Below are 54484 nucleotides of genomic sequence, written 5' to 3'. Positions count from 1 at the left end.
CCGCAATCCCGCGAAGGCGGAAATGCTGCCGCCACCGGTCACGCTGATCACCAGCCTCGATCAGCTCGCCGCGGACACGCCAATCGACGCCATCGTCAATCTCGCCGGCGAGCCGATCGGCAACGGCTTGTGGACCGAGGCGAAGCGCGCGAAGATTCTTGGCTCCCGCATCGACATGACCGGCGAAATCGTCAAACTGATCGCGCGGCTCGATCGCAAGCCCGAGGTGCTGGTCAGCGGCTCCGCGATCGGCTGGTACGGATTGTGGGCCGACCAGGTGCTGACGGAGTCAGCCAAGTCGCACGCCTGTTTCAGCCACGAGCTCTGCGCGGCGTGGGAGACGGCGGCGCGGCCGGCGGAAGAGCTTGGCGTGCGCGTGGTCTGTTTGCGCATCGGCCTCGTGCTCGGCACGGACGGCGGCTTCGTCACGCGGATGCTGACGCCGTTCGAGTTCGGCCTCGGTGGTCCCATCGGCACCGGGCGGCAGTGGATGTCCTGGATCGAGCGCGACGATTTGATCCGGCTGATCGCCTATGTAATGGCAACGCCTGATCTGTCGGGGCCTGTCAACGCCACCGCGCCGATCCCCGTCACCAACGCAAAATTCACCGAGGAGCTCGGCCGCCGCCTGCATCGGCCCGCGATCTTCCGCATTCCTGGCGGCTTGTTGCGCCGGATCGGCGGCGGCGTTGCCGACGAGCTCCTGCTCGGCGGTCAGCGCGTGCTGCCGAACAAGGCGCTGAGCCGCGGCTTTGTGTTCAAGCACGAAACGCTGCGCAGCGCGTTCGAGGCGATTCTGTGAGACATCAGGTGGCCGCCACGCTCCGGAACGTCGCCGCCACCGCACGCAGTGCCGCAAGCTTGGCGGGATCGCTGACCTTCGAATGCAGCATCACCTTCGAGCTGCCGAGTGTTGGAAGCTTGTGCGCGGGTCCGATGTCGACCAGCCCGGGCGGCGCGATCCGCCGCGCGAGCGGCGCGATCGCAAGCCCCGCGAGCGCAGCTGCGACCACCGCGGTGACGCCGCCGCCGACGAAGCGCTCGCGCCAGGCGAGGCCGGCCTTGTCGAGCGCGCGCACGGCGATGGCGCGGACGCCGCAGGGCGGGGCGAGGGTCGCAAGCGGCAGCGCTTCGCCCTTCGGCAGGATGAAGCGCCGTGACGCGAACCAGCCGAACTCGTCCTCGGTCAGCTTCTCGCCGCCGCGGCGGCTGCCTTCCTGGCGGACGATCACAGCGTCCAGCTCGCCGGCGTCATAGGCATCCTGCATCTCGCGCGAGAAGCCGATGGTGACGGCGAGGGTGAGATTTGCCGACATCGCGTGCAGGCGTTCCAGCAGCGGCACCAGCTCGGGGCCGGCGGCGTGATCGGAGATGCCGAGCGAGAGCGATTGCGCGGCCGGGGCCTCACCCGACAGCGCGCGGTCATGCGCCGCCATCAACGCGCGGGCGCGTTCGAGGAAGCTGGCGCCCTCGGCTGTGAGCCGGACCGCGCGCGGCGAGCGCTCGACGAGGCGTTTTGCCAGCAGCGTCTCCAGCCGCTGCAGCTTCAGGCTAACGGCGGCCTGCGTCGTTCCTAGCGCCTCCGCAGCGCGGGTGAAGCTCTGGAGGTCGGCGACCAGCAGGAAGGCCTTGATCGTGGCGATGTCGAGGGTGGCTGTCATTATGGATCATTATCACTGGTATCAACAGAGATAAGATACCAAAATGATGGGGGGAGGTCTAGCTTCTCACCAACGCCGCGCAAATCCCGCGCTGCATCTTGAGGAGAGCCACCATGCCGCTGATCACCGTGTCCTACACTTCGTCCCGCCAGTTACCCTCGCTGAAGGCCGAGATCGCCAACGCCGTGTCCGAGCTCACCGCAAAAATCCTGCACAAGGATCCCAAGGTGACTGCCATCATCGTGAAGTCGGTCGAGGCCGGTGACTGGTTCGCCGGCGGCAAGTCGCTCGCCGAGCAGAAGCTCGCCAGCTACTGGATCGACATCCACGTCACCGAAGGCACCAACACCAAGGACGAGAAGGCCGCTTATCTTGCCGCCATGTTCAAGCGCATGGCCGAGATTCTGGGGCCGCTGCATCCCGAGACCTATCTGCATGTCGACGAGGTCAAGGGCGATGCCTACGGTTTCGGCGGCCTCACCCAGGAACGCCGCTACATCGCCGGTAAGCTCGACGTGTCGCTGCAGGCGGCGTGAGGCTGCAAGCCGCGGGTGAGCCATCTCACCCGCGGCCTGATCGTCAGCTTGCGGTGCGGAACTGAACTTCGGAATTGTTCAGGAAGCAATGCTAGGCGGCCGCTTCCGGCACCAACGCTTTGGTCGGCCCGAACAGCTCCTCGAACGCCTGCCGAAGCGCGATGTCGACGTCAGCCATGGTCACGAGCTGGCCGAGATCGACCAGAGAGGTGACGCCGTAGCGGGGATCGACCACGCCGCAAGGCACGATGCCGGTGAAATGCGACAGCTCCGGCTCGACATTGATGGCGATGCCGTGGAACGAGACCCAGCGCTTCAGCCGCACGCCGATCGCCGCGATCTTGTCCTCGTAACCTTCGCCCTTGTCGGGCCGCCTGACCCAGACGCCGACCCGATCCTCACGCCGCTCGCCGCGGACGTTGAAGGCGGCGAGCGTGCGCAGAATCAGCTCCTCCAGGCTCGCGACATAGGCCCGGACGTCCGGCCGGCGCCGCTTGAGGTCGAGCATGACATAGGCCACCCGCTGGCCCGGCCCGTGATAGGTGAGCTGCCCGCCGCGCCCGGTGGCGAAGATGGGGAATCGGGGATCGAGCAGGTCGGCTTCCTTGCCCGAGGTGCCGGAGGTGTAGAGCGGGGGGTGTTCGAGCAGCCAGACCAGCTCCCGGGCCTCGCCCGCTGCAATCGCGGCGACCCGGGCTTCCATCTCGGCCACCGCCTCCGGATAGAGCACCGGCGCGTCCGAGATTCGCCACTCCACGGGCTGGCCATGGGACGCCGAAAACGACGTCAAATCCAGCTCTTGGCGCGGGTTTTGGGGCAAATTAACCATTGGCTAACCATAACGTGGTGATCATTGCAGGCGCAAATGCCAAGGCCTTGTTCCAAGTCCTTGGTCCTTAGTCCCTGGTTGCGGCGGTCCTGACAGTGCCCACTCTCGATAAAGTCACCGTGGATCTCATGGTCGTCCTCGGGACGACCACGATGCCGATCCATCAAGTATTACGTCTTTCCCGCGGCGCCATCATCGAGCTCGACGCAACCGAGGCCGACGAGGTCAAGGTTTTGGCCAATAATCTGCCGGTCGCCTCCGGCGTCGTGCTGGTCGACCGCAACCGGATCGCGGTCGAGGTCAAGCAGATGCTGCCGCGCACGCCGGGGACCCGATAGGGCCCGGGCACCCGGTCGCGGCCCGGACACGGGCACCGTCCTGGGCACAGTAGCGGCCGGGACCTGCGGCAAGGCCCGATTCGAGGGAAGGCCGGGAACTTTCCTGCAAAGCTGTGGAATTCAGGGCCTTTGCAGGCTTGTACCCCTCTGATGGATTTGTTAGATCGGCGCCGTTGATCCGGCCGGCCCCTTCAGGCCTCAAGCCGGCATCCCCAAAGCGCTCGTGGCGGAATTGGTAGACGCGCTGCCTTGAGGTGGCAGTGAGTAAAATCGTGGGGGTTCGAGTCCCTCCGAGCGCACCAAATGGCGTAAGTGATTGATACGAAAAAGCCTTCGCAATCCGCTATTTCCGCAATGTTACCCGCATCGATCGTTGGTGCTTCGTTCCGCTGAGTGTTCTTTCCCAGGAATTCGGTTGTTCGGTGGCCCGCGGCTGTTCCGTCAGCTCGCATGAGATCTGTCTAAGACCGGCAAGGATCGGCGCATCCAAGCTCGGTGAGCAGAGCGTTTGCCCGCTTCAAGTCCAAGGTGTCGAAGCCTTCGGTGAACCAGCCGAAGACCGGAGCGAGAAGCTGTTTGGCGTCTTCCAGTTTTCCTTGATCGCGCCATAGGCGCGCCAGGCTGGTGGCCGCGCGCAACTCCCAGGATTTCGCTTGCTGTCCGCGGGCGATTGCAAGGGCCTGCTCGAAATGGGATTGGGCCTTCGCCGCATCCGGCTCGGAAGGCATCAGCGAAATTTCGCCGGCGATGCGGTGAAGTTCGGCCTCGTACCATTGTTCCTTTGTTGCTTCGACCAGGGTCATGGCCTCTGCAACGGTGCTCCACGCATCATCGAATTGGCCAACCTCAGCATAGGCCCTCGCCAGATGGGAAAGCCAAACCGGGAGGTAAATGGTCGTGCCTGTTGATCGTAGCGCGAGGATCGAGGCAGTGAATATACCGAGTGCATCCGAGGCGTTGCCTGTCGAGACCAGGACAGCTGCACGACGCAACACTCCGGCGCTCTTCCAGAAGATCGAACCCTTCTCTTCAGCCAGTTGGATGAGTTCGTCAGATAGATTCTTCGCTGCCACGTAGTCACCATTGAGGAGTTTGGTGAGGCATACAGGAGCCAGCGCCAACATTAATGTACTGGCGTGACCGGTGTCGCGGGCGTGATTGAGCGCTCGTTCTGCATCCAGGATCGCAGCCTCACGATAACCAAGCGCCCACTGCGCTCGCGATCGATAAAGCAATGCAGCCTGCCTGATATCCTGACTGCGACGTCGGGCAGTCTCGCGATGTTCAAGGGGATCGTAGAGCGCAATCGTCCGCAAGTGTGCCAAACCTTGCGCGAAGTTTCCCATTTCCACCAAAGCGACACCGAAGCGGCAATGGGCGAATACGATTGGGAGCGTGTCCTTCTGTTTCTCGGCAAGCGCCAACAGCCGTGCGGCGCTCTCACAAGCCCGGTCGCCATTGAACGCAGTGAGGTATGTTCCGCTCAAGGTACTAAGCGCCATGAACAGCAGCAGTGGATCCTCGGGAGCTTCCCCGAGTGCTTCAGCCTGTTCGATGAGCAGGATGGTCCGCTCGGCAGCCGCCTTGACTTCCGGAGCACCTTGTCCTTTGACATGTTGGAGCGGATAGAGCAGTGCAACTCGTAGCTTGATCTCTTCGCGACGAAGCCGCGGTGTAGCAGGCAAGGTCGCAATCTGAGCAAGCGCGCGCATGAGCTGCTCGAGGGCCTCAACGAGCGCGGAGTGCTGGATTGAACGCAATCCAGCCTTGCCCCAAAGGGCAGCAGCTGTATCGATCAACCCGGCCTCGGTGTAGTGCCTTGCGAGAAGATCCGGTTGCGCATCTGCGACGTCGGCAAGCTGGCTCTGCAGTGCCTCCGCAATGCGAGCATGGAGTGCGCGTTTTGGCTCTCGTAGCAGAGTGCCATAGGCCGCATCCTGGACCAGCGCATGCTTGAAAAAATAGGTTGCGTGCGGCGGTATGCCACGGCGGAACAGCAAACCGGCTTGGATCAGACGGTCGAGTGAAGAAGAGAGGTTCGCCTCCGGCTGGTGCACCACCGCCGCCAATAGCGCGTGCGAAAATTCTCGGCCTATCGCGGCGCCGACCTGCGCCAGTTCCTTTGCCGGGCCGAGCCTGTCGAGCCTGGCCATCAGGGACGCCTGCAAGCTTGCGGGGACCGCCAGCGCCGGCACCGGAATTGCGGCGACCATCTGCCTTGCCTGCACTTCGCTTCCGGCCTCCAGCACCGCCTTCGTCATCTCTTCCACAAACAGGGGAATGCCATCTGTTCGCTCGACAATGTCGTTTCTGATATTTGTTGGTAGTCGATTGTTGCCGAGGACGCGGTCAATCAGCGAGTTGACGTCGCGACCTGCCAGCCGATTGAGCGCCAAGGCTGTTACGTGCGGTTGTCCGACCCACGGTGCCGCGAATTCTGGCCGGAACGTCACGATCATGAGCACGCGAAGAGCCGTGATCCGGTCTATGACGCGACCGAGCACTTCCAGGCTCGTGGGATCACTCCAATGTGCATCCTCGAAAATCATCAAGACTGGACTGGAGCGCGCCAACGCTTCGATCTGGCCGCCAAGTGCCTCCAACGTTTTCTGCCGGCGCTGTTCGGGAGCAGGATCCAGCGCAGGATAGCGTCCGTCATTGGGGAGCGACAGCAACTCGGCCAGCAGCGCGGCGTCGAGCTTGGACGTCGAGGTCTGCGCGAGTATGGCATCGAGCTTGTCAAGCTTCGTCTGCAAAGTATCGCCGCGCGTAAACCCGGCGACGCGTTCGAAATGTCCAATGATCGGATAAAAAGCGCGGTCTGTGTGCTGCGGCGAGCAGAAATTGCGTAATCGCGTGTGCGGCTCGGATGCGAGAATTTCCATCAAAGCGGCGGTGAGCCTGGATTTGCCTAGGCCAGGCTCACCGGACAGCAAGACCACCTGGCCTTCGCCGGCCTTGGCTTTTGCCCAGCGCCTCTGCAGCAATTCAAGCTCTTCTTCGCGTCCGACCAGCGGAGTCGGGCCGCCAGGATGCATTGCCTCGAAGCGGCTCTCGACGGAACTTGCCCGCAGCACCGCGAAGGCTTTCACTCGCCCGGCAATCCCCTTGAGTCCCTTTGGCTCGAACTCTCGCAGCTCGAAAAGATTGCCGAGAAGGCTGCGCGTGGCCTCGGCAATCACGACCGTATTTGGTTCAGCGCCTCCTTGAAGGCGTGCTGCAAGATTCGGCGTCTCGCCGACGATGCCGCATTCCTGTGCCTGGCCGGATCCGACAAGGTCTCCAACCACGACCAGACCGGTGGCGGCTCCGACCCGCACCTGTAGGGGTTCAGGAGCTGCGAGCGTTGCGACCGCATCGATCATGGCGAGCCCGGCCCGAACCGCACGCTCGGCGTCATCCTCGTGCGCAACCGGATAGCCGAAATAGGCAAGCACTCCATCGCCCAGGAATTTTGCGACATATCCGCCGAAGCGGCGCACCGTTTCGGCGACGCATGTCTGATAGGCTGAAATGATATCGCGCAGGTCTTCCGGGTCCATGCGAACGGAAAGTGCGGTCGAACCCACTAGGTCCGAGAACATCACCGTGACGTGGCGGCGCTCGGCGGTATCTGGGGCGGCTTCGTTGCTATCCGCCATGCTTTCGGGAAACTGTGCCGATCCGCGGCCGTCACCGCGCAACACAGCGATGGCATCGAGCAGCTTGCGGCGATGCCCGACGGAGTGGACACCAAGATCCTTCAGGTCCTCGGCTGTCAAGCTCGGCAGGACCGCGCCGTCGATCTCGTGTTCGCGAAACACCGCCTCATAGCGTTCGAGGCCGAGCTTCCGCAGCCAACCTCCGACCTCCATGGCGAAGCCTCTCGTTCGCCTACCGCTTCCATGATCCCCCTGAGGAGTTGGCCTGTCCAGATGCCGCTGTCCGGCAACCGGACGGAGCCTAACGATCGCGCGCCCATTTTGGGCAGCGGAGCTTGATGTAGGTCAATTGCCAGCCCATACCACGGCACAAGCTCGCCCAAGTTGCGATGGCCTCCTCGACCCTTTGGCGCCGCTCGCATTCAGCGCATTTGCCTCAAACTAAGACGAGGCAACTGGGAAAGAAGAACTGACGTAGCTCCTCACGAATGCCGCTTTGGGGCTGGAATAGGGAGCGCAAAATGCTGCCGATGCTGAACGCCATCAATCGCCACAGGCAGAGGTCATTCACGCCGATCTTGCTTGTCGCGGCGTGCCCGTAGCGGCCGCGCGTGGATTTCGCGATGTTGCGAGCAGGGACCGAACTGAGCAGGCCGAGGCCGGACGATATCAAGGCCGATGACATGGTCTGGATCCCCGGCGGCACGTTCCGCATGGGCTCGAACCGCCATTATCCGGAGGAAGCGCCGGTTCATCGCGCCACGGTGGCCGGCTTCTGGATGGACCGCACGCCGGTGACGAACCGTCAGTTCAAGGCATTCGTCAACGCGACCGGGCACGTTACGACGGCGCAAATTCCGCCAGACCCGGAGCAATATCCAGGCGCACTTCCGCACATGATCTACGCGGGCTCGCTGGTGTTTGTGCCGCCGCGCCGGGTCACGAACCTGTCCGACTGGAGCCGGTGGTGGGCCTTTCTGAAAGATGCCAATTGGCGGCATCCGCGCGGTCCGAAGAGCAATCTCGTGGGCTTGGACGATCATCCGGTCGTGCACGTCACGTATGCCGATGCATCGGCCTATGCGAAATGGGCGGACAAGGATCTGCCGACCGAAGCGGAGTGGGAGTTCGCCGCGCGGGGCGGACTTGATGGTGAGGACTACGCCTGGGGCAATGCGTTGACGCCTGGCGGCGCGCAAATGGCAAACATCTGGCAGGGCAATTTCCCGGTTCAGAACCTCTGCGGGGACGGCTATGAGAGCACCTCGCCCGTAACAGCCTTCCCGCCGAACGGCTACGGCCTCTACGACATGATCGGCAATGTCTGGGAATGGACCTCCGACTGGTGGTCGGCGAAGCACGAAGCCGACGCCGCAAAGCCGTGCTGTGTTCCGTTCAACCCCCGCGGCGGTCCAGAGACCGCGAGCTTTGATCCGTGTCAGCCCGCGGTGCGCATGCCCCGTAAAGTCTTGAAGGGCGGCTCGCATCTCTGCGCTCCGAACTATTGCCGCCGCTACCGACCGGCCGCGCGTCACGCGGAGGCGGTCGACACGTCGACGAGCCACGTCGGCTTCCGCTGCGTGGCGAGGGAACCAGAGAGGTTTGCCGAATGAAGTAAAGCTTTCGTACCAAGGGAGAACAGCATCATGAGCAATGACAATTCGGATCAGAACCGGAAGTCAGGAAAGCCGAACAACGGCGCAGAAGGGCATGTAGGTAGCCCACGCTCAAGGATCAGCCGACGCAACATCCTGCTAGCGACAACGGCAGCAGGTGCGGCAGCCGCACTTCCAAGGTCGCCAACGATTGTCTCGACGGCGGCCGCGCAGGGTACGACGACCACAGGCGTCGGCGTGGGTGGCCCGCCACCCCTCAAGAAGCCGTTCAAGGGCACCATGAAGCTCGATATTCGCGAGTCGAAGCCGGACTGGGATCCGTTCATACCGGCGCGGGCTCCTGAAGGCTCTCCCAACATCCTGGTCGTACTTTATGACGACACAGGCCTCGCCAGCTGGTCGCCGTTCGGCGGACGTATCAACATGCCGACGCTGCAGAAGCTTGCGGACAATGGCCTCATGTATTCGCAGTGGCACACGACGGCACTGTGCTCGCCGACGCGCTCCACATTCCTGACCGGGCGCAATCATCATCTCAACGGTTGTTCGACGATCACCGAAACTGCGCAAGGGTTCCCTGGTGCCAACGGCCGCATTCCCGATGCGTGCGCTACCATCGGCCAGGTTCTCCAGGACTCCGGCTGGAGCACGATGTGGATCGGCAAGAACCACAACGTTCCGGAAAACGATGTCGCGCCGGGGGCCACGCGCTCGCAATGGCCGCTGAACAAGGGGTTCGACCGCTATTACGGATTCCTCGGCGGCGAGACCAACCAGTGGTACCCCGATCTCGTCGAGGACAACAGGTTCATTGATCCGCCCTACACGCCGGAGGAAGGCTATCACCTGTCGAAGGACCTCGCCGACCAGGCGTTGCAGATGATCCGAGACCAGAAGGCGAGCAATCCTTCGAAGCCGTGGTTCATGTGGTTCTGCCCCGGTGCGAACCACGCCCCGCACCATGCCCCCAAGGAGTACATCGCCAAGTACAAGGGCAAGTTCGACGAAGGCTATGAAGCCTATCGCGAATGGGTGCTGCCGCGGATGATTGAAAAGGGCCTGTTGCCCAAGGACACCAAGCTCACGCCGATTAATCCGATGCCCAAGGAGATTGCCGAGCCCAATGACGCGGTGCGGCCGTGGGCGGCGCTGAATGCGGACGAGAAGCAATTGTTCTCGCACATGGCCGAGGTCTGGGCCGGATTCTCGGAATACACTGATGCCCAGGTTGGCCGCATCATCGATTACCTGGAGCAGAGCAAGCAGCTCGAGAACACCATCGTGTTCTATTGCGCCGACAACGGCACCTCGGGCGAAGGCAGCCCCAGCGGCTCGGTCAACGAGAACAAGCTGTTCAACAACTACCCCGATGAGTTGTCGGAGAACATGAAGTATCTCGAGGTTCTTGGCAGCCCGGAAACCTACAATCACTTCCCGACCGGTTGGGCCGTAGCGTTCTCGACGCCCTTCCAGATGTTCAAGCGCTATTCGCAATTTGCCGGCGGCACGTGCTGCCCGCTGGTGATCTCATGGCCGAAGGGCATCAAGGCGAAAGGCGAGGTGCGCAACCAGTACCATCACTCCACCGACATTGTGCCGACCATCCTCGATTGCTGCGGGCTGGAGATGCCCAAGGTCTATCGTGGTGTCGAGCAGTACCCGTTGTCGGGCGTCTCCATGCGCTACACGTTCGACAGTCAGGATGCGCCGACGCAGAAGAAGCGGCAGTACTACGCCATGTTCGGTACGCGCGGCATCTGGGAAGACGGCTGGAAGGCCTCCGCTCTGCACGTGACGTACTATGGTCATGGAAAGTTCGACCAGGACCAGTGGGAACTCTTCCACGTCGACGCCGACCGCTCCGAATCAACTGACCTCGCCAAGCAGAACCCGGACAAGCTCCAGGCGCTGATCAAGGTGTGGTTCGATGAGGCGAACAGGAACTACGTGCTGCCGCTCGATGATCGAAGCCCCGCGGAAATCCTCGGCTCGGAGCGGCCGAGCGAAGAGAAGCCTCGCGCGCGCTACGTCTACTATCCCGGAACATCGGCCGTTCCGGAGGGCGTCGCGGTCAGCGTCCGCGGTCGTTCGTACAAGATCATTGCGGACGTCGACATCACCGATGCGAATGCATCGGGCGTGATCTTCGCGCATGGCTCGCGCTTCGGCGGCCACACCTTGTTCATCAAGGACAGGAAGCTGCACTACGTCTACAACTTCCTTGGCATCAAGCCGGAGCAGAAGCTCGTCTCCGAGGAGCTCACGCCAGGCAAGCACACGCTCGGCATGGAGTTCATCCGCGAAAAAGCCGGTCCAAAAGGCGAATCGCTCGGCAAGACGACGCTTTACGTGAACGACAAGGCGGTCGCGCAAGGCGATATGCGCGTGCAGTCGGGCAAGTTCACGCTGTCCGGTGATGGCCTCTGCATCGGGCGGGACAGCGGCGATGCGGTAAGCCAGGAGTACAAGACGCCCGGTACGTTCACGGGCGGCACGATCCTGGGTGTCGCGGTGGATGTGAGCCCCGAGGTCTATCTGGATCTGGAAAAGGAAGCGGCGCGGGCGATGAAGCGCGCCTGACCGAGCGCGTTCGGAAAGCAGCCGCCGGGTGCCAACGGCCCGACGGCTGTCGATGCCTCCGCGAGACGAGCCATCCGGCGATGGCGGTCGGGGCTAGGGCGCCTTTACGTGCCGGGACACGCGCGGCGTCGTGGGCTGAGGAGCGGCCGGCGCGAAGCTCAGGGTCATCAAGACCGTACTGGACTTGGCACGGTTCTCGGTGAAGATATCCCAATAGCCGCGCAGGTTCAGATAGCCCTGATATCCTTGGCCGGCAGCAAAAATAAATCCGATCTGCGGGCCGACGCCGACCGCGCTGCCCTTGAAGTCGCCGAGCCTTGCACCCGCGCCGCTGTCGCCGGTGAGCTGCTGATAGGCATAGCCGACGAAGCCGGCATGGACGGACTTGCCGATAAATTGCGACATACCCCAGTCGACATGGAAGTCGATGCCATTCTGATATTGCAGCGCAGAGTTGATCCTGTTGTAGGTAAATCCCCCGACCACGGAGAATTCGCGCCCGGTTTGCGGATTGAGATAGGTGTAGCCTGCGCCGGCATCGACGGCGACGTGGCCAGCGCTCAGATTGGCAAGACGGGTCGAGTCATAGGTGCCGCTCGGGATATTGCCCATGAGGTAGACCATGTAATTGTCGACGCCGTGATTCCATTTCAGGGTGCCGAGATAGTAGACGTCCGCCCATGTGGTTCGGCTGTCGTTGACCGTGCCCGAAATCTGGTTACCGAACGGCCCCGTCAGCGTGGCATTCACGCCGACCCCGACATGTCCGGGCACGCCGAGCGCTGCGAGCGTGAGCTGTCCGCCCAGCACTGGCGTTTCGAATGTATAGGCCGGCATGAATGCGACGGCATCGGCTCGCGCATACAGGCCGGTGACAACGGATGCATTCTGTTGCAGCTGCTTCCCCGAGCCGGCCACGAGCTCGTAGTGGAGATAGATGTTGGTCATGCTCCAGCCGGGCTGGCCGGGCACGGCGGCGAGACTGCCCATCATGCCCGGCAACCAAAAACCTACGCCGGCAAGGTCGGCACGCGCAGCAGCTGGCGACAGCACGATCGCGGCCAGTATCGCAGCGCCTGCTGCCTGCCGAGAGATTTCGTTCCTGATCATGGCAACCCCTCGCTTGAGGTCGTCGACACAGTCTAGGAGAACGACAGTCCGTTAGCTTGCCAGTATTATGATCGTGGATGCGGCAGCTTCTACTTTCCTGCCAGCGTGACAAAATCATCACGAATTATGACCGACGCAGGGTATTGGAACCGGCGCCAAGTGTTCAAGCGACAAGTGTTCAAGCGACATGGCATCTTCACAAGGCGTCGTCAGCAAGGGGGCAAACCGCGATCCGATGGGGAAGGGCGGCTTTTTGGCGCCGCGCGGAAAGGCTGATCGCAGCTGGAAAAGCGGGCCGCGACTTGTTGCCAGCTAGGGGGCACCTGAAAGGCACTTTGAGCGCGGAAGCGCACTCTTGTTCTTTGCCCTCTCGGCAAGTATTGAAATCGCGCCAATGCGAACGCCCTCCGAGCGCACCACCTTCATCCCTTATTGTTGTTTGGGCTGGATTTCGGCGGTCGCTTCGTGTGCCGCCCATTGATCTGACGGATCATGCGCGCAGCCGCCGGCAGGGATATCCGGCGGGAAGATGCTGTCGTAGATCGCACGCGCCTCGCGGATGAGGCGCTGCCGCTCGAGTTCGGATTTCGAGGCGAAGCGGACGATTTTGGTCATTCGCGTTCCAAAACTTCGTTCGCGCGTCGCCAGACCGGAAACGGGTCTGCGAGCTTGGCCCATTCCGCGACGTTCATGGCCGGCTTGCCCGGGACAAGGCAGGCGTCCAGGCGTGCGCGGAGCGCGCTCTCGTCCATGCCCGCGCCGATGAACACGATTTCCTGGCGACGATCGCCATAGACGTCGTTCCAGTTCGCGCGCAACCGCTTGCGCCAGAACGGGTCGTCCGGCCAGCGTTCCGCAGGCGCGCTCGCCCACCAGAATCCAAGGGCCTCGGTGCGCGTGATCGCGCCGGCCTGGCTGATCTCGCCCAGCCATTGCGGGCGCGTCGCCAGCCAGAAATGTCCCTTGGCGCGAATGACGCCGGGCCAGGGCTCTCGCACGAACTTGTCGAACTTTTCGGGATCGAACGGCCGGCGCGCGCGATAGACGAAGCTGCTCACGCCGTACTCCTCCGTCTCCGGCACGTGATCGGCAAAGCCGTAGAGTTCCTTGAACCAGAGCGGATGCGCTTGCGCCTTTTCGAAGTCGAACCGCCCGGTGTCGAGAATGCGATCGAAGGCGACCCGGCTGTGGTTGGCTTCGATCAGCTCCGCTTCCGGATTAAGCGCGCGGATGATCTTTCGCGCTGCTTCGCGTTGTGTCGGCGAGGCGTCATCGACCTTGTTGAGCACGATCACGTCGGCAAATTCGATCTGCTCGACGAGGAGATCGACCAGCGTGCGCTTGTCGTTCGCCAGCGCTTCGCCGCGTTGCTCCAGGAAATCCGTCGATGAATAATCCCTCAGTAGATTCACCGCGTCGACCACGGTGACCATGGTGTCGTGGCGTGCCACGTCGGAGAGGCTTTCGCCGTCCTCGGCACGGAAGTCGAAGGTCGCTGCAACCGGGAGCGGCTCGGAGATGCCGGTGGATTCGATCAGCAGATAATCGAACCGGTCGTTTTCGGCGAGGGCGCGCACCTCCTTCAGGAGGTCGTCGCGCAGCGTGCAGCAGATGCACCCGTTGGTCATCTCGACGAGCTTCTCGTCAGTCCTGGACAGGTTCGCACCGCCACCACGGACCAGATCCGCATCGATGTTCACCTCGCTCATGTCGTTGACGATCACCGCCACTTTCAGGCCGTGCCGGTTGTTCAGGACGTGGTTCAGCAAAGTGGTCTTTCCAGCCCCGAGGAAGCCGGACAAGACGGTGACGGGGAGTTTTTGCATGGAGATCGAACAGTCTTTTCAAGGGGATAGAGTGACGATTGGGCATCGGGACCAGATATGTAATGTTATAACATTACATTCATTGTCGGCGTCCTCGTCAAGCCGTTTTGCGGTTCAGCTGAAGTTACGAACGTTCAAGTGATTGTTCTTTGCCCTGTGGGAGCGGTCGGGGCAGCCAAAATGCCGGACAGCGGTGCGCCCGAAGAACGGGGGGCGTAGAAATCGAACTGAACGTCAAGCAGGTTGCAGATCACTGCGGCAAGAACACCAGCAGCCAGGCGCCCGCGGCCACACATGCGATGCCGGCAGCGCGCGCGATCCATCGTCCGACCGGCGTAACTTTTTCCAGGAGGACAAGCAGCGCTAAAACCGCAATCCAGAGCACGTTCATCACGCCGCCCACGAACAACAGCGCCATCAAAACCCAGCAGCAGCCGACACAATAGCCTCCGTGTCGAAGTCCCAGCAGCAGGCAGCCGCGCGGGTCGCTGCGAAAGCCGCCATGGCGCATCAGGAACAGAAACGGCGACTGGCATTGGGCGAGACAGATGTCCTTCAGCGGTGTCCATTGATAGAGACCCGCCGCGACCAGCACGATGGCGCCGAGCAAGTTGCTTGCGAGCGCCATCCGGGAGTCCAGCAAGGTGGCTCGCTCGACCGCCCATTGGAGAATGGTGGCTGCCAGCGAAAAGCCGCACCAGGCGAGGAGATAGCCGGCGGCAAACCAGCCGGTCGCGGCGAACGGCTTGCCCTGTGCTTTGCCGTGTCGGCCTACGCGGGCGTACATCAGGATCATGGGCGCGGCCGAGGGGGCCATCATTCCGATCATCATCACCGCCCACATTAGGAGCACGTAGGCGAATTCGAACGTTCGCCACGGCTCGCTCGTCGGCAGCATGATTCCGATCCCGGCCGGGATCATGCGGAATCCGGTCATGTCCATGCCGCCCATGTCCATGTCGTTGGCGAGCCAGAGCACATAGCTCCATGCCAGTGCGACCATGACGCCGATCGCGCCGCCAACGATCCAGCGATCGCGACGCAGCACGGTTTCCAGTGGGCTGTCCATCATTTGCGATCGAATTGGCGGCCCTGACGCAGGCCGGTATCGGAAGTTTACATCACGCGTGGTTCGACCAGCGGATCGGCGCATAGAGGCCGTTCCTGCCGGAATTATCCCAGCGCATGCCATGATCGCTAAAAGTATTGCCGGGCGCGCCGACGGCCATCACCATGGCATCGGGGCTGACCGGATGGCCGATGTTCGCCCACATCTCCCCGCTCGGATGCATGGTTGGCAGCGGATCGACGGACATGTGCAGGATGCCGGGGATTTCCGCGGATCGCGTCTTGCCGTCGATCCGGAACGTGATCGGGACCTTGCGCACCCCCAGGTTCTTGCTGATCAGCGGCGCGAAGGCAGCCATCGGACCGCCGGCACCGCCGGTGAAGATCGCAGCCAGTGCCTCGGTCTGCTCATCGCTGGCGCGCTGATCAATATAGGCGGCCACCGACCAATCTCCGTCTGCCATGACCCCAGGTGCGTGGAGGACGACGAGCACATTCAGCCCATCGAGCGCGATAGCGCCATAGCGGCCGCTCTCGATGTGGAAGATCAACGGTACGTTGCAGAAGCCCTCGGTCGGTCGCGCGGTCAACGGGGGCGCCGCCGACACCAGGCAGGGACACACGATGCTGCAACTGCAATTCTCGAAATAGTCACCGGAAAGGTGCCATGGGACATCCGCCATTGCTCGCTCCCGCCAGGCCGAACCCGATAGATGCTTTCGAATGAGCTACGTAGAGTTGAAAACTACGCCTCGTGGGACGACGCAGCAAGCCGTTTCGACAATTGAAATATGTCGAGGAAGGCGCAGATAGTGGCCAGGTAGATGATTCGGTAAGCGCCGGACGCCTGACGTATCCTGATCTCGCGAACGCCGGGGCCCGTTCAACCAGGCCGATCTAAGCTGGAGTTCATTTCGCGCGGTAGAACAGCGCGCGTCCTTCTGGAATGAGCTGGAGTAGAATATCGTAGTCGCCGACGTTCGCGGTCAGAACAACTAGGCCCAGCTTTTGCGCTTGAAGGAATAGCACGCAATCCTGGAGCGCGCGAAGCTTAGCGTCCTTCTCGTAGCCTTGGAGACGGCAGAGTATCCCCGACAGCAGCGCAGCGCGTCCGAGGACCTCGGTGTCCGGCGCAAAGATGCGATGTGGTGGCATTGCTCTGATCTGCTTGCCGATCACTTCAATAACACCAGCGGTTCGCGCGTCGGATGGATCCAATACGCCGACCGTGTGCATCAGTTCCTGGATGGCGACAGTCGAATGATTGACCTGTCGCTGCGCGATCAGATCGTCCAGGAGTTTTGGCGAACGACCTTGCATCTGATCGATGTACACGGAAGTATCGAGCAGGAGTCCTTGTCCACCGATTGAATTCGGATCGACGAACGGCAGCTCGTTGTCTCTTCGTCGTGCCAGGGTTCTTTGCGGATCGAAGCGCGCCCACCGCCGGGCAGCGTCGAAATCCAACTCCGCCACCCTAAAAGCCAAGCTTCAGCTTCGGGTCGACCTTGGCGCGAGACTCCTTGAACGCGTCTGCGAAGTTATCCTCAAGCGCGACCGTCGCCAGCGCAAACTCGATCAAGTCTGTATCCGTCTTGATGCCCGTCTGCCGTTTGGCCTGCCTCACCAAGGCTGGGCTCACCCTGCCGCCGATACGGCCGCCTTTTTCGCTCAGGAGGCCCGACTTTTCCGCCGCCCGCATAACCGCCTCGAACCGCGCCTTGCTCACGACAAGCCGGCCCGTCGTTGCCTCCCGATGAAGAGCCTTCTGCACCCAGCTACCCTTGGCCGCGCCAGCCGCTCGCTTGCTCTGGCGCGTTGGGGATTTACTTGCTGATCCTTTTGTCATGGCAATTTGCCCATGTTCGACAAAATGTATTTTTGTCTAACACGGTGGGTCCCGAATTTCAAGGCGCGTGCTGAAGTCGAAAAGGCTCTACCCAGCAGCGCCCTGCTCGACGAACAGCGTTCGCACCTTCGGATCGCTTTCAGCTCTATGAGTTGATGCCGGCGTCTACTGCGGCTCGATTCCGGCCGCTTTGATGATCCGTCCCCATTTGCCGATCTCGGCTTTCAGGAAAGCTTCGAGGGCTTCCGGCGTCGCGCGCTCGGGCTCGACCGGCGCCATGCTGAGCTCGGCAAAGCGGCTGATCAGCGCCGGATCCTTCAGCGCCGTCTGCAGCGCGCCGACGAGATGGTCGACGACGGGCTTGGGCGTGCCACGCGGTGCGTAGAGGCCGTACCAGGTCGTGACATTGAACTCGGGAACGCCGGCTTCAGTCGAGGTCGGCACATCAGGCAGCGTCGCGACACGCGTCTTGCTGGTGATGGCATAGCCCTTGATTGTCTTCGACTGGATGTACGGCGTCGGCCCTGTCGCGGGATCGCAATAGACGTCGATATGGCCGGCGATGACGTCGTTCAGCGCCGGCCCGCCGCCCTTGTAGTAGATCGGGGTGAGCTTGGTATCCGTGGCGCTCATGAACATCAGGCCGCAGAGTTGCGAGGCCGAGCCGAGACCGACATTGCCGAAAGTGACCTTGTCGCCGGCGTTGCGGATATGCGCGATCAGCTCGCCGAGGTCCCTGGCGGGATAGTTCGGCCGCGCCACCAGGATCATCGGGACGTCGGTGACCAGCCCGATCGGAGCGAAATCGCCGACTGGATCGAACGGCAGCTTGGCGTAGAGGGCAGGGGCAGTCGCCTGGCCGACATGCATCAGCAGCAGCGTGTAGCCATCCGCGGCCGCCTTGGCGACGCGGTTGGTGCCCAGCGTGCCGCCGGCACCGACGACATTCTCGATGACGATGGACTGTTTCAGCGTTGCGCTCATGGCGCTGCCGAGGATACGTGCGATGACGTCGCCGGGACCGCCGGCGGAGAACGGCACGATGACCGTGACCGGGCGGGAGGGGTACTCGTCCGCGATCGCCGCGTCCCGAGGGCAGAGCAGCAGGAACAGGATCAGCGATCGTACGAGAAACTTCATCGAACACTCCCTGGCGGTATTTATTCTAGTCGTCGGAAGGCGCCGCCTCCTTGGCCGCCGACGATTTTTCGATCATGTCGAGCGCGGCCACCGCGGCCGCGTTGATGTGGTCGACGCAGCAACGTTCGGCGAGATCCGGATCGCCGTTCTGGATCGCACGCCAGATCGCGGTGACCTCGCGAAGACTCTTGTTGATCCGCTTCGGCTGCGACATCGAGGTGATCCGCAGCAGCTGGATGCGATCGTGCAGCGGCTTGAGCATGCGCTGGATAAACGCATTGCGGCAGCCGCCGATCAGCGCCGCGTAGAAATCGGTCTTGGCTTCGAGGCATCCGACGAGATCCTGCTTGGCCGCGGCCGCCTTGAGCCGTGTCAGGGCGTCGCCGATCCGGCGTGCCACCTCGGGGTCGTGAAGCCTGGCGCATTCGCGGCCGGCGAAGCCTTCGAGCACCGCGCGGGCCGCGTAGAGCTGCCGGGCCTCTTCGAGGCTGATCGTGGACACCACGGGGCCGCGGTGCGGAACCGTATTGACCAGCCCGTCGGCCTCGAGCGCACGCAGCGCTTCGCGGATCGAGGGGCGGCTGACGCCCATCATCTCGCAGAGCTCGCGCTCGACCAGGCGCTGGCCCGGCTTCAGCGTCCCGGACATGATCGCCTCACGCAGCTTCTGCGCCACCATCGCCCGGACGGTCGGGACGTCCTCGATGCGGAGTGTCGACTGCAATTCGTTGCGTCTTTCCATGTCCGGGTCCTGTTCGGGAAAACTCAGTACCGGTTTACAGGCAGAATCATCATTTCGGCAATTTGAACGTGGGCGGGCTGGTCGAGGGCGAAGACGATCGAGCGGGCGATATCGGCCGGATCGAGCGCCATCCTGAACTGGTCGAAATAGTCCTTTTCCTTCTGCTGATCGCCGCGGTAGCGGGTCAGGATGATGTTGGTCCGGGTCAGGCCGGGCTGCAGCTCGGTGACCCGGATCGCGGTTTCCGCCAGCTCGCCCCGAAGGGTCTCGGTGAACATGTGCACGCCCGCCTTGCTGGTGCTGTACGCCGCCATGTCAGGCACGATCCGCACCGCGTTGATGGAGCTGATGTTGACGACATGGCCGGCGTTGCGCTGGACCATGCCTGGCAGGATCGCGCGCGTGACGCGCATCAGGCCGATCAGGTTGGTCTGGATGATGTTGGACCAGTCGTCCGCAGAACCGATGTCGAAGCGCGTCCGGCCGCCGATGTCGTGGCCGGCATTGTTGATGAGAACGTCGACCGGCCTGAAATGACCGGGAATGGCTTCCGGCAGGCCATCGACGGCCTTGGCGTCGCTGATGTCGAGCTGGATCGGAAACACGGCATCGCCGGCCGTCGTCGCGAGCTCTTGAAGCGCCTTGGCGTCGCGATCGACCAGCACGACGCGGCGGCCGCTGTCCAGCAGCGCCTTGGTGATGGCCCGTCCCATGCCGCCGGCGGCACCCGTCAGCACGACGGTCTGGCCTGACTGTTCAGTCATCGCAGCACTCCCATTCCAGTTCTCATGCCACCGACCAGCCGCCGTCGATCGGCAGGCTGGCGCCGGTGATGTCGTTTGCGGCCGGACCGCAGAGGAAGACGACCATGGCGGCGACCGCATCCATTTCGATGAAGCGCTGCGTCGGCTGGCGCTCGCCGAGATAGTCGCGCGTCACGTCCTCGACCGGACGATTGCTGCTCGAAGCCATCGTCGCGATCTTGTTCAGGATGGCCGGCGTCGGCAGCGTGCCTGGGCAGAGCGTGTTGCAGGTGATGCCGCTGCGCGCCGTCTCGATGGCCACCGCGCGGGTCATGCCTGCAATCGCCGTCTTGGTGGTGACGTAGTCGATGCGGTCCTCGACCGCGCGGCCCGAATAGATCGAGCCCATGTTGATGATCCGGCCCCAGCCGCGCTGCTTCATCGCCGGCAGCGCCATGCGGATGAGGTGGAACGGCGCCGAAAGGTTGACGGCGAGCGCCTGGTCCCAGCGCTCGGGCGGAAACTGTTCGATGGCAGAGAAATGCCTGACAACGGCGTTGTTGACGAGGATATCGATGGCGCCGCAGCGGTCGAGCAGGTCCGCCATCATGGCCTCGATCGCCTCGCACCGGGACAGATCGGCGCCGGCCGCGACGACCTCCACGCCGAAGCGGGCGCGGAGATCATCCGCGGCCTGCTTCGGCGTGAGGAGATCGTGCAGGACAATATTGGCGCCCGCGCCGGCAAGGCCTTCCGCGATGGCGAGGCCGAGGCCCGCGGTCGCGCCGGTCACGAGTGCCCATTTGCCCTTCATCGCAGCCACGCTCCGCTACTTCTTGTCGAGCTCGGCGAAGACTTCCTTCGCATTCCGGAAGGCATCGACGCCCGCCGGCACGCCGCAATAGATCGCGACCTGCATGAAGACCTCGCGGATTTCCTCCTTGGTCGCGCCATTGGCGAGCGCGCCGCGGACATGGGTCTTCAGCTCGTGCGGGCGATTGAGCGCGCAGAGCATTGCGAGGTTGAGGAAGCTGCGCGTCTTGCGGGTGAGGCCCTCGCGGCCCCAGACGTAACCCCAGCAATATTCCGTGGTGAGGTCCTGCATCGGCCGGTTGAACTCGTCGGCGGAGGCGATCGCCTTGTCGACGAATTCGTTGCCGAGCACGCTCTTGCGGATTTCGAGGCCGCGGTCGTAGGTCGCCTTGTCCATTATGGTCTCCGTTTCTTGTTCGCCCGTTATCAGCTCTTAGGTCAGTTCTTGGGCCAGAACGGTTTTGCCAGCGCGAGTTCGGGCGGGAACACCGTTACCGGAATGCCGGCTTGCCACTGCACGATGGTCATGCCGGCGCCGACGCGGCGGCCCTTCTCGTCGAACTTGATCTCGCCCAGCGGGTAATATTTGGAGGGACCGCCATCCATGGTGCGCAGCGCTTCGCCGACGGCGACGCGATCGGCCTTGCCGGCCTTCTCCAGCGCGTCCTTGATCACCCACATGTCGCCATAGGTGGAGATCGCGTTCTGCGTCATCCACGGCTCCTTGTAGCGGGTCTTCAACTCGGCGATCAGCGCCTCGTGGCCCTTGGCGCCCCAGCTGGCAACGCAGGTCAACACGCCCTGGAGCAGTTCGGGGCTGACGGTCTGCAGCATGTCGGGCTCGGCGATGGCGATGCCGAACGAGATCGTCGGAATCTTGCCCTGGCCGAGGCCGAACTCGTTCATCTTCTCCAGCAGCAGTTTTGCATCCGAGATCACGGTCGGCAGGAAGAACAGCAGATCGGGCTTGGCCGAACGGATCTTCTGCACCAGCGACGTCGCATCCGCCAGCGGCGGGGTGAACGTCTCGTCGACGATCAGCTGCAACTGGTTCTCCGCCAGCAGGCCCTCGCGCATCGCCTTGGCGGAGGCGATCGAGGCGCCCGTGTTGTCGGTGAGGATCGCGACCGTCTTCGGCCGCTTGCCGGAGGCCGTCTCCGCCAGCTTGATGAGCTGGGGCAACGCTTGCCGCGCCTGCGACCCCGCGGTGGCCGCGGTCTGGAACACGTATTTGAACCCGCGCTCGGTGATCAGGTCCGAGTAGGAGAGGGTAAGCATGGGCAGGTTGGCGCGCTCGGTCACCTCGGTCACCGCGAGCGTGAACGAGGACAGATAGGCGCCGCTGGCCGCGACCAGATCGGTCTCCTGCGCGACCATGCGCTGTGCCGCGTTCTTGGCCTTCTCCGTGGTATCGCCGGAATCGAGCACGACGAGCTTCAGCTTGGCGCCGCCGAGCGCCTTGACGCCGCCTTGCGCGTTGATGTGGTCGATCGCCATCTCGGCGCCTTCGCGCATCACCGTTCCCGGGCGGGCATAGAGCCCCGAGATCGGCACAAGCAGGCCGACCTTCACTTCAGAAGGCTGCTGCGCCCAGCCGGCCCGGGACGCGATCAGCGTGCCGGAGGCGCCGGCCAGCAGCGTTCGCCGCGATATCGTGATCTTGCTCTTGGCAGTCATGACAATCTCCTCCCTGAAAAATTGCGCGACGTTGTCAGGATTTCTTCGGCCAGAACGGCTGCGCCTGCGCGAGCTCGGGCGGATAAACGGTGACAGGCACGCCCGATTGCCATTGCACGATGACGACGCCGGCGCCGACCCGGCGGCCCTTCTCGTCGAATTTGAGCTGACCGCCCGGATAATATTTGGAGGGGCCGGCATCCATGGTGCGGAAGGCCTGCGCGACCGCATTGCGGTCGGCCTTGCCGGCCTTCTCCAGCGCTTCCTTCATCAGCCACATGTCGCCATAGGTCGAGATGACGTTCTGCGTCATCCAGGGCTCCTTGTATTTGGCCTTGAGCTCGGCGATCAGCGCCTCGTGGCCCTTCGAGCCCCAATTGGCGACGATGGTCATGATGCCTTGCACCGTCTCCGGGCTCACGCTCTGCAGCATGTCGGGCTCGGCGATGGTGATGCTGAAGGAGACGGTCGGGATCTTGCCTTGGCCGAGGCCGAACTCGCTGATTTTCTCCAGGCCGAGCTTGGCGTCCGACACCGCGTTCGGCATGAACAGCAGCAAATCGGGCTTGGCCGAACGAACCTTCTGGATCAGCGGCGTCGCATCCGACAGCGGCGGGGTCCAGACTTCCTCGACCACGAGCTGCAGGCCTTCCTGCGCGAACAGTCTTTCCTTGAGCGCCTTGGCCGTGGCCACCGACGTCGCGGTGTTGTCCATCAGCATCGCCACGGTCTTCGGCTTTTTGCCCGAGGCATTCTCGGCGAGCTTCATCAGCGTCGGCAGGCCGAGCTCTGACTGGCGGCTCGCGGTCGCGGCGGTCTGGAAGATGTATTTGAAGCCGCGGTCGGTCAGCAGGTCCGAATAGGACAGCGTCAGCACCGGCAGTTCGGCGCGCTCGGTCACCTCGGTGACTGCCAACGTGAAGGAGGAGAGATAGGAGCCGGTGGCGGCGACCAGATCAGGCTCCTGTGCCACCATGCGCTGCGCCGCGTTCTTGGCCTTCTCGGTGGTATCGCCGCAGTCGATCACGACCAGCTTCAGCTTGGCGCCGCCGAGCGCCTTGATGCCGCCCTGCGCGTTGATGTGCTCGATGCCCATCTCGGCGCCCATCTTCATCACCTGGCCGGGGCGGGTGTAGATGCCCGACAGCGGCACGATCAATCCGACCTTGATCTCGCCAGGTGCCTGCGCGCGCGCAACGCCCGCGAGGCCGACGGCGGCGGCGCCGGAGAGCACGGTGCGGCGACTCAGTCCTTTTGAAGTCTTGTTCATTTTGTTTTCTCCCTGATCTCTGTTTTTTGTGTTGGTCACATGCCGAGATAGGCCTTCCGCACGCGGTCGTCGGCGCGCAGCGTGGCGTTGTTGCCTTCGAGCACGACGTGTCCGGCTTCGAGGACATAGCCGTGGTCGGCGGATTCCAGCGCTTCCGCGACGCGCTGCTCGACCAGCAGCATGGTCAGCCCGGACTGGCGGCGGATCTCGATCAGCCGCTCGAAGATGAAGTCCGCGGTCGAAGGCGCGAGCCCCATCGAGGGCTCGTCCAGCATCAGAAGCTTCGGCGAGGAGGCGAGGCCGCGGCCGATCGCGAGCATCTGCTGCTGGCCGCCGGACATCGTGCCCGCGAATTGATCGCGCCGCTCCTTCAGCACCGGCAGCCATTCGAAGATGCGCTCGATGTTGGCCTGCCAGTCCCGCCGGCCGCTTTCGGTCATCGCGCCCATTTCCAGATTCTCCATCACGGTCAGCGACGGGAAGACCTGGCGTCCCTCCGGGACGTGGGCGATGCCGAGATGGGCGCGCTGCGGCGGCGGCACTGCGAGCAGATCGACGCCGTCGAACGTGATCGCGCCGCCACTCGGCTTGACGATGCCGGAGATCGTCTTGAACAACGTGGTCTTGCCGGCGCCGTTGGGGCCGACGATTGCGACGAACTGGCCTGCGCCGACATTGATCGAGACGTCGTTCAGGACGGGCTTGGCCGAATAGCCCGCGCTCAATCCCTCAATTCGCAGCATGGCCCACCCACTTTTTGCCGAGATAGGCCTCGATCACGCGGTTGTCGCGCGTCACCACTTCCGGCAGGCCTTCGGTGATGACGGCGCCGTGGTCGAGCACGAGAAAGCGATCGACGAGGCGTACCATCGCCTGCATGGTGTGCTCGATGATCGCGATGGTCATGCCGTCGCGCGCGAGCTGCTGGATCACCGCAACGACCTCGTCGGCCTCGCCATGGCCGAGACCGGCGAGCGTCTCGTCCAGCAACAGGATGCGCGGCTGGCCCGCGATTGCGCGAGCAAGCTCCATCAGCCGCAGTTCCTTGGTCGAGAGCTCGCCGGCGACACGGTCTGCCACCGCAGACAGCCCGACGCGGGCGACCGCGTCGGCGGCAAGCTTGCGGGCCTCGTCATCGGAGCGCGCGCGCACATAGGCGCCCACGACGACGTTGTCGAGGATCGACATGCGCAGGAACGGCCGCATCACCTGGAAGGTGCGGCCGATGCCGACCTCGCAGATCACGTGCGGCCGCTGGCCCGACATGTTGCGGCCGTCGATCAGCACCTCGCCCTGGCTCGGCTTGAGGAAGCCGTTGAGGAGATTGAACAGCGTGGTCTTGCCGGCGCCGTTGGGGCCGATGATGCCGAGAATCTCGTTCTTGTGCAGCTTGAAGCTGACATCTTGCACCGCCTTCAGGCCGCCGAAGGATCGCGAGAGGTTTTTCACTTCGAGGACGACCTCGCCGGTGGCGGCGCGCTGCCGCGCAGCCGGCTTCAGGGCCGTCACGTTGGCAGCTGCCGCTTCCGCGTTATCACTGACCGCCGCCTTGGATGCGGTGCGCTTGCGCAGGAGATCGCGTAGCTTCCAGAACAGGCCTTCCGGCGCCAGCAGGATGACGCAGACGATGGCAATGCCGAAGATGACGCCCTGAATGCCGGGGATGCGCGCGCCGGCTTCGGCGTGCAGGATCTCGGCGAGCGGGATCAGGATCACCGAACCGATCACCGGGCCCCAGACCGTGCCGACGCCGCCGAACATCGCGACCGTCAGCGCCTGCGCGGACACCAGCATGCCGAACACCGATGCCGGGGTCACGACCAGCAGCACCTGCGCGTAGAACCCGCCGATGGCGGCGGCAATCGCGCCGCTGAGCGTGATCGCGCGCAGCTTCCAGGCCAGCGTATTGATACCGGCGGCTTCGGCCGCAGCCTCGTTCTGCTTGATCGCGAGCAGCGCCATGCCGAAGCGCGATCGCTCGATCATTTGCGTCAGAACGATGGTGGCGAGCATGAGCGCCAGCCCGAGGAGCGTGTAGAGGTGCGGATCGGCGAACTGCATGTAGGCGATCGGCGCCTCGCGCTTGATCGGAAGCGTCACCTCCTGGAAGCCGAGCCATTCGAACACGTAGAGAATGGCGAGCGGGTAGGCGAGCATCGCCAGCGCGAAGTAGTGGCCCTGCAGGCGGAAGGTCGGGAAGCCGATCAGGAGCCCGGCGATGCCGCCGAGCATGGCGGCGATCGGGATCAGCAGCCACGGCGAGATGTCGAAATAGATCTGGCCGAGCGCGGTCGCGTAGGCGCCGATCCCGAAGAAGGCGGCGTGGCCGAACGAGATCAGGCCGGTGTAGCCGCTGAGCAGGTTCCACGACAGCCCGAACACCGCCCACACCGGCACCAGCGTCAGGATGAGCTGGTAGTAGGAGTTGGTGACGCCGAGCGACACGACCGCATAGGCGAGCGTGAAGAGCAGGGGAGGCAGAAAGGAGCGCATCCGGAGCATGGTCACGTCCTCTCGACCATGCGCCCGAAGAAGCCCTGCGGACGGAAGAAGATGATGAGGAGGAAGACGGCGAAGATCGCGGCGTTCTGCAATTGCGTCGGCAGGATCAGCGTCGACATCTGCTGCACGAGGCCGATCGTCATGCCGCCCCAGAACGCACCGATGATGCTGCCCATGCCGCCGAGCACGACGCCGGCATACATGACGATGACGTATTCGAGGCCGACGAAGGGGTGGAAGGGGTAGTTGGTGGCGAGCAGGCCGCCGGCAATCGCGGTGATGCCGCAGCCGAGTGCGAAGGCGGTGCGATGCGCGCGGTCGACGTCGATGCCCATATAGGTCGCAGCCGTCGGATTGTCAGCGGCGGCGCGGAGCGACTTGCCGATCCGGGTCCGCGTGATCAGCAGCGACAGCAGGATCATGATCGCCAGCGAGACGATCATATCGATGCTGCGGGCCTTGTTGAGGAAGATGCTCATGTCGAAGAAGGGCCCGAGCTCCCAGGCCGAGCTCGACAGTGGCGTGCGGATCGAGGCGAGCACCGAGCCGAACACGATGAGGCCGCCGTTCTGCAGGATCAGCGCGATGCCGAGCGTGAGGATGAGCTGGGCGTAATGGCCTTCGCCTTCGAGCGAGGCGGTGCGCGTGCCTGACACGTGCGAGATCAGCGTCCGATGAACGAAATAGCCGAACACGGCGAGCACGGGCCCGGCCAGCAGGATGGCGACGAACGGCCCCACGGCGTTGCCGAACAGCGTCTGCACGCCGGCGGCGGTGAAGAGATAGAAGGCGGTGTACATGCCGAGCATCATGAAATCGCCGTGGGCGAAGTTGATGACGCGCATGACGCCGAAGATCAGGCCGAGCCCGACGCACATCAGGCCGTAGACGGCGCCGATCAGAAGCCCCGCGGCGAGCGCTTGCAGAAAACCTTCCATCAGCCCCGCCTCCGCGCCGCTGACAATTCTAAGCTGGTCTCGAAATCGACCATGTTTCCCCCGTACTCTCCGGCACTTCTCATGATGCCGATCGTAAAGCCCGTTCTGTTGCGTCCAGGCGGCACTGCGCGGCGATGTCGCCGGCATTGCCGAGCTGCTCGCAGTCGTCGATGAGTTGCTCGAGCCGATGCGCGCGGTCCTCACCGAGGACTCCGGCTGCCGAGCTGCGAAAGCGTGCTCGAATATCTGCAGGTGTTGCGGCAATGACGTCGGGCAGGGCATGCCGGACGGTTCGGCCGTCGCGCAGCTGCACGGACACCTCCGCGCCCTGCTTGCCGGGGAAGGCGGCGGTGAAGCCGGCGTCTGCCTTGAGATCGGTGAGCGCGACCAGGCGGATGATGTCGGCATCGTCGAGCTCGGCGTAGTTCTCTTCCTCGATCTCGCCCCGCGCCAGCGTCGCCGCGACGCTGAAGGGAATGCTCATCTTGGCCTGAAGCGCATTGCGGTAGGGACCCATGGAGTCGCAGCCGGGATAACGAACGGCGGCATCCGGCGCACGGATGACGACGCGGTCGATCTCCTCCGTGCTGGCGAGTTCGTGCGAAACGCGCAGCGCCGCTTGAACGGCGGTCTGCGCGAAATTGCAGGCGGGCACCGGCTTGTTGTAGACGGCCATGATCTCGCACTCGCCGTTGGGGAAGAGCGCGATGCCGTCGGGCGCGGCTTGGCGGCGATACGCGGCGAACAGGCCGGCTTCACCCTCCAGTATGGTTTCCGAGCCGAAGGCGCCGGCTGCGGCAAGGCCAATTGCCTTGATCGCATTGCTGGCCGCAAAGCCGGGATGAAAATACATGTCGGAGCCGCCGGCATGCGGCCACTCGTTGAGTCCGCTGGAGGTATTGGCCGCGATCGCGATGGCGCTGGTCGCCTGGTCCTCGGAGAGGCCATGCGCAAAACTTCCCGCGAGCGCAGCGCCCAGGGGTGCCACGAGGCCTGTCGGGCGATAGAGGCGTGCGAGGTCCGAGGTCAGCAGCGCGCGGCCGATCCGCGCGCCGGTCTCGTAGCCGATGATGGCAGCCGTAAGCAGCTTCGCGCCGTGCAGCGGTGTTTGTTCGGACAGCGCGAGCAGCGCCGGCCAGATCACGACGCCGTGGTGCGCGATGCTGGCCGCATGCATGTCTTCGCGCACCAGACCGTGCCCCATCACCGCATTGGCGAAAGCTGCGTCGGCTGGCGAGGAGAGCTGCGACGTCCCGATGATCGTCGCGCTGCCGCCGTCATGTGCGATCGCAACCGCCTGACGGCTCCAGGGATGATGGCCGGCCTCGAAGGCGCAGGACAGGAAATCGAGCAGGCAGAGCTTTGCCTTGGCGACGATTTCCGGCCCGAAATCTCCGAGATCACACGCAAGCACGCTCCGCGCCATCTGGCGCGCGAGCGGGACCTTGCCTGATACGGTCGGGCCGATCGTCATCGCGGGTCGCTCTCCCTGAAAAGCGTGCGCGATCAGCCGCGCATCTCGACCCCGGCCCACTCCTCGAGCACCTTGGCGATCGAGGTGAAGTCGGATGAGGCGCCGTACTTGGCGTTGGTGATCGCCAGCATCTGCCGCACCACCGCGCCGCAGACCATCGGCACGCCCATGGCCTCGGCCTCGTCCACGCAAAGACGAACGTCCTTGTAGGAGAGGCCGGTGGCGAAGCCGAAATCGAAGGTGCCGGGTAGCACCGCGCGGGGGAATTTGTCTTCGGAGGCGCTGTTGCGGCCGCTGCTGGCGTTGATGATGTCGATCAGCACCTTGGCGTTGACGCCGCCCTTGACGCCCATCGCGACGGCTTCCGAGGTGATCACGAGCGCGGCGGCCGCCATCAGATTGTTGGCGAGCTTGGCCGTCTGCGCCACGCCGGGCTTGTCGCCGGTGTAGAACAGCTTGCCAAAGTTCTTCAGGATCGGCTGCACGGTCTCGTAAGTCGCCTGCGGGCACGAGACCATCACCGCCAGCGTGCCGTTGACCGCGCCCTTGATGCCGCCGCTCACGGGCGCATCGACCAGTGTCATACCTTTCGCTTTGAGGCCTTCCGCGACGAACTTCGCAGCGCCTGGACCCGAGGTCGAGAGATCGATGACGATCTTCGCACGGTTGCCGCTGCTGATGCCGTCCTGGCCGAGCGCAACGGCCTTGACGATGTCGGGCGTCGGCAGGCTGGCGAGCACGATGTCGGAGCGTGAAGCGACGTCGGCCGGTGAACTGGCGAGGAGCGCGCCGCGCTTGACCAGCGGCTGAGTCGCCTCGGCCTGCGTGTCATAGACGACGAGCGAATAGCCCGCGTCCATCAATCGTCCCGCCATCGGACCGCCCATGCGGCCCGTGCCGATTACGCCGAGAATCTCTCCCGCCATCGTCTACTCCCTGTCGCGCGATCCCGTGACGGGCGCGCCTTCTTGATCTCGTTGGTCGAACGCGTTCGCCGGCCAGCCGTCGCGGCCGCCGTCGTCGTGGCAGCGGGGATCCCGCGCCAACGGGCCGGATTGTTATGATTGTCAGACAAGCTGTCAAGCATAACATTTAGGGTCGACATTTTGCCGCGGATCGGCATAAGGTTCGGGAAAACGAGGAAGACGCTCCGCGTGCCGCAAGTTCCAATTCCGAGTGTGAGCAAGACGCTCGCTGATTTCGTCGCTGCTTCGTCCTGGGCGGAGGTGGAGGCGCAGAGCCTTGAGGCGCGACGATCGATCCTCAATTTCTTCGCGACGGCGCTCGGCTCCGCGCGCGATCCCGTCGTCATCGCAGCGATGCGCACGCTGGCGCCGTTCAGCGGGGCCGCGACATCGACGGTCATCGGTCACTCGCAGCCGATGGATGCGTTGTGTGCCTCATTTCTCAATGCGATCTCGGCCAATCTGCTCGACTTCGACGACACCCATCCCGAGACGATCATTCATCCTGCCGCGCCGGTTGCCGCGCCCATATTGGCGCTTTCGGAGATGCGCAAACTGTCGGGGCGGGAGGTATTGACCGCGTTCATTCTCGGCGTGGACGTGGAGTGCCGCATCGGCAATTCAGTCTCGCCGCGCCACTACGCGCGCGGCTGGCACATCACCTCGACCTGCGGGATTTTTGGTGCTGCGGCGGCGTGTGCGAAACTACTGGGCCTGCCCGCGGAGGGGATCGCAAACGCGATCGGGCTTGCGGCCAGCCAGTCGTCGGGCAATGTCGAGAACCTGCCCAGTGCCGCCAAGAATGTCAGCGTCGGCAACGCGGCTCGGAACGGATTGTTCGCCGCGCTGCTGGCGCAGCAGGGCTTTGAGGCGGCGCACCGCGCCATCGAAGGCCCGCTCGGCTGGGCGCGCACCATGGGAGACGAGCCCGACATTGCACGCCTGCTCGACGGTCTCGGCAAGACGTTTGAGGTCGCGAAGAACACCTACAAGCCGTATCCCGCCGGCATCGTCTTTCACGCGGTGATCGACGCCTGTCTCTCATTGCGCGAGCGCATCGCTGGACGCGTTGACCAGATCGAGTTGGTGATAGTGCAGGGCTCGGCGCTGCTGCTCGCCCGCGGCGATCGCCCGGTCAACAACGAGCGCGATGCGCGCGTCAGCATCCATCATTGCGTGGCGTGCGGATTATTGCTCGGCACGGCCGGGGTGGCCGAATTCGCGCGTGAGACGGTGGTCCGGCCCGATATCGCGCAGCTGCGGCAGAAGGTGAGGGCGGAGCTGGACAGCGAGATCCCCGATGGTGCCGCGCGCGTGACGTTGCGCTTTTCGTCCGGTGAGGTCCTCACCGAGACCGTCATTTCGCCGCGTGGCAGTCTTGCTGCGCCGCTCACAGATCGCGACCTCGAGGCCAAGCTGCGCGAGGCCGTGCGGACCGGCCGAAGCGACTGGGATGCGGACCGTGTCATCGACGCAGTCTGGCGGCTCGATTCGGTCGACGACGTCGGCAATCTCCTGCAATCGCTGCGACCGGCATCGCGCTAATCAACTTCCAACTCAACTCTCTCAAGACCTGAAAGGGACGATCATGAGCAAGACCGAACTGTTCGAAAAGGGCCTCAAAGTTCGTAAAGAGGTGCTCGGCGAGGACTACGTCAACAAGTCGATTGCCGGGGCCGACGAGTTCACGCGTACGATGGCGGAATGGTCGACCGAATTCTGCTGGGGTGCCTTGTGGACGCGGCCCGGCGTCGACCGGCGCACGCGCTCGATCGTCAATCTGGCGATGCTCGGCGCGCTGAACCGGCCGCATGAGCTGAAGCTGCACATCAAAGGCGCGTTGAAGAACGGGCTGACCAAGGAGGAGATCAAGGAGATCCTGCTCCAGGTCGCAGTCTATTGCGGCGTGCCTGCCGGCATCGACGCCTTCCGCAATGCGCGCGAGGCCTTCAACGAGGTCGACGCGGCGGGTTCCTGAGCAAATCCCATGGCTGACCCGGACTACGAGCTCTTTGCGATTCGCTACGCAACGCGGGAGGCGCAGCGGAGCGAGCACTTCATCGGCGGCGATCCGCATGACGGACCGATGCCGATGGACTATTTCGTGTGGCTGGCGCGGGGAGGCGGGCGCAGCGTCGTCATCGACACCGGGTTCAACGCGGAAGTGGCCAAGCAGCGCAGGCGGAATTTCCTGCGCTGCCCGGTGGAGACGCTTGCCGCGTTCGATATCGACCCCGCCGACGTCAAGGACGTGATCCTCACCCATCTGCACTACGACCATGTCGGTAATTTCGACCGATTTCCGAACGCGCGATTTCATCTGCAGGAACGCGAGCTCGCCTATGCCACCGGGCGCTATATGCAATATCCGAGATTGTCGCATTCGTTCGAGGTCGAGGACGTCTGCGGGATCGTGCGGCTGAATTACGCACGCCGGGTGCTGTTCTACGACGGCGATGCCGAGATTGCGCCCGGTCTGACGGTGCATGCGGCCGGCGGGCATTCCGCCGGTCTTCAATTCGTCCGCGTCAACACACGCCGCGGCCCTGTCGTGCTCGCCTCCGACGTCAGTCATTTCTATGAGAACATGACCAGCGAGCGTCCGTTCACGACGGCGTTTCATGTCGGCGATATGCTTGTGGGCTTCGACAAGCTGCGCGCCGCGGCACCTGATGCGGACCACATCGTTCCCGGTCATGATCCGCTCGTCATGAAGCTCTACCCGGCGCCAAGCCCGGAGCTGAATGGGATTGCGGTTCGCCTCGACGTGGCGCCGACCGCAACGCCGGCGTAACCGCGCGTAGCGGGTTCCAGGTCCGCCTCTGCACCGGGCGGTTCGGAACCAAAACCGTCGCCTTCGCATTCGCAATGGATCGCCGAATGCGCTTGATGGTGGAGGACGATGAGGGACAGCACGTCTGAAGTGGCCGAGGTCAGGGAGGCCGTTCACCTCTGCATCGATATGCAGAACATTTTCGCCCCCGGTGGTCTGTGGGCGACGCCGTGGATGGAGCGGGTCCTGCCGGCGATCGTCTCGATCGTTGCGCGCCACCAGGCCAGAACCATCTTCACGCGCTTCATCACGCCGCAGGATCCGGAAGACCGTCCCGGCCAGTGGCAGCGCTATTTTCATCGCTGGAGCCAGGCAACGCGCAAGCATCTGCCGCCATCCGCGCTCGAGCTCGTGCCCGCGCTGAGCAAGTTCGCTCCGCCGGCTGCAATGATCGACAAGCCGGCCTATTCCGCGTTCAGCAATCCCGCGCTCGCGGGCCGGCTGATCGACAAGAACGTCGGCACGGTCGTGATCTCGGGCGCCGAGACCGACGTCTGCGTGCTCTCGACGGTCCTGAGCGCGGTCGATCTCGGCTTCAGGGTCGTCATCGTCGAGGATGCCTTGTGCAGCTCGTCCGACGTCGGGCACGACGCGCTCATGACGATGTACCGCACCCGCTTTCACGGCCAGGTCGACCTGGTGACAACGGAAGAACTGGCCGAGTTCTGGCGGGAGTAGGGGCGATCAGCTCAATTGACGTTGTCGCCGAGCATGTTGCGGACGGCCGTGGCGACCGCCGAAACGCCGCTCGCATCGTGCATCAGTGCGATCTCGCCCTGCTGGGCGTGGCGAATGGCATGCGCCATGACGCGCAGCCGTGGGTCTCCGCCGCTGTGCCACATCCGGTCGGCCATCCTGACCGCGCCCATGTGATGCCTGCTCATGGTCTCGACGAACACCGCGTCGAACCGGTCCGCCGGCGCGGCCTTGACCTGTCGCATCTCGGCCTGAGTCAGGAAGCCCGGCATGGCGGCACGCTCTTCGGTGCTGCAGTCGGGCATCTCCGTGTCGAACCAGCTCAACCACCAGTTCTCGAAGATCCGGCTCTCGCCGGTCTGGCTCGCGACCAATAGCATTGCGAGCTTGCGCAGATGCGGGTCCTGGGCGCGCTCCACGGCGATCCGGGCCAGCTCGATGCCCTGGGCATGATGCGCCGTCATGTGACGGATATAGGTCTGGTCCGCATCCCTGTCGCGCCCCATCCACGGCGGCTCGTAGCCGTGGCTGCCGAACAACGCGATCGCGCCTAACAGCGCCACCACGACCAGCGCGCCGGTGATCCAGGCATTGGTGAAGCGAATGTCGCGCCCGGCTGCAGCGCCTTGCCTCCAGCGCAACCGGGCGAACAGAGGATACATCAGGGCCGAGGTGCCATGAACGAGCAGGCCGATCCAATAGGGCTGCTGCAGCGTGAACAGCGGCTGCCAGAACGGAAACAGCGGCACCAGCACGAACCATTCCGTGGCGGACGAGAGCGCGGCCCAGGGCAGCGCGAGCAGCAGGATGGTCGCCGGCCGCAAGTCGGCGGTCCAGCGTCCGAGCACACCGAAGAACACCAGCGCCCAGGAAAAATCCGCCCATTGATGGAAGGCGATTCCGGTCAGGACCGCGCTCCATGACGGCTCTGCGCTGATCGCCCAGTCGCGCGCGGGAATGGCGGCGACAGTCATCCAGTCGACCGCGGCATCGCGGCCGATCCGGGCGGCGAAGAGCTGGCTGACGATGGTCGAGAAGGTGCTGCTGATCAGGCCGAGCTCGGCGGCGGCAATCCAGCGCGAACGTCGTCGTCTCCCCGTGACCCGCGACAGGTCTTTGTCAGTGCGCCGCCCTGCATTGGCAAGTGCTGGTCGCGGCTCTGCGTTCACGTCAGCTGCTTGAGCTTCTTCAGCGGGTTGAGCTTGCTCGGCTTGTCCTGTTCGTCGCGGCCGCGCCGGGCCTCGGCCTTGCCGTCATCGTGCAGATCCTGGTCGCCGATGATCTCGCCGATGGCTTGTCTGGTCTTGCCGACGATGCGTTGCTGAAGTCCCTTTGTCTTGCCCATGGCTTGTCTCCAAATGGCTGTCTCCAAGGTGACCTGCCTCCCAGACCCACGCCGCTAACCCCGGCGCCTGAAGGGGCGGTGAGCGCCGGGGTTGCGGTTTCGTGCAGTCTGCCTCCGGCAGGGGGGACGTCGGAGGCGTTGATCAGACGCTCTGACGCGCGGATGGTTCCTCGGGGCCTTCAGCGTGGATCGAGCGCGATGATCACGCTTTCATTGCCCCGGAGCAGGATGGAAGCATCCGGCAACGCCACGGGCGGCCGGTCGAGATGCGTCGACATCAGCAGGCGGCCGCGGCCCAGCCAGTGCCATTTGCGCGGCTCGGCGGCAATGTTGAGCGCGACCAGAAATTCGTTGCGGCCGTCGGTCCGCTTGTAGGCGAGAACGTCGTTCCGCGAGCGCAGCGGTTCGTGACCGCCGTGTTGCAGGCCCGCATGCTCGCGCCGCAGCGTGATCAGCGCGCGAAACAGCGCCAGGATCGAACGTTCGTTGCGCCGCTGCCCGGCAACATTGGCCGCGCCGTCGGGGGGCTCCAGCGGCAACCACGGACGGCCCGTGGTGAAGCCGCCGTCGGGGCTGTCGTCCCATCGCATCGGTGCGCGCTCGGGATCGCGGCAGAGGCCATATCCCGGCACCAGCCTCTCGAAGGGATCGTGGACGCGGTCGGGCGGAATGGGCACGCGCTTGCGGCCGATCTCGTCGCCCATGAAGAGGAACGGCGTTCCCCGCAGCGTCATCAGCAGCATCGCCAGCACGCGCATCTGCGCCTCACCGATCTTGCTCGCGACCCGCTGCTTGTCGTGGCCGCCGATCACCCAGACCGGCCAGGCATGCTCGGGGATGGCGTTGAAATACGCATCGATCGCTGCCTGCAGCGACAATGCGTCCCATTGCGAGTCGAGTAGCGCGAAATTGAGCGGCAGATGCAGGCGCGGTTTGTCGTTGCCGCAGAAGTGGCCGATGCGATCGGTCTTGCCCTGGACTTCGCCGCCGAGCATGCGTCCCCGATAGCCGTCGATCACCTCGCGGATGAATTCGATGCAATGCATCGTCTCCGGCCGGTCGTCGGTAAAGACGGGGGTCTGGCGCTGCGGCGGCGGCTTGCCCTCGGCAGCCGGATTCGGCGGATTGTCGCGAAGGAATTCGTCCTTGATCAGGACCGCGCTGGCATCGACGCGAAAGCCGTCGACGCCGCGGTCGAGCCAGAACCGCATCACGTCGGCGATCGCGGCGCGCACCTGCGGATTGCGCCAGTTGAGGTCGGGCTGCTCCACCAGGAAGGAATGATAATAGTATTGCCGCCGTGCCTCGCACCATTCCCAGCCGCTGCCGCCGAAGCGGCTCAGCCAGTTGTTGGGTGGGCCGCCGTTCTCGGCCGCATCGGCCCAGATGTACCAGTCGGCCTTGGCGCTGGCGGGCGAGCTGGAGCTCTCGACGAACCATTCGTGATCATTGGCGGTGTGATTGGGGAGAAGGTCGAGGATGAGGCGGATGCCTTCGGCGTGCAGGGCTTCGAGCAGCCGGTCGAAATCCTCGAGGCTGCCGAAGGCAGGATCGATCGCGCAATAGTCGGAGATGTCGTAGCCGAGGTCGCGGAACGGGCTTTTGTAGATCGGCGTCAGCCAGACTGCGTCGACGCCGAGCCGTTTGAGGTAGTCGATCCGCGACAGCAAGCCGGCGAGGTCGCCCTTGCCGTCGCCGTTGGAGTCCTGGAAGGAGATCGGTGCGATCTCGTAGATGACGGCGGATTCCCACCACGCAGCCTCGTCAGGGGACTCGACGCTCATCGCCTTGCTTCACTTCATTATGACCGGCGGGCGCTGCAATCTGCCTGGCCGCGGTTCGGACGCTCTCGATGCCCTTGGGGAAGCCGCTGCGGTTCGGATACAGCTTGCGCCGTGCCTCGCGCGGCGGCCGCCTCGGCTTGGTGTCCTGCGCGGCGCGGTAGTCGAGCATGGCGATGCCGCCGACCATCAAGAGCGCCAGCGAGATGTTGCCCTTCTTGGGATTGTCGGATGTCAGCCCCGACAGCAGCGCGGCGGCATCGAGACCGTCGCCGCCGACGCGGGCCCACAGGCCGGCGTTCTTGTCGACCGACAGCGACATGATCCCGGCCAGGATCTCGCGCACGCCGAAGGCGCGGACCATGGTCTCATGGCCTTCCATGCCCAGCGTTTCCGTGACGCGTCTCGGCGCGAAGAATTCGACAACACCAAGACCGATGCTGAACCAGCCGAGTGCGCGGGCGAGCTGATCTTCCGGCCGCTTCAAGCTCGGCCCGCCCTCGACGATTTTCGGATCGCCCTTGGTGCGGACGATGTTGGAGAAATGAAACATGGCTTGCTCCTTCAGGGCCTCAGCACGACCTTGACGCAGGAGTCGCGCTTGTCGCGAAACACCTGGTACATCTCCGGTCCTTGTTCGAGCGGGACGGTGTGGGTGATGACGAAGGAGGGATCGATCTCGCCCTCCTCGATGCGGCGGAGCAGGTCGTCGGTCCAGCGGTTGACGTGGGTCTGGCCGGTCCGCATCGTCAGGCCCTTGTTCATGAAGGCGCCCATCGGAAGCATGTCGGACAGGCCGCTGTACACGCCTGGCACCGAGATGATGCCGCCGGGCCGGCAGACATAGATCATCTCGCGCAGCACGTGGGGCCGGTCGCTTTCCGCCATCACCATTTGCTTGGCGCGGTCGAGCAGTGTGTCGGGCAGGGAGGCCATCACATGCGATTCCATGCCGACGCAGTCGATGCACTTTTCCGGTCCCCTACCGTCGGTGAGCTCGTTCAGCCGCTCCACCACGCTCTCGGTCTCGAAGTTGATGGTGGTGGCGCCGCCGGCTTCCGCCATGCTGAGCCGCTCGGGCAGGCAGTCGACCGCGATCACCTGGTTGGCGCCGAGCAGGATGGCGCTGCGGATCGCCATCTGCCCCACGGGACCGCAGCCCCAGATCGCGACCGTGTCGGTGGGCTCGATGTCGCATTGCGCGGCGGCCTGCCAGCCGGTCGGGAAGATGTCGCTGAGGAACAGCAGCTGCTCGTCGGGAATGCCCGGTGGCACCTTGATGTGGGTGGCATCGGCATAGGGCACCCGGAGATATTCGGCCTGGCCGCCGGGATAGCCGCCGGTCAGATGGGTGTAGCCGAACAGGCCGGCCGTCGTGTGTCCGAACACCTTGTCGGCCAGATGGCGCTTGCGGTTGGTGGTCTCGCATACGGAAAAATTGCCGCGCTTGCACTGGTCGCATTCGCCGCAGATGATCGTGAAGGGCACGACGATGCGGTCGCCCTTCTTCAGCTTGCCGTCGACGCCGGAGCCGACCTCGACCACTTCGCCCATGGTCTCGTGGCCCATGATGTCACCGGGCAGCATGCCCGGAATGAAATTGTGGAAGAGGTGCAGGTCGGAGCCGCAGATCGCGCAGCTCGTGACCTTGATGATGGCATCGCGCGGGTCCTGGATCTCCGGATCGGTGACGGTGTCGCAGCGGATGTCCTCCTTGCCGTGCCAAACCAGCGCCTTCATCCTTCGTCCTCCCGACTGAGCCAGTTGGCCATCTAAGTCGAGGCGTGAACGATGGTTGCTAACGCCGCGCGCAAATTCTTCGCACTGCACCGGCTGGCGCAAATCGCGACGCGGATAGGAACGAGAGCGCGGGGGCAGTGATTGGGCGTGATCAACCTCAAGCGAGGACACGCTCATGCCCGCCAATCAACTCGCAATCGTCACCGGCGCTTCCACCGGTATCGGCCTGGAACTCGCAAGGTGCTGTGCCCAAGCGGGTTTCAACCTCGTCATCGCGGCTGACGAGCCGATGATCGAGCGGGTGGCGGTCGATCTGCGCAGGCTCGGCGTCAGCGTGGGGGCCGTTGAAGCCGATCTCGCCACCACCGAGGGCGTCGACAAGCTCTGCGCCGCGGTCGGCGATCGGCCGATCGATGCACTCTTGGCCAATGCCGGAATCGGCCTCGGCAAGGCGTTCCTCGATCAGGACTTCGCCAGGATCAAGCATCTCGTCGACACCAACATCACCGGCACGCTCTACCTGATCCACCGCGCCGGTAACGAGATGCTGCGGCGCAAGTCCGGGCGCATCCTGATCACGGGCTCGATCGCCGGCTTCACGCCCGGCAGTTTCCAGGCGGCCTATAACGCCAGCAAGGCGTTCCTGGACTCATTCTCGTTCGCGCTGCGCGAGGAATTGCGTGACAGCGGCGTCACCGTCACCTGCCTGATGCCGGGCGCCACCGATACCGAGTTCTTCCGCCGCGCCGGGATGATGGACACCAAGGTCGGCACCGAGAAGAAGGACGGCGCCTACGACGTCGCCAAGGCGGGGTTCGATGCGATGCTGCGCGGCGAGGCCGATGTCGTCACCGGGCTGAAGAACAAGATCCAGACCACGGTCGCCAACGTCACCCCGAACGAGATGCTGGCCAGGCAGCACCGCAAGATGGCCGAGCCGGGCACGGCGAAGTCGTAGAGCGATGTCGTCGCAATTTCCGCGGCGCTGCGCGGCTGAACGGGCGGGCCGACAAAAGGAGGGAGGCCGATTCACATAGCCTAATGCGCGGCGGCCCCGAAGCGGTCACATTGCGTGGGCTGGAAAGGGGGCTGCGATGGCGATGGACCGCATCGAACAGGCCTTTGTCGCGACCGCGATCACAGGTTTTCTGGTGATGGTGGCGGCATTTACCTGGATGATGATGAGCTGACGCGGAAAGGCTTGCCGTCTTGCGCGTCGCGCTACCTTACGCCGCCGTTGTGGTGTGCCTGGCGGTGACCGCCTGGCTCGCCTTCGCGCATCTGTTCTGATCCGCGTTTGGTTGCGGCTCGTTCATCCCGCAGGCGCAGCCCGTTCAGGCGACGATGGCTGCGGCGATGACGGTTGACCGTCGACGAGGCTCGCCAGATTCTGCACCATGGCCACGATGTCGATCGGCTTCTCCCAGATCGGCACGTCCTGGAATTCCGGCTCGATGCTGATCCTGTCGTAGCCCGTAGTGAACACGAAGGGCACCTGGCGTGCCCTAAGCTCCCGGGCGACGGGAAAGATCGGCTTGGCGCGGATGTTCACGTCGAGCACGGCTGCATCCAGAACGCCGCCATCGTGCAGCATTTCGACCGCATCCTCGATGTGGCCGACGGGACCGGCGATCTCCGCGCCGAGCGCGCGTAGCGCCTTACCGATGTCATCGGCGAGAAAATATTCGTCCTCGACGACGAGGATGCGGCGGCCCGCTAGTGGCGCGCTTGGCCCAGGCGGGGTGGTGGAGACAGACATGATCCCTCCAGCAAGCCTGCCGAACCGATGGGAACGTAGGGTCGGAGGCCGGTTTGGTCCCAACGATGGAAGCGAAGGTGGGTTCCATGGCCAAACGCGACCCCTTCATCATTCGCCTTTGATCCGTTGGGAGAATGTCGATTTTTGCTATGGTAGGGGCCAGTGCGCACCGAGCATGTCGAGCGTCCCGGGAGCGAGCTGCGCGCGCCACAGGCGAGCGTATCCAGGCCACATTCGAGGAGTTCGCGAGCAACCCTGAAGAGCATCCCTGAGTAGCCGAAACCGTCCACGAGGATACTAGTCTCTCAACGAGGAGTTACATTTGGCCCACGAGGAGCCCGGAGCTTCGCCCGAGGAGTTGCAGTTGGTCAACGAGGAGCTGACCATCGTCAACGGCGAGCTGACGCACCGTGTCGAGGAATTGACGCGCGCCACCCGCGATCTCAAGAGTTTCCTGGAGAGCACGCGCATCGCGACCGTCTTTCTCGACAATGAGCTGCGCGTGATGAACTTCACACCGGCAATTACCCAGCTCCTGCATCTCGTGGAGACCGACACGGGCAGGCCCATCGCTCACATCAAGGCGCGCATCCCGATCGAGGAACTCTATGACGACATTCGCCGCGTGCTGCGTACGCTTGCGAGCGCCGAGCGTGAGCTGAGCGCGCTGGATGGCGGCACGCGCTACATCGTGCGCATCCTGCCTTATCACAGCATCGACGATGTCATCGCTGGCGTCGTCATCACCTTCATCGATGTTCCGGCGATCACCCGCGCCGAGGAGCGGCAGCGCCTGCTTTTGGCCGAGCTGCAGCACCGCGTTCGCAATACGCTCGGCGTGGTGCGCTCCATCGCCCGCCGTTCGGCCGAATCCGCCACCACTGTCGAGGAATATGCTTCCCATCTCGACGGACGGCTGAACGCGTTTGCCCGCACCCAGGCGCTGGTGACACGCGATCCCGAGGGCGGTGTCGATCTGGAATATCTCGTGGTCGAGGAGCTTCTCGCTTATAATGCCCGCGAGGGCGAGCAGATGCAGGTCTCAGGTCCCAAGGTGCGCTTCCAGCCCAAGGCCGCCGAAACGTTCGCGCTCGCGATCCACGAGCTTGCGACGAACGCGCTGAAATATGGCGCCTTGAGCCAGCCGAGCGGACGTGTTGAAATCTCCTGGCGCCTCGATGAAAGCGCCCAGTCCGCGGAGCTGGTGTTCGAATGGCGCGAGCGCGGAGGGCCACAGGTCAAGCCGCCGCTCCGAAAGGGTTTCGGCACAGAGCTTCTGGAGCGTACCCTGGCGTTCGAGTTCAAGGGGCAGACCACCCTGGCATTCGACCCCGCGGGGCTGCAATGCACGATCGCCATTCCGCGGAGCAAGCGCGCGTTCCACACACCGGCGGTGGCTGATTGATGTCCTTGTCGACCTCCGATCGCAGCCTGGTGGAGCTGGTCATTCGCCGGCTGAACGTGCTGCGGCCGTTGTCGACGGAGGCCCGTGCGTCGCTCGAATATGCGCTGCTCGAAGGTCTCGAGCACGCCGGGGCGGGTGAAGACCTGATTTCGGAGGGCGATCCCGTCGATAGCGTCCGGGTTGTGCTATCGGGCTGGCTCTGCCGCTACAAGACGCTCGAGGACGGCCGGCGCCAGATCGTCAATTTCATCTTTCCCGGCGAGAGCTGCGACTCGCACGCCTTCTTGCTCCCCGTGATGGACCATTCCATCGCGACAATGACGCCGGTGGTCTACGCCGAGATCAAGCGCGCGCGTTTCGAGAGTCTGACGATGGTCGATCGATCGCTCGCCGAGGCGCTCTGGTGCGAGACCCTCGTCAACAACGCCGTCCAGCGCGAATGGGCCATCAACCTTGGTCGCCGCACAGCCCTGGAACGCGTGGCGCATCTGTTTTGCGAGATATTCGAGCGGCTTCGTCCCGTCGGGATGGTCGACGGAAATTCCTGCGTCATGCCGGTCACGCAGATGGACCTTGCGGACGCTACCGGCCTGTCGGTGGTGCACCTTAACCGGACCGTGCAGGAGCTGCGTGCGTCGGGATTGATCGTGCTGCGCGATCGGACTCTGACCGTCAATGATCTCGACGCGCTCAAGGCAGCGGCGTTGTTCGCGCCGAACTATTTGCAACTCTATCGACTCAGTTGAGCAGAGTCGGGAGGGCTGGTTTGGCCGGAAACTTCGGTGCGCCCGGGGTTGGCCGGCTCGGGCCCCTGAAACGCGTTGGCTTCGGCCCGCTTGCGATACTCCTCCGCCATTTCCAGCAGCGCAGTTCGCGTTGCAGGTGAGGAGCTGAGAGCGGCCTGGCTCTCGCAGGTTTTCTGCAGTCGGCGATAGTTGTCCATTTACGCGAATCCCAGGCGGTCATACGACGTTCCTAAATTAGCAAATTTGGCCACCGACTAATTTAACCCATGTTACGCAAGCGAGCTTGTGTCGCAGAGTCCCGTCGTGCTTCCGACGCCGGCCAGCAACCGTTCCCGCCTCTGGAACGTTGTGGGAGCGTCGCCTGCGCGCGATTGACGGGCTCGCCCTGTCCGTGTGACAGGGAGCGAAGAGTGCAGCGTATCAGGCTGCACGCGCCGGGAACGGGTTAGATGTCGGCGCGTACCGATGCGCTGGTGTCGTGGGCAGAAACCGGAAAAATGAGCGCCACGTCCATCGTCCCCGTTGTGTCCGGTTGTCACCCGGCGGTGCCTTCCGTCAACGCCGCTTCGCGGCTTTGGTTCGTCGGTTGTAGGGTGAGCGGTTGGCCGGACGCAGCGAAATCCCTTCGCGATGGGCCTTGCTGCGAATGGCCGCGACCGGGCGCTGCAGCTTGATGCTCATCACGCCGGTCGGCGTGTTTCCCTTCGCGAGCTGCTTCAGCTTGCTCACATCCGCAGGCGTCCAGGGTTGGCGCGCGCGGCGCTTGTACGCGGGATTGGCCTTGCGCGGTCCCTTGCGGCCGATCGGTGAGCCCGGCCGTTTCCATGCTGCTTTTGCCATGATGATCCTCCTTCAAGTCCTTCGTGAACAAGCGAATCAGTAATTCGGTTCCGGCGCAGTCGATTGTCGTGACGCGCGGCACGCGAGCACGAGGAACCATGCCGCCGTCCTCGCGCAAAATCGCGCAGCTTTAACTTTTTGAAATGCCGGAACCCGCCGTTGCGACGGAAGCTGAATGACAAGAGAACCTCGACCCCGGCACCCGATCCCGGCCGGGGCCGATTTCCGTCCAACCGAAATCATCGCGAAGAACAATGACCGCCAAACGCAACCGCAGGAAACAGACCCAATCGCTCCAGGAGCGATTGGCCGCCTTTGCCGAAAACGCCCGCGACCGCGCACTCAGCCTGCCGCCGGGCAAGGAGCGTGAGCTGCTGCTGCAGCGCGCCAAGCAGAACGACGTGACCTCGAACCTGACGGACTGGCTGAGCGCGCCGGTCTACCCAAGACGCGGAGGATGATCATGCGAAGTATCAAGCATTACCGCGCGTTCCAGATCGATCCGGACGGGCATGTGTTCGGATGCATCAATCTCGTCTGCGATAATGACGAGCAGGCCAAGCGCGAGGCCGCCTCGCTCGTGCTGGCCCATCGCATCGAGCTGTGGCGGCTGGACCAGCGTATCGCGAAATTCGATACGCCGCAGGACGTGGCGCGCCAGTAGCGGCAAGGAACCGGGTGCTGCCCGCCGGGTTGGTCGGATGATACCGCCTTCGCCGGGAGCCAGCATGACGGACGCCGAAATTCGCAAGGGGATGCCGCCCGTCAAGCTGTCGCGCGAGGAGTTCGAGCGGCGCTACAAGCGTCAGTTCGTCGATCCCGCCTTTGCCTCGCTGCAGCGCGAGCTCGATGCCGTCGTCGGTGCCGCCTGGGACGCCTATAGCCATTCGCGCAAGGCGCCGTTGACGCGGAAGGCGGGCGCAGGTTTCTCCGACCCCGATTACGACATTGCTATCGACTGGCTCGACGCGCGCGCGAAGATCCTGGCGGCGCAGCGCCGGCATGACGATGCGCAGGAGACGCCGCGCATTCTCATCATCAATGGCTCGGCCCGGAGCGAGCACACCTGTCCCGGCGAGATGTCCAAGACCTGGCGTCTGGTCAAGCTGGCCGAACCTGTTTTCGTCGAGATGGGGTTTGCTGTCGACATTCTCGATCTGTCGCGCCTTGCCTCGGAATTCGGCAAGAATATTCATCCCTGCAAATCCTGCGTCTCGACCGCGATGCCGCTCTGCCACTGGCCGTGCAGCTGCTATCCGAACTATTCGCTGGACCAGACCGGCGACTGGATGAACGAGATCTATCCGCTGTGGGTCGCGGCTCATGGCATCCTGATCGTGACGCCGGTGAATTGGTACCATGTGCCTTCCGGGCTGAAGGCGATGATGGATCGCATGGTCTGCGCCGATGGTGGCAACCCCGATCCGACCTCGACGCATGGCAAGAAGGCCGACGAGGCCAAGGCGATGGAGCTGAAGGGCTGGCCCTATCCGCGCCATCTCGCCGGCCGTCATTTCGGCGTGGTCGTTCATGGCGACGCCGTCGGTGCCGAGGGCGTGCGCCGCGCCCTGTCGGACTGGCTGACCGACATGCAGCTGATCTCGGCGGGCCGTTTCGCCGAGCTCGACGGCTATGTCGGCTACATGGAGCCATATGCCACCTCGCATCGCGAACTCGATGACGACGGGGAGTTCCAGCAGGAGGTCCAGAACGCAGCGCGCGCGCTCGGCAACGCTGTCCGGCTGGCGCGGAGCGGGCAGCTGCAGGAGCCCGGCGCCGGTCTTGCGGATCCGAACCCCAAATGACCGGCGCGCGGTTTGATTGCCTGGTCGTCGGCGGCGGCCCCGCCGGGCTGATGGCCGCGATCTATCTGGCACGCTTCCGCCGCAGCGTCTGCGTCGCGGACACTGGCGCCAGCCGGGCCGCGTTGATCCCACGCAGCCACAATGTTCCCGGCTTCGTCCACGGTCTCTCCGGCGCGGAGCTGATCGCACGCATGTCGGCGCAGTTGGGCGAGCTCGCCGTCGAGCGCGTGGAGGCCGAGGTTACCGCCTTGCAGCGGCGCGACGACGGCTTTCAGGCGATCTGGAACGGCGGCGCGCTTGAGGCCACCACCGTCATCCTCGCCAGCGGCATCGTCGATAGCCATCCGCCATTCGAGCAGTGGCGCGCCGCGGTCGCGGACGGGCTGTTGCGCTATTGTCCCGTCTGCGATGCCTTCGAGGCGATGGGCCGCCGCATCGGAATCGTCGGCCCGCTTGGCCGGGCTGCCGGCAAGGCACTGTTCCTGCGCGGCTACTCGCGCGAGGTGACGCTGCTCGCGACCGGACAGGATGACGAGGAGAGCCTGACATCGGAGCTGGCCGAGGCCGGCGTCGACATCGTGTTCGCGCCCGACCTGCGCTTGCGGCGAAGGGTGGGGGGCCTCGAGGCCGTCCTGGCCGACGGCCGCACGATGCAATTCGACACGGTCTATCCGGCGATGGGGGCCGAGGTGCGTTCGCAGCTCGCGGTCTCGCTGGGCGCCGAGCATACCGGGGAGGGCTATCTGAAGGTCGACGACCATCAGCGCACCTCGGTTGACCGCCTTTACGGCATCGGCGACGTCGTCACCGACCTGCATCAGATCTCGGTCGCATTCGGCCACGCCGCGCTTGCCGCCTGCACCATCCACCACAGCCTGCCGCGGCGCCTGGCATGAGGAGCGCGGCCCCAGACATCGGCGACGTCGCGGCCGGGTCTTCCACGAAGACCTCCGTCTACGCCGCTCTTTTCGGCAATGTCCTGGTCGCGGTCACGAAGATCGGCGCCGCGGCGTGGACGGGAAGCTCGGCGATGACGAGCGAAGCCGTGCATTCGCTCGTCGACACCACCAACGAGATCCTGCTGCTCTACGGCTACCGTCGCGCGAGCCGTCCGCCCGATGAATGCCATCCGCTCGGCTACGGGCGCGAGCTGTATTTCTGGAGCTTCATCGTTGCACTGCTCATCTTCGCCCTGGGCGCCGGTGTCTCGCTGTATCAGGGCATTCTGCACGTCGCCGCACCCGAGCCGATCGAAGATCCCATGGTCAGCTTCGTGGTGCTCGGTCTGTCGTTTCTGTTCGAAGGCGGCTCCTGGCTGGTCGCCCTGCGGCACTTCAGCGCCGATGGCCGGCGCTTTGGATACTACCAGGCGTTCGTTCGCAGCAAGGATCCGCCGGCATTCATGGTGCTGCTCGAGGACAGCGCGGCGCTGGTCGGCATCACCATCGCGGCCGCGGCCACAGCGGCTGCCGTATGGCTGGACCAACCGGTCTGGGACGGCATCGGCTCGATCCTGATCGGCATATTGCTGGCGATCACGTCCGTCGGCCTCGCACGCGAGAGCAAGAGCCTGCTGATCGGCGAGCCTGCCGATCCGGAGCTGGCGCGGTCCGTCCTGGACATCGCAAGGCGCTCGCCCGGCGTGCTCAGGGCCAACGGCGTTCTGACGGTGCAGCTGTCGCCGGCCGAGATCGTGGCGGCCCTGAGTGTCGAGTTCGCGGATGACAAGCGCGCGGACGACATCGAGCAATGTGTCGTTGCGATCGAGGCTGAGACCCGCAAGCGGCATCCGGGCGTGAAGGCGCTGTTCATCAAGCCGCAGACCAATGTCCGCTACCGCGCGCTGCGCGAGAGGCGCTTCGGCTAGCGCCGCATCGCGCGGTTCCGCGGACGTCACAATCGGCCGGAACCAGGAACGAAGGGCGTTGCCTTGCCTTGGTGGAGCGGGGGATGCCGATGCGCAACTGGAGAGAACCATGGCTCAATCGGAAGACATGACCCGCTGCATCTCGCTCTGCATGAGCTGCTACCAGACCTGCCTCGGCACGGCGATGAACCATTGCCTCGAGACCGGCGGCAAGCACGTCGAGCCGCAACACTTCCGCCTGATGATGGCCTGCGCCGAAATGTGCCGGACGGCTGCGCATTTCATGCTGATCAACACGCCGCATCATCGGCATACCTGCGGCGAATGCGCCGAGATCTGCACCGAATGCGCCGCCGATTGCGAGCGGGTCGGCGGCATGGACGAATGCGTTTCGGCGTGCCGCTCCTGCGCACAATCCTGCCGCGCGATGGCAGCCTGAAGGACGAAGCTCATGCTGGAAGAGAAACTGAAGGACGCCATCATCGGCGAGTTGCAGCGGCAGGCCGCCGACCGGCCGCAATCGCTCAAGGTCCAGGGCGCCAAGGATGCGAAAGGCTCGGACGAGTTGACCGTCAACGGGAGGATCGATCTTGCCGCATTGGTGATGGTGATTGCGGGGTCGGTCGCCGGCGGGCCTTAGGCCGCCTCAGCCATATTCCTCGCCGATGCCGTATTCCCGGTAGATCTCCAGCGGGTCGAGGTCGGGAAACAGCCGGCATTTGGCCTGGGCGAGGTGCAGGCTCACCGCCGCCGGCTCCTTGCCGTTCGCCAGAATCTTGCGGATGTCGTCCATATGCGCGTTCGGCTGGTGCTTCGGTTCGAGCTGCTCCAGCGCGACCAGGGCGGTCGCGAGGGCCTCGGTCAGAACCCAGTCGTCGTGGCCGGTGATTCCCTTCTTCGGCATCGGCAGACCTCAGATGTGGCGGCAGCGTCCAGTCTAACGCGACTTCCGCCAAATCGCCATTGAGCCGTAGCGGGCGCGCTGCGTCAGGGCAGGCACCACCGCCATGGTCCGGCTTGCATTATGGCGGCGTGTGGCTAAAAGGCGGCGACTTGCAGTATCTTTGTTGAAACAAAGTTGGCGTAGACGGGCCGTCACAACCCAGCTCCCGGTCTGGGTCCCGATCCCGAATTCGCAGCAGGATCCGGCTGCGCACCCTCAAGACTCGAGCCAGCATGGTTTTTCTCAGCTTCGTCTACCGCTTCATCACCAACTTCGCGTTCATGGCGGTGGTCTATTTCAGCCTGAACTTCATGGAGAAATATCCGAACCGGGCGATCCTGGCGATCCTGGTGCTGGTCTATGCCGCGATGCGTGCGGTCTCGACGCTGCGCGCGTTCTACTTCTTCCAGAAGATCGAGAAGCTGGAAGCCGAGACGCGGCGGCTTCAGGGCCCGATCAATGATGGCTCCGGAGGAACGAACGCGCGCAAGCAGGTGGTCGCCGACGTGGCCCGGCTGCGCCGCGACGGTGAGCTCAAATCCTATATGGACCTGTTCTTCCTCGCGCTGATCGTGCTGCTCTGCGTCGCCGCCATCATGCGGCAGTAGGTAGGGACTAAGCGCGCTTCTTCAGACTGGCGATGCGGGTCGAGCGCGGTGTAGTGCCCTTGGCCTGCGCGGCATGCTTCGGTGCGGCCGGCGCCGCATGCGCGGCATGTCGAGCCTGGAACTTGGCCGTCGTGCCCTTGGCTGCCTTGGCTCTGGCCGCATGCGGCGTCTCGGCCGCCATTGCCAGCCGGGTCGCGGCACGCCGCGATAATGTCGTCGACAGCAGCACCTCGACCGAGCCTTCGGGGATCGCAAACAGAGCGCGGCCGGGCACGGGCAGGGCGGAGGCGATGTCCATCTGACCCTTGGTCCGGCGCGGCAGCAGCGGCTGATGCTCGGTCTGCGCATTGAGGTCGGCGAGCGAGGGCGCCGGCAGCGTCCTGGTCTGCGTGAACACGAAGCTCGGAACGGAAGGCCAGCGCGCGATCGGCACGGTCTCGGTCGGCGGATGCAGCAGCCATTCCACCGGCGTGGTCGGCGTTGCCGGTCGCTCGGCGGTCGCCGGCACCACATGCACTATGCGATAGCCGCGCGCCTTGAGGTCGCGGATGATTTTTGGCAGCGCCGCCACCGTCCGCGCCTGGATGTCGTGCAGCAGCAAGATGCCCTTGCCCTTGGCCTCCAGCCGCTGGATCGCGAGCTGATAGACGCGGTCGGACGACACATGGCGCCAGTCGTCGGCGGGGAAGTCGGCGCTCCACACCTGGATGCCGCGCGAGATCAGATGGTGCTCGACGCCTTCGGCGCGCATCAGGCCGGGAATGCGGAAGAACGGCGCCAGCTTGGACGGATCGGTCATCGCGGCCGAGGTCCACTCGATGCCGCCGTTGATCTCGGCCTCGGCCTTCTCGATCGGCATCCGGTCGAAGGTCAGCGGATGGTTCATGCTGTGGGTGCCGACGGTGTGACCCGCCGCCACCAGCTTGCGCACGCCTTCCGGGTTCGCCTTGGCCTGGCTGCCGATGATGAAGAAGGTCGCCTTGATGCACTCGTCGTCGAGCATCTTGAGGACCTGGTTGGAATATTTCGGTAGCGGACCGTCGTCGAAGGTGAGGACGACCTCATGATCCCTGAGCGGCAGGGTCTCGCGGTATTGCATGGTACCGATCAGCGGATGCTCGCGCGGATCGACCACCAGGGTGCGGGACGTCCCGAGCGCGTCGGGATGGCCCGGGCAATCGGCCGCAAGCGCCGCCGGCGATCCGATGGTCGAACATCCAAGGAATCCGCCGAGGCAAAGGACGATCCACGATCGCGTCCGCAAGACAACGCTACTTCCGATCATGAACCCGGTCTGCCCTCATGTGCGATTGCCGCCATAGTAGGTCGGAGACATCAGGAAACGGTTCAGGCGCCAACAGCCTTTCCCGTCACAAAGTCCCCGTCCATTAGCAGGGGGTATCATGAACAGAGTGTTAATAGGGCCCAAATCACCCCATTTTGCGCCGGCGTGACATTCCGGCATCAGCGCGCATCGGCGCTCTTCTGCGGCGGGCCGGCCGGCACGATGTGGACCACGCGAAAACCGTTCTCCCTCAGATACCGCAGGAAGGCCGGCATGATCGCGGCGGTGCGCGCCTTGGGGTCGTGGAAGAGGACGATGCCCTTGCCGCTCGCTGCGAGGCGCTCCGTGACCAGCTTCAATTCCTGCTCCGGCGTCATCTCGTTCCAGTCGCTGGCCCAGAGGTCAGCGCCGAACACGACGATGCCGCGTGATTGCAACAGATCGAGCTCGGTCTGCGTGGCCTCGAAATAGGGGAAACGGAAGAACGGCGTCGAAGGCGTCGTGGTCGAGGCGCCGTGCAGCGCCATCTCGACGGCCGCGATGCCGCGGTCGACCTCGCTCTTGGCCTTGTCGAACGGGATCCGCGCCATGAACGGATGCGAGAAAGTGTGGTGGCCGATGCTGTGGCCCTCGCGCGCGATGCGCTTGACCATATCAGGATGCTGGCTGGCGTGCAGGCCGATCAAGAAGAAGGTCGCGCGCACGCATTCCTGCGCCAGTGCCGCCAACACCCTCGACGTCGTCGGCGGGTTCGGCCCGTCGTCGAAGGTCAGCACGACCTCGTGATCGGCTAGCGCAAGCGTCTGCGGAAAGCTCTTCAAGCCCACGCGCGGCGTGGTCCTGGCATCGACACTCAGCACGCGCGAAGTGCCGAGCGCGTCCTTGCGCGGGCACTCGGCGGCTTCCGTCGAGGCGATGCCGATCAGGGCCGCGAGGGCCGCGCCTGATGACATCGAGGTCCATCGCAGTCGAAGCATCTTTGTCATTGCGCTCGGCTTTGCCTTGTGGGTATTGCCTGACCGTCAGCCCAGACCATTCGTTCCAACCTGTCAAACGGCGAGGCGCGCCATGGATGAACATATGGACGTTGCCCGATCCGCCGCGGATTCGGTACTCGACCACGTGCCGATGCGCAATGAAGACGGCGATATCAGGCACGAATTCGTCGAGGAGGTCGCTCATGCGATCGAGGCCGGCGACAGCGCCTCGCTGCGCGCCTGCGTCGCCGAGCTGCACGAGGCCGATCTCGGCGATCTCATCGGCGCTCTCGAGCCCAACGACCGCGTCCGCCTGGTCGAACTGACCGGGCGCGATTTCGACTTCTCCGCGCTGAACGAGGTCGACGAGGCCGTGCGCGAGGAAATCCTCGAGGAACTGCCACCGGAGACCGTCGCGGAAGGTGTTCGCGAGCTCGAATCCGACGACGCCGTCGAGCTGCTGGAGACCCTCGACCAGGCCGAGCAGGAGGAGATCCTCGAGAAGCTGCCGCTTAGGGAGCGCGTCGCGCTCGAACGCAGCCTGCTGTACCCCGAGAATTCCGCGGGCCGCCGGATGCAGACCGAGTTCATCGCGGTGCCCCAGGATTTCACCGTGGGTCAGGCGATCGACTACATGCGCGAGACGCCGGATCTGCCCGACCGCTTCTATGAGATCTACGTCGTCGACAAGGACCAGCACTGGCAGGGCGCAGTCCCCCTCGACGTGCTGCTGCGCGCGCGCCGGCCGGTGCCGCTCACCGAGCTCACCGACGAGGACCGCCGCCGCGTCTCCGTCCTGGAGGACCAGGAGGAAGTCGCGCGCATGTTCGGCAAGTACAATCTCGTCGCAGCTCCGGTGCTCGACACCCAGGATCGTCTGGTCGGCGTCATCACCGTCGACGACGTCGTCGACGTCATCGAGGAGGAGGCGGACGAGGACCTCAAGGCGCTCGGCGGCGTCACCAGCGACGAAGAGCTGTCGGATACCTTCCTGACGATTGCGCGCGCGCGATTCAACTGGCTGCTGGTCAATCTCGCCACCGCCTTCCTGGCATCCTCGGTGCTCGGCCTGTTCGAGGGCCAGCTGGAGAAGATGGTCGCGCTCGCCGTGCTGGCGCCGATCGTCGCGAGCCAGGGCGGCAACGCCGCGACCCAGACCATGACGGTGGCGGTGCGGGCGCTGGCGACGCGCGAGCTCGGTTCTTCCAACGCCTGGCGCGTGGTGATGCGCGAGGCGCTGGTCGGTCTCGTCAACGGGCTCGCCTTCGCCGTGATCACGGGGATTGCGGCGGTGGCCTGGTTCAAGATCCCCGGCCTCGGCATCGTCATCGGGCTCGCGATGGTCTGCAACCTCATCGCCGGCGCGCTCGGCGGCATCCTGATCCCGATGGCGCTCGAACGCGTCAGGGCCGACCCCGCGGTGGCGTCGGGCACCTTCGTCACCACGGTAACGGATGTGGTCGGCTTCTTCTCCTTCCTCGGCATCGCGACGCTCTGGTTCGGGCTGAGGTAGGGGCGGCGCTCTCGCTCTTGTGTCCCGGGCGCGCTGCGGCGCGTAGCGCTGCTGCGCAGAACCGGGACTCAGCAAGCAACACGGCACCATGCGGAGACATGGGCCCCGGCTCTGCGTCGCATCACCCCAAGAGGGGCGCTGCGCCGCGTCCGGGGCACGAGACCTTTTAATCCGAACTTAAGCGACCTGGCGCATCATCCCCCTTGCTTGGGGGAATGAGCATGCGGTTGCGGCTGAAGGCGGACGGACGGGTCGTTGAGTTGCGGGATGGACAGGAATTTCCGGTCCAGCCGTCTCCGGTCGAGCCCACGGCCAATGCCGCGCCGGCCGACGCCAACCCGCTCGCGGTGCGCGATTTGCGTCGCCGCGCCTGCCTGACCCAGATGGAGTTCGCCGCCAAGCTCGGCGTTCCCGTCGAGACCATCCGCAACTGGGAGCAGGGCAAGCGCGCCCCGCGGGGACCGGCCCGCGCGCTGCTCGCCGTGATCGCGCATGCGCCGGATACGGTGTTCCAGGCGCTCGCCAAAGCCTGAGCTAAGGCCTCAAGGCCTGACGTCAAAGGCCTGACATCAAGGCCTGGCGCGAACCTCCCGTTAGCATTGCGCTGAAGATCCGGCCCGGCGGCCGGCGTCGTCCGTTGGCACCGTGACGGGCCGGGTCCATAATGACACCTGGATGATGATTTGGGGCGACCGCGACAGAGAGGATTCCTCATGCTGTTCGTCGAGACCAATGGTGCAAGGATCCCGGCGATCGGGCTCGGGACCTGGGAGCTGAGCGGAAGAGCTGCCGCGCGCGTGGTCGAGCAGGCGCTGCGGTTCGGCTATCGCCACATCGACACCGCGCAGGTCTACGAGAATGAACGCGAGGTCGGCGACGGCTTGCGCGCCTCCGGCGTGCGCCGGGACGACATCTTCCTCACCACCAAGGTCTGGACCAACCATTTCGCGCCCCACGATCTCGAGCGCTCGGTCAAGGAGAGCCTGGCCCGCATGCGGCTTCCCTCCGTCGATTTGTTGCTGTTGCACTGGCCCAATTCGCACGTGCCGCTGGCGGAGACGCTCGGCGCGCTGTCGCATGCGAAGACCATGGGCCTGACCCGCCACATCGGCGTCTCCAATTTCACGGTGGCGCTGATCGAGCAGGCGGTCGCGCTGTCGCCGGAGCCGCTGGTCTGCAACCAGGTCGAATACCACCCTTATCTCGATCAGGCGAAGGTGAGGGCGGCCTGCGACCAGCATGGCCTTGCGCTCGTCGCCTACAGCCCGATCGCCAAGGGACGCATCAAGTCCGACCAGAGGCTGGCCGAGATCGGACGCGCCCACCGCAAGACGCCGGCGCAGGTCTGCCTGCGCTGGCTGGTGCAACAGAATGTCGCTGCGATCCCGCGCACCTCGCGCATCGAACGCCTGTCTGAAAACATCGAGATCTTCGATTTCGAGCTGTCGGAGGACGAGATGAGCCGGATCGCCGCACTCGCCAGTCCGAAGGGCCGGCTGACCGACTTCGGCTTCGCCCCGAAATGGGATTGAGAGGGGGCTGGGGTATGCTAGGACCGCGACGGCAACCCAAGATCGGTCGATGGAACTGCGGAAGATCATACGGACGGACATTGCGGCGTCAGCAATCGCGCATCTGACGCTGGTGGCGCTGATCATCGTGATCAGCGAGGTCCATCCGTTTCGCAGCCAGCCGCCGGAGACCGTGACCGTCGACATCGTCACGCCGGAGCAGGTGAAGGAAGAGATCAAGGAGCAGGAGATGAAGGAGGCGGCCAAGGAGAAGCCGCCGGAGCCGACGCCCGATCTGAAACTGCCGAAGCTTGATTTCACCGACAAATCCGCAGCGGCGGGCAAGCCCGCGGCCAAGCAGCAGGACGCGGCACCGTCGCCGCAGCAGACGCCATCTGAACCGCAGCAGAAGCAGCCGCAACCCTCGCCGGCGCCGAAGCAGCGTGAGGCCAACGTGCAGCCGCAGCCTCAACAGCCGCAGCCGTCGCAACAGCCGCCGCCGCAGACGCAGCAACAACCGCCGCCCCAGGCGATGCCGCAGCCACCGATGCAGCCGCCGCCGCAAGCGATGCAGCAGCCGGAGGCCGCGCCGCCGCCGGCCTATCAGGCTCCGCAGCCTGACGTCACCGTCAAGTACGGCGTCATGCTGGGCCTGCCACCGGAATTGCCGCCGGAGCTGCCGAAAGACACCCCCAAGGACGATGGCGGCGATGCCAAGGATTCAATCGCAGCCAAGCTGCCGCAGGAAGTCATCGCCGCGCTTCGTCGCCATTTGCGCAGCTGTGCGAAATTGCCGGCCGGACTTAGCCCCACCGACGCCGTTCACATCAAGCTGCGCACGGTGTTCGCGACCGACGGCACGCTGGCACGCGAGCCGATGCTGATCGAGGCTCCGCCGTCCGCGAAAGGGGTGGCACTCGTGAAGTCCGCCATGAGCGCGCTTCAGAACTGTCAGCCCTATAAGATGCTGCCGGCAAATCTGTACGGGGAATGGAAGATCATGGACCTGCCGTTCAGCCCGCGGGATTTTGGGTCGTAGCTCTTGTAGCCCGGATGGAGCGACTTGTCCGCCATAGCTCGAAGAGCGACGGCGGAAGCGAAATCCGGGGCCGCTCGCCCGGCATCTCGCACTGTGGGATTACGCGGAGCCTGTCATCGGGCGGCGCTTCGCGCCGACCCGTTGGGTCCATCCGGGCTACGGCACCGTGCCTGTGTCGCGCTTTGTCAATCCGCGTCGCCGAAAATATTCCACTTTACCGAAATTCGGTTTAGGCGTATGTGTCGTCCATCCCGGCTCATCCAAGAGGGGCGATCATGTGTCGTCACGCATCGCGAGCCGGACTTGCGGTGGACGCGGCAGCGTCGGCACGAGAGGCGCGGGCGGGGCGGGTAGTCCCTGTGAGCCCGAGGCTTCGTGCGGACGAGCGGCGCTGCCAGGCTTCGTCTCGTCTGTAAGTTTCCGGCTTCGTCGACAGGGCTTGGAAAAACTGCGGCGAAATGGCGGGCCGCGCG

57 protein-coding genes, 1 tRNA gene and 1 pseudogene (1 of these 59 cut by a window edge) are annotated in these 54484 nt (G+C 64.3%); 25 read left to right on the top strand and 34 right to left on the bottom strand.

The annotated features are described in order from the left end of the window. On the top strand, positions 1–802 hold the 3' portion of the coding sequence (locus RAD04_RS37790) for a TIGR01777 family oxidoreductase (RefSeq protein ID WP_461627843.1). Its footprint begins 635 nt before the window's first position; 802 of the gene's 1437 nt are visible here — the last part of the coding sequence; its start codon lies beyond the left edge, outside the window; its stop codon occupies positions 800–802. 4 nt (positions 803–806) lie between these two features. Here RAD04_RS37790 and RAD04_RS37785 read toward each other — a convergent pair whose 3' ends face one another. Beyond that, on the bottom strand, positions 807–1661 hold the full coding sequence (locus tag RAD04_RS37785) for a LysR family transcriptional regulator (protein ID WP_461627842.1): 855 nt from the start codon (positions 1659–1661) through the stop codon (positions 807–809). Between the two features lie 113 nt (positions 1662–1774). On the opposite strand from RAD04_RS37785, the gene RAD04_RS37780 reads away from it, so the two are divergent. After that, positions 1775–2197 (top strand): tautomerase family protein, encoded by a 423-nt coding sequence (locus RAD04_RS37780; protein WP_461627841.1) that lies wholly within the window; start codon positions 1775–1777, stop codon positions 2195–2197. A 91-nt stretch (positions 2198–2288) separates the two neighbouring features. Here the strand turns inward: RAD04_RS37780 and lipB are convergent, their stop codons facing one another. Next, entirely contained in the window at positions 2289–3026 is a 738-nt protein-coding gene (gene lipB, locus RAD04_RS37775) for a lipoyl(octanoyl) transferase LipB (protein ID WP_461627840.1), read from the bottom strand. Between the two features lie 95 nt (positions 3027–3121). On the opposite strand from lipB, the gene RAD04_RS37770 reads away from it, so the two are divergent. Both RAD04_RS37770 and RAD04_RS37765 read left to right on the top strand, forming a co-directional pair. Further along, complete coding sequence (locus tag RAD04_RS37770) at positions 3122–3364, top strand: FliM/FliN family flagellar motor switch protein (protein ID WP_011088012.1); 243 nt, start codon at positions 3122–3124, stop codon at positions 3362–3364. Between the two features lie 217 nt (positions 3365–3581). Then, positions 3582–3666, top strand: a tRNA-Leu gene (locus RAD04_RS37765). Between the two features lie 159 nt (positions 3667–3825). Here the strand turns inward: RAD04_RS37765 and RAD04_RS37760 are convergent. Further along, complete coding sequence (locus RAD04_RS37760) at positions 3826–7218, bottom strand: ATP-binding protein (RefSeq protein ID WP_461627839.1); 3393 nt, start codon at positions 7216–7218, stop codon at positions 3826–3828. 223 nt (positions 7219–7441) lie between these two features. Then, entirely contained in the window at positions 7442–7690 is a 249-nt protein-coding gene (locus RAD04_RS37755; RefSeq protein ID WP_461627851.1) for a hypothetical protein, read from the bottom strand. On the opposite strand from RAD04_RS37755, the gene RAD04_RS37750 reads away from it, so the two are divergent. Then, entirely contained in the window at positions 7629–8618 is a 990-nt protein-coding gene (locus RAD04_RS37750; RefSeq protein WP_461627838.1) for a formylglycine-generating enzyme family protein, read from the top strand. The two genes, RAD04_RS37755 and RAD04_RS37750, sit on opposite strands and share 62 nt — an antisense overlap. 240 nt (positions 8619–8858) lie before the next feature. Next, positions 8859–11201 (top strand): arylsulfatase, encoded by a 2343-nt coding sequence (locus RAD04_RS37745; RefSeq protein WP_461627837.1) that lies wholly within the window; start codon positions 8859–8861, stop codon positions 11199–11201. A 93-nt stretch (positions 11202–11294) separates the two neighbouring features. Here the strand turns inward: RAD04_RS37745 and RAD04_RS37740 are convergent, their stop codons facing one another. The 19 genes from RAD04_RS37740 to RAD04_RS37650 all read right to left on the bottom strand — a co-directional run bounded on the left by RAD04_RS37740 (position 11295) and on the right by RAD04_RS37650 (position 29279). Continuing rightward, complete coding sequence (locus RAD04_RS37740; protein ID WP_461627836.1) at positions 11295–12311, bottom strand: SphA family protein; 1017 nt, start codon at positions 12309–12311, stop codon at positions 11295–11297. A 429-nt stretch (positions 12312–12740) separates the two neighbouring features. Further along, entirely contained in the window at positions 12741–12926 is a 186-nt protein-coding gene (locus RAD04_RS37735) for a hypothetical protein (RefSeq protein ID WP_461627835.1), read from the bottom strand. Next, a complete protein-coding gene (gene zigA, locus RAD04_RS37730) occupies positions 12923–14137 on the bottom strand; it encodes a zinc metallochaperone GTPase ZigA (protein WP_461627834.1) in 1215 nt (404 codons plus the stop codon). The genes RAD04_RS37735 and zigA overlap by 4 nt, the downstream gene beginning before the upstream one ends. Before the next feature lie 250 nt (positions 14138–14387). Further along, on the bottom strand, positions 14388–15209 hold the full coding sequence (locus tag RAD04_RS37725; protein WP_461627833.1) for a DUF2182 domain-containing protein: 822 nt from the start codon (positions 15207–15209) through the stop codon (positions 14388–14390). 49 nt (positions 15210–15258) lie between these two features. After that, positions 15259–15888 (bottom strand): DUF1326 domain-containing protein, encoded by a 630-nt coding sequence (locus RAD04_RS37720; protein WP_461627832.1) that lies wholly within the window; start codon positions 15886–15888, stop codon positions 15259–15261. A gap of 226 nt (positions 15889–16114) precedes the next feature. After that, positions 16115–16681 (bottom strand): type II toxin-antitoxin system VapC family toxin, encoded by a 567-nt coding sequence (locus RAD04_RS37715; RefSeq protein ID WP_461627831.1) that lies wholly within the window; start codon positions 16679–16681, stop codon positions 16115–16117. 1 nt (position 16682) lies between these two features. Continuing rightward, positions 16683–17054 (bottom strand): hypothetical protein, encoded by a 372-nt coding sequence (locus RAD04_RS37710; RefSeq protein ID WP_461627830.1) that lies wholly within the window; start codon positions 17052–17054, stop codon positions 16683–16685. A 165-nt stretch (positions 17055–17219) separates the two neighbouring features. Beyond that, positions 17220–18194 carry a tripartite tricarboxylate transporter substrate-binding protein gene (locus tag RAD04_RS37705; RefSeq protein ID WP_461627829.1) on the bottom strand — a complete coding sequence of 325 codons (975 nt, stop codon included), beginning with the start codon at positions 18192–18194 and terminating at the stop codon, positions 17220–17222. Positions 18195–18219: 25 nt separating this feature from the next. Next, the gene (locus tag RAD04_RS37700) at positions 18220–18936 is read right to left on the bottom strand and encodes a GntR family transcriptional regulator (protein ID WP_038949975.1); all 717 of its coding nucleotides are present in this window, start codon (positions 18934–18936) and stop codon (positions 18220–18222) included. Between the two features lie 23 nt (positions 18937–18959). After that, on the bottom strand, positions 18960–19700 hold the full coding sequence (locus RAD04_RS37695) for an SDR family oxidoreductase (RefSeq protein WP_461627828.1): 741 nt from the start codon (positions 19698–19700) through the stop codon (positions 18960–18962). A gap of 22 nt (positions 19701–19722) precedes the next feature. Next, the gene (locus RAD04_RS37690) at positions 19723–20493 is read right to left on the bottom strand and encodes an SDR family oxidoreductase (RefSeq protein ID WP_461627850.1); all 771 of its coding nucleotides are present in this window, start codon (positions 20491–20493) and stop codon (positions 19723–19725) included. 15 nt (positions 20494–20508) lie between these two features. Next, positions 20509–20889 (bottom strand): carboxymuconolactone decarboxylase family protein, encoded by a 381-nt coding sequence (locus RAD04_RS37685; RefSeq protein ID WP_028137140.1) that lies wholly within the window; start codon positions 20887–20889, stop codon positions 20509–20511. Between the two features lie 41 nt (positions 20890–20930). Further along, positions 20931–22169 (bottom strand): ABC transporter substrate-binding protein, encoded by a 1239-nt coding sequence (locus RAD04_RS37680; protein WP_461627827.1) that lies wholly within the window; start codon positions 22167–22169, stop codon positions 20931–20933. Positions 22170–22203: 34 nt separating this feature from the next. Continuing rightward, positions 22204–23439 (bottom strand): ABC transporter substrate-binding protein, encoded by a 1236-nt coding sequence (locus RAD04_RS37675; RefSeq protein WP_461627826.1) that lies wholly within the window; start codon positions 23437–23439, stop codon positions 22204–22206. Positions 23440–23474: 35 nt separating this feature from the next. Beyond that, positions 23475–24182: an ABC transporter ATP-binding protein gene (locus RAD04_RS37670; RefSeq protein ID WP_028140567.1), complete on the bottom strand. Its 708-nt coding sequence runs from the start codon at positions 24180–24182 to the stop codon at positions 23475–23477. Then, positions 24169–25941, bottom strand: a complete 1773-nt coding sequence (locus RAD04_RS37665; protein ID WP_461627825.1) for a branched-chain amino acid ABC transporter ATP-binding protein/permease — start codon at positions 25939–25941, stop codon at positions 24169–24171. Before RAD04_RS37665 ends, RAD04_RS37670 begins: the two co-directional genes overlap by 14 nt. Positions 25942–25943: 2 nt before the next feature. Then, positions 25944–26879 (bottom strand): branched-chain amino acid ABC transporter permease, encoded by a 936-nt coding sequence (locus RAD04_RS37660; protein ID WP_461627824.1) that lies wholly within the window; start codon positions 26877–26879, stop codon positions 25944–25946. A gap of 79 nt (positions 26880–26958) precedes the next feature. Further along, on the bottom strand, positions 26959–28353 hold the full coding sequence (locus tag RAD04_RS37655; protein WP_461627823.1) for an MmgE/PrpD family protein: 1395 nt from the start codon (positions 28351–28353) through the stop codon (positions 26959–26961). A 32-nt stretch (positions 28354–28385) separates the two neighbouring features. Further along, positions 28386–29279, bottom strand: coding sequence for an NAD(P)-dependent oxidoreductase (locus tag RAD04_RS37650; protein ID WP_461627822.1), 894 nt, complete (start codon positions 29277–29279; stop codon positions 28386–28388). A gap of 252 nt (positions 29280–29531) precedes the next feature. Between RAD04_RS37650 and RAD04_RS37645 the strand changes: the two genes are divergently transcribed. The 4 genes from RAD04_RS37645 (at position 29532) to RAD04_RS37630 (ending at position 32829) form a co-directional block, all read left to right on the top strand. Continuing rightward, entirely contained in the window at positions 29532–30863 is a 1332-nt protein-coding gene (locus RAD04_RS37645) for an MmgE/PrpD family protein (RefSeq protein ID WP_461627821.1), read from the top strand. 43 nt (positions 30864–30906) lie between these two features. Next, positions 30907–31296 (top strand): carboxymuconolactone decarboxylase family protein, encoded by a 390-nt coding sequence (locus RAD04_RS37640; protein ID WP_091957089.1) that lies wholly within the window; start codon positions 30907–30909, stop codon positions 31294–31296. Positions 31297–31305: 9 nt separating this feature from the next. Further along, positions 31306–32112: an N-acyl homoserine lactonase family protein gene (locus tag RAD04_RS37635; RefSeq protein WP_461627820.1), complete on the top strand. Its 807-nt coding sequence runs from the start codon at positions 31306–31308 to the stop codon at positions 32110–32112. A gap of 108 nt (positions 32113–32220) precedes the next feature. Further along, complete coding sequence (locus tag RAD04_RS37630; protein ID WP_461627819.1) at positions 32221–32829, top strand: cysteine hydrolase family protein; 609 nt, start codon at positions 32221–32223, stop codon at positions 32827–32829. A gap of 11 nt (positions 32830–32840) precedes the next feature. Here the strand turns inward: RAD04_RS37630 and RAD04_RS37625 are convergent, their stop codons facing one another. The 5 genes from RAD04_RS37625 to RAD04_RS37605 form a co-directional block, all read right to left on the bottom strand. Further along, positions 32841–34016, bottom strand: a complete 1176-nt coding sequence (locus tag RAD04_RS37625) for a DUF305 domain-containing protein (RefSeq protein WP_461627818.1) — start codon at positions 34014–34016, stop codon at positions 32841–32843. After that, on the bottom strand, positions 34013–34192 hold the full coding sequence (locus RAD04_RS37620; protein WP_461627817.1) for a CsbD family protein: 180 nt from the start codon (positions 34190–34192) through the stop codon (positions 34013–34015). The genes RAD04_RS37625 and RAD04_RS37620 overlap by 4 nt, the downstream gene beginning before the upstream one ends. A 179-nt stretch (positions 34193–34371) precedes the next feature. Next, positions 34372–35976, bottom strand: coding sequence for an alpha-amylase family glycosyl hydrolase (locus RAD04_RS37615; protein WP_461627816.1), 1605 nt, complete (start codon positions 35974–35976; stop codon positions 34372–34374). Next, a complete protein-coding gene (locus tag RAD04_RS37610; RefSeq protein WP_461627815.1) occupies positions 35957–36526 on the bottom strand; it encodes a hypothetical protein in 570 nt (189 codons plus the stop codon). The genes RAD04_RS37615 and RAD04_RS37610 overlap by 20 nt, the downstream gene beginning before the upstream one ends. Before the next feature lie 11 nt (positions 36527–36537). Further along, positions 36538–37713: a zinc-dependent alcohol dehydrogenase gene (locus RAD04_RS37605; RefSeq protein ID WP_461627814.1), complete on the bottom strand. Its 1176-nt coding sequence runs from the start codon at positions 37711–37713 to the stop codon at positions 36538–36540. Between the two features lie 175 nt (positions 37714–37888). Between RAD04_RS37605 and RAD04_RS37600 the strand changes: the two genes are divergently transcribed. Next, on the top strand, positions 37889–38671 hold the full coding sequence (locus tag RAD04_RS37600) for an SDR family NAD(P)-dependent oxidoreductase (protein WP_461627813.1): 783 nt from the start codon (positions 37889–37891) through the stop codon (positions 38669–38671). A 354-nt stretch (positions 38672–39025) separates the two neighbouring features. Here the strand turns inward: RAD04_RS37600 and RAD04_RS37595 are convergent, their stop codons facing one another. After that, a complete protein-coding gene (locus RAD04_RS37595) occupies positions 39026–39472 on the bottom strand; it encodes a response regulator (protein ID WP_461627812.1) in 447 nt (148 codons plus the stop codon). Between the two features lie 162 nt (positions 39473–39634). On the opposite strand from RAD04_RS37595, the pseudogene RAD04_RS37590 reads away from it, so the two are divergent. After that, positions 39635–40877 (top strand): annotated as a pseudogene (locus tag RAD04_RS37590) (sensor histidine kinase); the annotation flags it as partial. Further along, positions 40877–41623: a Crp/Fnr family transcriptional regulator gene (locus RAD04_RS37585; RefSeq protein ID WP_461627811.1), complete on the top strand. Its 747-nt coding sequence runs from the start codon at positions 40877–40879 to the stop codon at positions 41621–41623. The pseudogene RAD04_RS37590 and the gene RAD04_RS37585, both read left to right, overlap by 1 nt. On the opposite strand, the gene RAD04_RS37580 is transcribed toward RAD04_RS37585, so the two are convergent. Together RAD04_RS37580 and RAD04_RS37575 are read right to left on the bottom strand one after the other, a co-directional pair. Beyond that, positions 41608–41820, bottom strand: coding sequence for a hypothetical protein (locus RAD04_RS37580; protein ID WP_461627810.1), 213 nt, complete (start codon positions 41818–41820; stop codon positions 41608–41610). The two genes, RAD04_RS37585 and RAD04_RS37580, sit on opposite strands and share 16 nt — an antisense overlap. Before the next feature lie 358 nt (positions 41821–42178). Next, positions 42179–42463, bottom strand: coding sequence for a hypothetical protein (locus tag RAD04_RS37575; protein WP_091957065.1), 285 nt, complete (start codon positions 42461–42463; stop codon positions 42179–42181). 254 nt (positions 42464–42717) lie between these two features. On the opposite strand from RAD04_RS37575, the gene RAD04_RS37570 reads away from it, so the two are divergent. The 7 genes from RAD04_RS37570 to RAD04_RS37540 all read left to right on the top strand — a co-directional run bounded on the left by RAD04_RS37570 (position 42718) and on the right by RAD04_RS37540 (position 46775). Beyond that, positions 42718–42924: a hypothetical protein gene (locus tag RAD04_RS37570; RefSeq protein ID WP_461627809.1), complete on the top strand. Its 207-nt coding sequence runs from the start codon at positions 42718–42720 to the stop codon at positions 42922–42924. 2 nt (positions 42925–42926) lie between these two features. Continuing rightward, positions 42927–43127: a hypothetical protein gene (locus RAD04_RS37565; protein ID WP_091957771.1), complete on the top strand. Its 201-nt coding sequence runs from the start codon at positions 42927–42929 to the stop codon at positions 43125–43127. 64 nt (positions 43128–43191) lie between these two features. Further along, positions 43192–44268, top strand: a complete 1077-nt coding sequence (locus RAD04_RS37560) for a flavodoxin family protein (RefSeq protein WP_461627808.1) — start codon at positions 43192–43194, stop codon at positions 44266–44268. Then, entirely contained in the window at positions 44265–45164 is a 900-nt protein-coding gene (locus RAD04_RS37555) for an NAD(P)/FAD-dependent oxidoreductase (protein WP_461627807.1), read from the top strand. Before RAD04_RS37560 ends, RAD04_RS37555 begins: the two co-directional genes overlap by 4 nt. Then, entirely contained in the window at positions 45161–46135 is a 975-nt protein-coding gene (locus tag RAD04_RS37550) for a cation diffusion facilitator family transporter (RefSeq protein ID WP_461627806.1), read from the top strand. The genes RAD04_RS37555 and RAD04_RS37550 overlap by 4 nt, the downstream gene beginning before the upstream one ends. Before the next feature lie 109 nt (positions 46136–46244). After that, on the top strand, positions 46245–46574 hold the full coding sequence (locus RAD04_RS37545; protein WP_461627805.1) for a four-helix bundle copper-binding protein: 330 nt from the start codon (positions 46245–46247) through the stop codon (positions 46572–46574). Positions 46575–46586: 12 nt separating this feature from the next. Continuing rightward, positions 46587–46775: a hypothetical protein gene (locus RAD04_RS37540; protein ID WP_461627804.1), complete on the top strand. Its 189-nt coding sequence runs from the start codon at positions 46587–46589 to the stop codon at positions 46773–46775. A 6-nt stretch (positions 46776–46781) separates the two neighbouring features. Here the strand turns inward: RAD04_RS37540 and RAD04_RS37535 are convergent, their stop codons facing one another. Further along, positions 46782–47039, bottom strand: a complete 258-nt coding sequence (locus RAD04_RS37535; RefSeq protein ID WP_028140543.1) for a hypothetical protein — start codon at positions 47037–47039, stop codon at positions 46782–46784. Between the two features lie 272 nt (positions 47040–47311). Here RAD04_RS37535 and RAD04_RS37530 point away from each other — a divergent pair, with 272 nt between their 5' ends. Further along, positions 47312–47686: a hypothetical protein gene (locus RAD04_RS37530; RefSeq protein ID WP_461627803.1), complete on the top strand. Its 375-nt coding sequence runs from the start codon at positions 47312–47314 to the stop codon at positions 47684–47686. A gap of 7 nt (positions 47687–47693) precedes the next feature. Here RAD04_RS37530 and RAD04_RS37525 read toward each other — a convergent pair whose 3' ends face one another. Both RAD04_RS37525 and RAD04_RS37520 read right to left on the bottom strand, forming a co-directional pair. After that, positions 47694–48971: a polysaccharide deacetylase family protein gene (locus RAD04_RS37525; RefSeq protein WP_461627802.1), complete on the bottom strand. Its 1278-nt coding sequence runs from the start codon at positions 48969–48971 to the stop codon at positions 47694–47696. Between the two features lie 179 nt (positions 48972–49150). Further along, complete coding sequence (locus RAD04_RS37520) at positions 49151–49957, bottom strand: polysaccharide deacetylase family protein (protein WP_461627801.1); 807 nt, start codon at positions 49955–49957, stop codon at positions 49151–49153. Between the two features lie 82 nt (positions 49958–50039). On the opposite strand from RAD04_RS37520, the gene mgtE reads away from it, so the two are divergent. The 4 genes from mgtE (at position 50040) to RAD04_RS37500 (ending at position 54011) form a co-directional block, all read left to right on the top strand. After that, positions 50040–51461, top strand: a complete 1422-nt coding sequence (mgtE, locus tag RAD04_RS37515; protein WP_461627800.1) for a magnesium transporter — start codon at positions 50040–50042, stop codon at positions 51459–51461. A gap of 215 nt (positions 51462–51676) precedes the next feature. After that, positions 51677–51994: a helix-turn-helix domain-containing protein gene (locus tag RAD04_RS37510; protein WP_038949950.1), complete on the top strand. Its 318-nt coding sequence runs from the start codon at positions 51677–51679 to the stop codon at positions 51992–51994. A gap of 180 nt (positions 51995–52174) precedes the next feature. Then, entirely contained in the window at positions 52175–52993 is an 819-nt protein-coding gene (locus tag RAD04_RS37505; protein ID WP_461627799.1) for an aldo/keto reductase, read from the top strand. 49 nt (positions 52994–53042) lie between these two features. Next, positions 53043–54011 (top strand): hypothetical protein, encoded by a 969-nt coding sequence (locus tag RAD04_RS37500; protein ID WP_461627798.1) that lies wholly within the window; start codon positions 53043–53045, stop codon positions 54009–54011. Positions 54012–54484: the final 473 nt, after the last annotated feature.

It is taken from the genome of Bradyrhizobium sp. 25ACV (assembly GCF_054863005.1).
Note: the sequence above shows the minus strand (reverse complement) of the source record. Positions and strands in the feature narration are given on the sequence as shown.

Excerpts from the sequence above, each read along its gene's own strand:
- RAD04_RS37575 (WP_091957065.1), bottom strand. The coding sequence starts at position 42,463 with ATGGCAAAAGCAGCATGGAAACGGCCGGGCTCACCGATCGGCCGCAAG.
- RAD04_RS37735 (WP_461627835.1), bottom strand. The coding sequence starts at position 12,926 with ATGACCAAAATCGTCCGCTTCGCCTCGAAATCCGAACTCGAGCGGCAG.
- RAD04_RS37530 (WP_461627803.1), top strand. The coding sequence starts at position 47,312 with ATGGTTTTTCTCAGCTTCGTCTACCGCTTCATCACCAACTTCGCGTTC.
- RAD04_RS37565 (WP_091957771.1), top strand. The coding sequence starts at position 42,927 with ATGCGAAGTATCAAGCATTACCGCGCGTTCCAGATCGATCCGGACGGG.
- RAD04_RS37555 (WP_461627807.1), top strand. The coding sequence starts at position 44,265 with ATGACCGGCGCGCGGTTTGATTGCCTGGTCGTCGGCGGCGGCCCCGCC.
- RAD04_RS37690 (WP_461627850.1), bottom strand. The coding sequence starts at position 20,493 with ATGAAGGGCAAATGGGCACTCGTGACCGGCGCGACCGCGGGCCTCGGC.
- mgtE (WP_461627800.1), top strand. The coding sequence starts at position 50,040 with ATGGATGAACATATGGACGTTGCCCGATCCGCCGCGGATTCGGTACTC.
- RAD04_RS37665 (WP_461627825.1), bottom strand. The coding sequence starts at position 25,941 with ATGCTCCGGATGCGCTCCTTTCTGCCTCCCCTGCTCTTCACGCTCGCC.
- RAD04_RS37620 (WP_461627817.1), bottom strand. The coding sequence starts at position 34,192 with ATGGGCAAGACAAAGGGACTTCAGCAACGCATCGTCGGCAAGACCAGA.
- RAD04_RS37650 (WP_461627822.1), bottom strand. The coding sequence starts at position 29,279 with ATGGCGGGAGAGATTCTCGGCGTAATCGGCACGGGCCGCATGGGCGGT.
- RAD04_RS37640 (WP_091957089.1), top strand. The coding sequence starts at position 30,907 with ATGAGCAAGACCGAACTGTTCGAAAAGGGCCTCAAAGTTCGTAAAGAG.
- RAD04_RS37655 (WP_461627823.1), bottom strand. The coding sequence starts at position 28,353 with ATGACGATCGGCCCGACCGTATCAGGCAAGGTCCCGCTCGCGCGCCAG.
- RAD04_RS37600 (WP_461627813.1), top strand. The coding sequence starts at position 37,889 with ATGCCCGCCAATCAACTCGCAATCGTCACCGGCGCTTCCACCGGTATC.
- RAD04_RS37595 (WP_461627812.1), bottom strand. The coding sequence starts at position 39,472 with ATGTCTGTCTCCACCACCCCGCCTGGGCCAAGCGCGCCACTAGCGGGC.
- RAD04_RS37725 (WP_461627833.1), bottom strand. The coding sequence starts at position 15,209 with ATGATGGACAGCCCACTGGAAACCGTGCTGCGTCGCGATCGCTGGATC.
- RAD04_RS37510 (WP_038949950.1), top strand. The coding sequence starts at position 51,677 with ATGAGCATGCGGTTGCGGCTGAAGGCGGACGGACGGGTCGTTGAGTTG.
- RAD04_RS37740 (WP_461627836.1), bottom strand. The coding sequence starts at position 12,311 with ATGATCAGGAACGAAATCTCTCGGCAGGCAGCAGGCGCTGCGATACTG.
- RAD04_RS37700 (WP_038949975.1), bottom strand. The coding sequence starts at position 18,936 with ATGGAAAGACGCAACGAATTGCAGTCGACACTCCGCATCGAGGACGTC.
- RAD04_RS37525 (WP_461627802.1), bottom strand. The coding sequence starts at position 48,971 with ATGATCGGAAGTAGCGTTGTCTTGCGGACGCGATCGTGGATCGTCCTT.
- RAD04_RS37760 (WP_461627839.1), bottom strand. The coding sequence starts at position 7,218 with ATGGAGGTCGGAGGTTGGCTGCGGAAGCTCGGCCTCGAACGCTATGAG.
- RAD04_RS37605 (WP_461627814.1), bottom strand. The coding sequence starts at position 37,713 with ATGAAGGCGCTGGTTTGGCACGGCAAGGAGGACATCCGCTGCGACACC.
- RAD04_RS37710 (WP_461627830.1), bottom strand. The coding sequence starts at position 17,054 with ATGACAAAAGGATCAGCAAGTAAATCCCCAACGCGCCAGAGCAAGCGA.
- RAD04_RS37720 (WP_461627832.1), bottom strand. The coding sequence starts at position 15,888 with ATGGCGGATGTCCCATGGCACCTTTCCGGTGACTATTTCGAGAATTGC.
- RAD04_RS37580 (WP_461627810.1), bottom strand. The coding sequence starts at position 41,820 with ATGGACAACTATCGCCGACTGCAGAAAACCTGCGAGAGCCAGGCCGCT.
- RAD04_RS37695 (WP_461627828.1), bottom strand. The coding sequence starts at position 19,700 with ATGACTGAACAGTCAGGCCAGACCGTCGTGCTGACGGGTGCCGCCGGC.
- RAD04_RS37585 (WP_461627811.1), top strand. The coding sequence starts at position 40,877 with ATGTCCTTGTCGACCTCCGATCGCAGCCTGGTGGAGCTGGTCATTCGC.
- RAD04_RS37615 (WP_461627816.1), bottom strand. The coding sequence starts at position 35,976 with ATGAGCGTCGAGTCCCCTGACGAGGCTGCGTGGTGGGAATCCGCCGTC.
- RAD04_RS37675 (WP_461627826.1), bottom strand. The coding sequence starts at position 23,439 with ATGAACAAGACTTCAAAAGGACTGAGTCGCCGCACCGTGCTCTCCGGC.
- RAD04_RS37705 (WP_461627829.1), bottom strand. The coding sequence starts at position 18,194 with ATGAAGTTTCTCGTACGATCGCTGATCCTGTTCCTGCTGCTCTGCCCT.
- RAD04_RS37505 (WP_461627799.1), top strand. The coding sequence starts at position 52,175 with ATGCTGTTCGTCGAGACCAATGGTGCAAGGATCCCGGCGATCGGGCTC.
- RAD04_RS37785 (WP_461627842.1), bottom strand. The coding sequence starts at position 1,661 with ATGACAGCCACCCTCGACATCGCCACGATCAAGGCCTTCCTGCTGGTC.
- RAD04_RS37680 (WP_461627827.1), bottom strand. The coding sequence starts at position 22,169 with ATGACTGCCAAGAGCAAGATCACGATATCGCGGCGAACGCTGCTGGCC.
- RAD04_RS37535 (WP_028140543.1), bottom strand. The coding sequence starts at position 47,039 with ATGCCGAAGAAGGGAATCACCGGCCACGACGACTGGGTTCTGACCGAG.
- zigA (WP_461627834.1), bottom strand. The coding sequence starts at position 14,137 with ATGCAAAAACTCCCCGTCACCGTCTTGTCCGGCTTCCTCGGGGCTGGA.
- RAD04_RS37550 (WP_461627806.1), top strand. The coding sequence starts at position 45,161 with ATGAGGAGCGCGGCCCCAGACATCGGCGACGTCGCGGCCGGGTCTTCC.
- RAD04_RS37685 (WP_028137140.1), bottom strand. The coding sequence starts at position 20,889 with ATGGACAAGGCGACCTACGACCGCGGCCTCGAAATCCGCAAGAGCGTG.
- RAD04_RS37755 (WP_461627851.1), bottom strand. The coding sequence starts at position 7,690 with ATGTCATCGGCCTTGATATCGTCCGGCCTCGGCCTGCTCAGTTCGGTC.
- RAD04_RS37545 (WP_461627805.1), top strand. The coding sequence starts at position 46,245 with ATGGCTCAATCGGAAGACATGACCCGCTGCATCTCGCTCTGCATGAGC.
- RAD04_RS37570 (WP_461627809.1), top strand. The coding sequence starts at position 42,718 with ATGACCGCCAAACGCAACCGCAGGAAACAGACCCAATCGCTCCAGGAG.
- lipB (WP_461627840.1), bottom strand. The coding sequence starts at position 3,026 with ATGGTTAATTTGCCCCAAAACCCGCGCCAAGAGCTGGATTTGACGTCG.
- RAD04_RS37560 (WP_461627808.1), top strand. The coding sequence starts at position 43,192 with ATGACGGACGCCGAAATTCGCAAGGGGATGCCGCCCGTCAAGCTGTCG.
- RAD04_RS37540 (WP_461627804.1), top strand. The coding sequence starts at position 46,587 with ATGCTGGAAGAGAAACTGAAGGACGCCATCATCGGCGAGTTGCAGCGG.
- RAD04_RS37660 (WP_461627824.1), bottom strand. The coding sequence starts at position 26,879 with ATGGAAGGTTTTCTGCAAGCGCTCGCCGCGGGGCTTCTGATCGGCGCC.
- RAD04_RS37500 (WP_461627798.1), top strand. The coding sequence starts at position 53,043 with ATGGAACTGCGGAAGATCATACGGACGGACATTGCGGCGTCAGCAATC.
- RAD04_RS37635 (WP_461627820.1), top strand. The coding sequence starts at position 31,306 with ATGGCTGACCCGGACTACGAGCTCTTTGCGATTCGCTACGCAACGCGG.
- RAD04_RS37780 (WP_461627841.1), top strand. The coding sequence starts at position 1,775 with ATGCCGCTGATCACCGTGTCCTACACTTCGTCCCGCCAGTTACCCTCG.
- RAD04_RS37520 (WP_461627801.1), bottom strand. The coding sequence starts at position 49,957 with ATGACAAAGATGCTTCGACTGCGATGGACCTCGATGTCATCAGGCGCG.
- RAD04_RS37670 (WP_028140567.1), bottom strand. The coding sequence starts at position 24,182 with ATGCTGCGAATTGAGGGATTGAGCGCGGGCTATTCGGCCAAGCCCGTC.
- RAD04_RS37630 (WP_461627819.1), top strand. The coding sequence starts at position 32,221 with ATGAGGGACAGCACGTCTGAAGTGGCCGAGGTCAGGGAGGCCGTTCAC.
- RAD04_RS37610 (WP_461627815.1), bottom strand. The coding sequence starts at position 36,526 with ATGTTTCATTTCTCCAACATCGTCCGCACCAAGGGCGATCCGAAAATC.
- RAD04_RS37750 (WP_461627838.1), top strand. The coding sequence starts at position 7,629 with ATGTTGCGAGCAGGGACCGAACTGAGCAGGCCGAGGCCGGACGATATC.